Raw genomic sequence first — 54,597 nt, 5'->3', positions numbered from 1 at the left:
GACCAGGGAGGGCACGAAGCGCGGCCGCCCCTCCTCCTGCCCGACGATGTCCGCCAGGCCCGAGGCGGCCTGGATGATCTCGTCGAAGGCGGGGCGGGCGCGGTGCGGCCCGTCCTGGCCGAAGCCGGTGGCGACGGCGAAGACCATGCGCGGGTTGAGCGCCCGGCACTGCTCCGGCCCGAAGCCGAGCCGCGCCATGCCGGCGGGGCGGATATTGGTGACCAGCACGTCCACCGTCGGGATCAGCCGCCGCAGGACGGCGGCGCCTTCCGGCGTCTTCAGGTCGAGCGCGACCGAGCGTTTGTTGCGGTTCACGCCGAGGAAGACGGAGGCCATGCCGCGGTTACGGAACACGCCGGAATTGCGCACCAGGTCGCCGCTGGTCGTCTCGATCTTGATCACCTCGGCGCCCCAGTCGCCGAGCGTCTGGGTGGCGAGCGGCCCGAGCACCACGGCGGTGAGGTCGAGCACGCGGATGCCGGCCAGCGGGCCGCCGCCGGCCGGGCTTCCGCTCACCGGCTTCCCGTCGCCTTGCGCCTGTGTCGACATGCCGTTTCCCCTCCTGCGTGCTGTCCTGCGAAGGCTAGATCGATCGCGGCCGGGCGGAAACGCCCCGCCGGTCGGCCGAGGCCGCCAGCTCTCGCCATGCCGGCCTGGACGACGCCGCGCCCGCGGGCCAGGGTCGCGCGGGTGGAGCGGCGCCGGCGGTGCCGCAGCGACGGAAATCCGCCAGGGCACCGCTTTTGCTTCAAACAGCCGTAACGTTCGGGCAGTTAGAGAGGCGGGATGGGGCGGCTCGGCCCCTTTCAGGCGAAAGGCAGCGCGACCCAGTGACTGATGCCATGCAGACACAAGACCAGGCCGGCGATGCGTCGGCCCTCCGCGACGCCATCGTCCGCAAGCTGACCTATGAAATGGGCAAGAGCCGGAGCGGCGCGCGCGACCGGGACTGGTTCCTGGCGACCGCGCTGGCGGTCCGCAACCGGGTCATCGACCGCTGGCTGGAGGCGACGCGGGCGGCCTACGAGCAGGGCGAGAAGCAGGTCTACTATCTCAGCCTGGAATTCCTCGTCGGCCGCCTGCTGCGGGACAATGTCAGCAATCTCGGCCTGCTCGAGCCGCTGCGCGAGGCGCTGCAGCCACTCGGCGTCGATTTCGACACGATGCGACAGGAGGAGCCGGACGCGGCGCTGGGCAATGGTGGCCTCGGGCGACTGGCCGCCTGCTTCATGGAGAGCCTCGCCAGCCTCGGCATACCGGCCTTCGGCTACGGCATCCGCTACGAGCACGGGCTGTTCCGCCAGATCCTGCGCGAGGGCTGGCAGCACGAATACCCCGAGGACTGGCTGACCTTCGGCAACCCTTGGGAATTCGCCCGGCCCGAGATCGCGCACGATATCGGCTTCGGCGGCTCGGTGGAGGCGGTGCGGGTCTCGGAGGAGGAGGTGCGGCATGTCTGGCACCCGGCCGAGACGGTGCAGGCCGTCGCCTACGACACCCCGGTGGTCGGCTGGCGCGGCCGGCACGTCAACACGCTGCGGCTCTGGTCGGCCCGGGCGCTCGATCCGCTGAAGCTCGAGGCCTTCAATTACGGCGACCATGTCGGCGCGCTCGCCGACCGGGTGCGGCAGGAGGCGATCAGCAAGGTCCTCTACCCGTCTGACGAGTCCCCCGCCGGGCAGGAGCTCCGCCTGCGGCAGGAGTATTTCTTCACCTCGGCCGCGCTGCAGGACCTCGTGCGGCGGCATCTCCGGGTCTATGGCGACCTGCGCTCGCTGCCGGACAAGGTGGCGATCCAGCTCAACGACACCCATCCGGCGATCGCGGTCGCCGAGCTGATGCGCATCTGCGTCGACCTGCACGGCATGCCCTGGGACGAGGCCTGGACGGTGACGCGCGGCTCGATCAGCTACACCAACCACACCCTGCTGCCCGAGGCGCTCGAGAGCTGGCCGGTGCCGCTGATGGAGCGGCTGCTGCCGCGCCACATGCAGATCATCTACCTGATCAACGCCCACCACCTCGATTCGGTCCGCGCCCGCTGGCCGGGCGACGTGCGGCTGTTCTCCTCCGTCTCGCTGATCGAGGAGGGGCATGGCCGGCGGGTGCGCATGGGCCATCTCGCCTTCGTCGGCTCGCACAAGGTCAACGGCGTCTCCGCCCTGCATTCGGAGCTGCTGAAGAAGACCGTCTTCCGCGATTTCCACCAGCTCGCGCCCGACCGCATCGTCAACAAGACCAACGGCATCACCTTCCGCCGCTGGCTGCAACAGTCCAATCCCGGCCTGACCGGCCTGCTGACCGAGGCGGTGGGGCCGGAGGTGCTCGATGATGCCGGGCTGCTGGAGGGGCTGGCGAAGCAGGCCTCGGATGCCGGCTTCCGGGACCGCTTCGCCGCGGTCAAGCGCAGCAACAAGGAGGCGCTGGCGGCGCTGATCCGCCAGCAGCTTGACCTCCGCGTCGATCCCGACGCGATGTTCGACGTGCAGATCAAGCGCATCCACGAATACAAGCGACAGCTGCTCAACATCCTCGAGACGGTCGCGCTCTATGACGCGATCCGCTCGCAGCCGCATCTCGACTGGGCGCCGCGGGTGAAGATCTTCGCCGGCAAGGCGGCGGCGAGCTACCACCGGGCCAAGCTGATCATCAAGCTGGCGCATGACGTGGCGCGGGTGGTGAACGACGACCCGACGGTGCGCGACCGGCTGAAGGTCGCCTTCCTGCCGAACTACAACGTCTCCCTCGCCGAGACCATCGTGCCGGCGGCCGACCTCTCCGAGCAGATCTCGACCGCGGGGATGGAGGCGTCTGGCACCGGCAACATGAAGCTGGCGCTGAACGGCGCGCTCACCATGGGCACGCTGGACGGCGCCAATGTCGAGATCCTCGAGCATGTGGGCGAGCCGAACATCTTCATCTTCGGCCTGACCACCGAGGAGGTGGAGGCGCGGCGGCGCGACGGCACGCATGGCATCGCGGCCGTGCAGGCCTCGCCGCGGCTCGGCGAGGTGCTGGAGGCGATCGAATCCGGCGTCTTCTCGCCCGACGACCGCGGCCGCTACCGCGAGCTCATGGGCTCGATCCGCGGCCACGACTACTTCATGGTGGCCTCGGACTTCGACAGCTACTTCCAGGCGCAGCGCCGCGCCGATGCGCTCTGGGGGGACCGGGCCGGCTGGATGCGCAGCGCGGTCCTCAACACGGCGCGGGTCGGCTGGTTTTCCTCTGACCGCACCATCGCCGAATATGCGAGGGAGATCTGGAACGTCCCGGTGCGCCGCTGACAGGCTGCCGGAGGGAGGAACGATGCCGCAATCCCACCTGCGCAGCGAGGGGCCGCTCGCCCGCACCGCCATGGCCTTCGTCCTCGCCGGAGGCCGCGGCAGCCGGCTGATGGAGCTGACCGACAAGCGGGCGAAGCCCGCCGTCTTCTTCGGGGGGAAGTCGCGCATCATCGACTTCGCCCTCTCGAACGCGCTGAACTCGGGGGTGCGGCGCATGGCCGTCGCCACCCAGTACAAGGCGCACAGCCTCATCCGGCATCTGCAGCGCGCCTGGACCTTCCTCCGGCCGGAGCGCAACGAGAGCTTCGACATCCTGCCCGCGAGCCAGCGCGTCTCGGAGCACAACTGGTATCTCGGCACGGCGGACGCGGTGTACCAGAACATCGACATCATCGAGGACCTGGCGCCGCGCCACATCGTCATCCTGGCCGGCGACCACGTCTACAAGATGGATTACGAGGTGATGCTGCAGCAGCACCTCGACCGGCGCGCCGATGTCACGGTCTCCTGCATGACGGTGCCGCGCGCCGAGGCCTCGGCCTTCGGCGTGGTCAAGGTCGACGCCGCCGACCGGATCGTCGACTTCATCGAGAAGCCGGCCAATCCGCCCGGCCTGCCGGACGCGCCCGAGAGCGCCTTCGTCAGCATGGGCATCTACGTCTTCGAGACGCGGGTGCTGATCGAGCAGCTTCGTCGCGACGCCGCCGACCCCGCCTCGTCGCATGATTTTGGCAAGGACATCATCCCTCGCATGGTCCGGGAGGGCTCGGCCCAGGCGCACCGATTCGAGGAAAGCTGCGTCCGCTCCGCGATGGAGATCTCGCCCTACTGGCGGGATGTCGGCACCGTCGATGCCTATTGGGAGGCGAATATCGACCTCACCGATATCGTGCCCCCACTCGACATCTTCGACAAGGACTGGCCGATCTGGACCTATGGCGAGGTGGTGCCGCCGGCGAAGTTCGTCCATGACCAGGCCGGCCGGCGCGGCGAGGCGATCTCCTCCCTGGTTTCGGGCGGCTGCATCGTCTCCGGCGCCGCCGCCCGCCGCTCGCTGCTCTTCACCGGCGTCCGCCTGCATTCCTATGCGCAGATCGAGGGTGCGGTGCTGCTGCCCGGCGTCGATGTCGGCCGGCATGCGCGGCTGCGCAACGTCGTGGTGGATCGCGGCGTCCATATCCCGGAGGGGCTCGTGGTCGGCGAGGAGCCGGCGCTCGATGCGCGGCGGTTCCGACGCACCGACCGGGGCATCTGCCTCGTCACCCAGGCGATGCTCGACCGGATCGAGGCATGACGCTGCGGGTCCTCGCCGTCGCCTCCGAGGCCTATCCCCTGGTCAAGACCGGCGGCCTGGCCGATGTGGTCGGGGCGCTCCCGGCGGCGCTGGCGACGGAGGGCATCGACGTCACCACGCTGCTGCCCGGCTATCCGGCGGTGATGCAGGCGGTGGGCGATGCGCCGGTCGTCCTCACCCTCTCCGACCGCTTCGGCCCGGCCCGGCTGCGCCGGGCGCAGGTCGGGGCGCTCGACCTGCTGGCGCTCGAGGCGCCGCATCTCTTCGACCGCGCCGGCAACCCCTATGCCGCGCCGGGCGGCGGCGACTGGCCGGACAATGGCGAGCGCTTCGCCGCGCTCGGCCTGGCCGCGGCGGAGGCGGCGACCGCGCTCGGCGTCCAGGCGATGCATGCGCATGACTGGCAGGCCGGACTGGCTGGCGCCTATCTGCGGCATCTCGCGCCACGGCAGGTTCCGACCGTCTTCACCATCCACAACCTGGCCTTCCAGGGGCAATTCCCGGCCGCGCTCTTCCCGCGCCTTGGCCTGCCGGGGGAGGCCTGGAGCACCGAGGGCGTGGAGTATTTCGGCAGCCTCGGCTTCCTCAAGGCCGGGCTCTGGTATGCCGACCGCATCACCACCGTCTCGCCCAGCTATGCCGCCGAGATCCGCACGCCGGCCGGCGGCATGGGGCTCGACGGGCTGCTGCGCGGCCGCGCCGCGGTGGTGAGCGGCATCCTGAACGGGCTCGACGATGCGGCCTGGGACCCGGCCACCGACCCGGCGCTTGCCGAGCGCTTCAGTCTGGCCGCGCCCGGGCCGCGCGCGGCGAACAAGCCCGCGTTGCAGGGGCACTTCGGCCTGCTGCCCGATCCGGCGGCGCCGCTCTTCGCCTTCGTCGGTCGCCTCGCCTGGCAGAAGGGCATGGATCTCATCCTCGAGGCCTTGCCGGCGCTGCTCGAGGCGGGGGGCCAGCTCGCCATCCTCGGCACCGGCGAGCCGGCGCTCGAGGCACGATGCCGCGCCGTCGCCGCGGCGCATCCCGGCCGGGTGGGCGCGGCGATCGGCTTCGACGAGGCGCTGGCGCGGCTCTGCTATGGGGGCGCCGACGCGGTGCTGGTGCCCTCGCGCTTCGAGCCCTGTGGCCTCGCCCAGCTCTGCGCCCTGCGCTACGGCGCGCCGCCGATCGTCGCCCGCACCGGCGGGCTGGCCGATACGGTGATCGATGCCAATGAGGCGGCGCTGGCGGCGGGCTGCGCCAGCGGCCTGCAATTCCCCCCCGGCGACGCGGCGGCCCTGGCCGGCGCCCTGGGGCATGCCGCCGCGCTCATCACTGATGCCGCGGCCTGGTCGCGCATCCGCGCCAATGCCATGCGCTGCGACGTCTCCTGGCGCCGCTCCGCCGCGCGCTACGCCGCGCTGTTCCGCGAGGTCGCGCGCGCGGCGTGACGGGGGCGGCGCGTTCCGTTCCCTCCCGCGCTGCGGCATGCTGCGCCGATCATGCGCAAGGGGATGGCATGCAGGGTGGCGACGAGACGGGGAGCCTGCTCGTCCTGCGGGGCGTCGGGAAGCGCTACGCCACAGGGACGCTGGCCGTACAGGGGATCGATCTCGCGGTGGCGCAGGGCGATTTCCTCGCCCTGCTCGGCCCCTCGGGCTGCGGCAAGTCCACCCTGCTGCGGCTGATCGCCCGCCTCGCCGCGCCGAGCGAGGGGCGCATCGACTGGCCTCATGGCCGGCCCGGGCCGCGCGACATCGGCTTCGTCTTCCAGGAGCCGACGCTGATGCCCTGGGCCACGGCGCTCGCCAATGTCGCGCTGCCGCTGCGCCTCGCCGGCATGCCGCGGCGCGAGGCGGCGGCGCGGGCCGCCGAGTCGCTCGCCCGGGTCGAGCTTCGGGGCTTCGAGCAGGCCTATCCCCGCACCCTCTCGGGCGGCATGCGCATGCGCGTCTCCATCGCCCGCGCCCTGGTGACGCGGCCGCGCCTGCTGCTGATGGACGAGCCCTTCGCGGCGCTCGACGAGATCACCCGGCATCGGCTGAACAACGACCTGCTCGCGCTCTGGGAGGCGGCCCGCTTTACCGTGATCTTCGTGACCCATTCGGTCTTCGAGAGCGTCTACCTGGCGCGCCGCATCGCGGTGATGGCGCCGCGGCCCGGCCGCATCCATGCCGAGCTCGGCGTGACCGCCCCGGCGCCGCGCGGCGAGGCCTTCCGCACCTCGGCCGAATACGCCGCGCAGTGCCGCGCCGTCTCGGCGACGCTGGGCGAGGCGATGGCGGTCTCCCCGGCATGAGCGGCGCGTCCGGTGGCCAGCGCTGGCTGCGCATCCTGGCGCCGCTCGGCCTCGGCCTGCTGTTGCTGGGCGGATGGGAGGCCTGGCTGCGCCTCGCCGGCATCCCGCCCTATGTCGTGCCGGGGCCGGTCGCCATCGCCGGGGCGCTGGTGGAGGATTGGGCCACGCTCTCCGCCTCGCTGCTGGTGACGCTGAAGATCACGCTGCTCGCCCTGCTGATCGCCGCCTCGCTGGGGCTGCTGCTGGCGGTGCTCTTCGCCCAGTCGCGGCTGCTGGAGCTGTCGCTGTTTCCCTATGCCGTCATCCTGCAGGTGACGCCGGTCGTCGCCATCGCGCCGCTGATCATCATCTGGGTCGACGACGTCACGCTTTCCCTGCTGATCTGCGCCTGGATCGTCGCCTTCTTCCCGATCCTCTCGAACACCACGGTCGGGCTGAACAGCACCGACCACAACCTGCTCGACCTCTTCCGCCTCTACGGTGCCAGCCGCTGGCAGGTGCTGTGGCGGCTGCGGCTGCCGACGGCGATGCCCTATTTCCTCGCCGGCCTCCGGATCTCGGGCGGACTCTCCCTCATCGGCGCCATCGTCGCCGAATTCGTGCTCGGCACCGGGGGGCGCGCCTCCGGCCTCGCCTACCGCATCCTGGAGGCCGGCTACCAGCTCCGCATCCCGCGCATGTTCGCCGCGCTGGTGCTGATCTCGGGGGCCGGCATCGCCATCTTCCTGGCCCTGAGCCTGCTGTCGCAGCTGCTGCTGCGGCGCTGGCACGAGAGCGCCATGGAGAGGGGAGAGCGGCGATGAGCCTGGCGATGGACCGGCTGCGCGGGGCGATCCAGGCCGGCGGCGCCGACTACTGGCTGCGCGATGCGCGGGCGCCGGCGGCGCTGGTCGCCGGGGCGCCGCCCGGGCCTCTGGATGCGCAGGGGCTGGTCCGCCTCGACCTGCGGATCGCCGATGGCCGCATCGCCGCCCTGGCCCCGGCGGGCAGCGCCGCCGAGGGGCCGGATTGCGAGGGCGGCCAGGTCTGGCCCGGCCTGGTCGATGGCCATACCCATCTCGACAAGGGCCATATCTGGCCGCGCCATGCCAATCCGACCGGCGATTTCCTCGGCGCGCTGACCGCCTGCGCCGAGGACCGCGCCGGCTGGACCGATGCCGATATCGAGGCGCGCTTCGACTGGAGCCTGCGCGCCGCCCATGCGCATGGCACGGTGGCGATCCGCACGCATCTGGAAAGCTTCGCGCCGCGCGATCCCGGCTCCTGGCGCGTCTTCCGCCGGCTGCGGGAGCGCTGGGCCGGGCGCATCGCCCTGCAGGGCTGCTCGATCGCGCCGCTCGACCGCTTCCAGGGCGAGGATGGCGAGCGGCTGGCCGATATCGTGGCGGAAGCAGGCGGCGTGCTCGGCATGGTCACCCGCCTCTCGGGCGGGGTGCATGACCGGCTGCCCGATGATTTCCAGCCGATGCTCGACCGCTTCTTCACGCTGGCCGAGGCGCGCGGCCTCGATTGCGACCTGCATGTGGACGAGAGCGGCGAGACCGGCTCCCGCGCCCTGATCGAGATCGCCCGCACCGCCCTGCGGCGCGGCTTCCGCGGCCGCATCCAGTGCGGCCATTGCTGCTCGCTGGCGCTGCAGCCGGAAGAGCTGGCGCGCGCGACCATCGCGGCCTGCGCCGAGGCGGGAATCGCCATCATCGTCCTGCCGATGTGCAACATGTACCTGCAGGACCGCGCGCCCGGCCGCACGCCGCGCTGGCGCGGCGTCACCCTGGTGCACGAGTTCCGGGCGGCGGGCGTGCCGGTCTCCGTCGCCTCGGACAACACCCGCGACCCGTTCTACGCCTATGGCGATCTCGACATGGTCGAAGTGTATCGCGAGGCGGTGCGGATCCTGCAGCTCGACCATGCGGGGGAGGACTGGCCGCGCGCCGCCTGCGCCACGCCGGCCGCCGCCATGGGAATGCCGGAGGCGGGCTGGCTGCGCCGGGGTGTCGCGGCGGACCTGCTGCTGTTTCGGGCCCGCGGCATGACCGAGCTGCTCAGCCGGCCGCAGAGCGACCGGATCGTGCTGCGCGGCGGCCGGGTGCTGCAGGCCGAGCTGCCCGACTGGCGGGAGCTCGACGCCGTGCTCGGCACCGGGCCGGGCTGAGCCGCCCTTGCATCGGCGGGCCAGCGGCCGAGAATGCCGGTGGACGGCATCGTCACCCGTCTGGAAAGGGGACCGCATGCTCGCATCGCAACGCCACCTCTTCGACATCCCGCGCGAGGTTGCCTATCTCAACGCCGCCTCCTGGAGCCCGCTGCCGAAGCCGGTGCAGGCGGCGGGGCATGAGGGGGTCGCGCGCAAGGCGCAGCCCTGGCGCTGGGGCCCGGCGGAGCAGGCCGGCGAGTTCGCCCGCGCCCGCGCCGCGGCGGCGGCGCTGATCGGGGCCGCGCCGGCGGATATAGCCCTCGTCTCCTCGGTCGGCTTCGGCGTCGCCACGGCCGGCAAGATCCTGCCGATCCCGGCGGGCAGCCGGGTGATCCTGCTGGCCGACGACCACAGCGCCCCGACCCTCGAATGGATGCAGCGGGCGCCGGCCGGCGGCTTCGTGACCGAGGCGGTGGCACGCCCGTCGGATGGCGACTGGACCGCGGCGCTGCTCGCGGCGATCAAGCGGCCGGGCGCGGCGCCGCTGGCCCTGGCCTCAATCTCCTCGGTCCACTGGTCGGACGGCGGGCTGGTGGATCTCGATGCGGTGCAGGCGGCGCTGCGGCGGCAGGGGGCGGCGCTGCTGGTCGATGCCACGCACCATGCCGGCGTGCTGCCGATCGACGTGGCGCGGCTCGACCCGGATTTCCTGATCTTCCCGACCTATAAATGGGTGCTCGGCCCCTACGGCCGCGCCTTCCTCTACGTGGCGAAGCGCTGGCAGGAGGGGGTGCCGCTCGAGCAGACGAGCTATTCGCGGAAATCCGTCGCGGCGGAACGGGCGCCCTATTTCGCCGACCTCGCCTTCGCCGAGGGGGCGCAGCGTTTCGACATGGGCGAGCGGGACCATTTCATCTCGCTCGGCATGGCCGCCGTCGGGATGGAGATGATGGCCGCCTGGGGCCATGCCGCCATCGCCGCCCGCCTCGCCATGCTGACCGAGATGCTCGGCGCCGGCCTGGCGGGGCTGCCGGTCGATGTGCCGGCGACGTGGGTGCGGGCGCCGCATGTGCTGAGCCTCGGCTTCCCGCGCGGCATGCCGGAGGGGCTGATCGAGGGGCTGGCCGCGGCGGGCGTGTATGTCGCGCCGCGGCTCGGCCGGATGCGCATCAGTCCGCATGTCTACAACGATGAGGCGGATGTGGAGGCCTTCCTCACCGCCATGCGGCGCCTGCTGCGATAAGCAGGCGTGGCCGCCGCGATCCTACCAGGCGGCGAAGGCGGCGCGGATGCGGGTGAGGAAGCGTTCCAGCTCCCAGCGCTCGCGCCGGTCCATATGGGTCAGGTAGTGCCAGTCCAGCCGGCAGTCGCGGGCGCAGAGGCGGCGCAGGCCCCGGCCCACCACCTTCCGGTCGGGCCAGCCGAGATACCAGAGCAGCCAGAGCGGCGAGCCGTAGGTGGTGACGACGGCGATGCGCCGGATATTGGTCAGCAGCGGCTCGATCGCGCCGGGGCCGATGCGGAAGGCGATGCCGGGCAGCCAGACCCGGTCGAACCAGCCCTTCAGCATGGCCGGCATCCCGTACCACCAGGTCGGGTAGACCAGCACCAGCGCCTCGGCCCAGTGCAGGTCCTCCACCTCCCGCTCGATGCCGGCGCGGTTGGCGCCCGGCGCATTCGTCACCGCATGCTCCGCAGCCGACAGAACGGGGCGGAAATCCTCGGCATAGAGGTCGCGCAGCCGCACCTCATGCCCCTTGGCCTCGAGCGTGGCCTGCACCGTCCGGCGCAGAACGGCGTTGTAACTGTCATCGCGTGGATGACAGGCGATCAGCAGGATGTGCATGGGCGGCCCCGGCGCTGGGTGCCGCTTCAAGCATGCACAGGGCCGGCTGTCAGCCGGCCATGACCCAGGGCATCGGCTGCGAGGCCGGCACCGGGCGGTCGCCCTCGATGCGGAGCGACTGCAGGGCGGGGCCGCTGCTCGCGCTGTGCAGGAGGCAGCGATTGTCCCAGATCAGGACGTCGCCGGCCTGCCAGCGATGCCGCCAGGTGATCGCCTCCGCCGTGGCGGCGGCGAGGAGCGTCCGCAGCAGCCGGTCGCTCTGCGCCGTGGGCAGGTTCAGGATGCGCGTGGTGAAGGCCGGGTTGACGTAGAGAGAGGGCTCCCCCGTCACCGGATGCCGCCGCACGATTGGATGCTCGGTGCGGGCGGCCGGGTCGTGCGGATTCGCATGCACGGCCCGCAGGGCGCCGGCATGGTCGCGCAGCGCCGCCGGCAGGCTGGCCAGGGCGCGGCGCTGGTCGGCGAAGGCGATCTCGCTTCCGATCGCGATCTCGGTCCCGGTCGCGTGCAGCAGGCAGGCGAGGCTGGGCTCGGCAGCATAGCTGCGATCCGCATGCCAGAAGGGGCCAGGGGCCCAGCCCGGCGGCGGCAGGTCGGGCACGGCGCCGACCGAAAGGGGCAGGGCGGGGGGCGCCTGGTGCAGCGCCTGGCCGAGCAGGGAGGCCTCCAGCGCAGCGAGGCCGCTCGCCACGCTCTCGGCCAGGCCGCCCTGGCCGCGGAGCAGCAGCACGCCGTGCTCGATCAGGGCGTCGTGCAGCAGGTCGAGGAGATAGGGCGAGGGCACGGCCGCGAGGTCGATGCCGCGAAACTCCACGCCGAATTCCGGATGCAGCGGGTGGAGCGAAAGGCCGCGGGCCGGGCTGGCGGGGCGGGTAAGGGTTGAGGTCATCCCCATGGCACTCCAGGGCCGGGCGGGCGGCGCGCCCATTTCACGAACGGACGGCATGGTAACCCTGATAATCCGACATACAAGGGTGAATTGTAAAACACGAATAATAATAGTTTTATTGACTGCGCTGAGACGCGAGCCGGATAGGGGTGCCTGCTGCCCTGGAATGCCGGTTTTTGACGTGACGCGGGGCGCCCGGGCGGCGCGCCATGGCGTCGCATAACACAATCAAAAACAGTATGAATCGCCGGCGCCTGCCAGCTTGCGAAGAGGGCTGGTCTGACCGACAGTCCGGCCATGGAGGCAGCCATGACGCCAGAGGCCCTGCGCCACTCCGCCCGCAGCGCGGCGGCACCGCCCGCCGGCCTTGCGGCCCCGCTCGAGGCGCTGTGGTGGGAGGCGCATGGCGATTGGGACCGGGCGCATGGCGCGGCCCAGGCGGGCGAGGATGCCGGGAGCGCCTGGGTCCATGCCTATCTGCACCGGGTCGAGGGCGATCTGGCGAATGCCGATTACTGGTATCGCCGGGCCGGCCGGCAGCGACCCGCGGCGAGTCTCGAGGCGGAATGGGCGGCCATCGCCGCCGCCCTGCTGCCGGAGGACGCGGCAGGCGGCGACCCGTCCCGATCGGATGGGACCGCCTGAGCGGGCTTTCAGCGATCTCTTTAGATGAATTGCCCCCGGAGAAATCCCAGGGCGGGGAGGGGCGTCCATTTGCGCGGCAGGTCGTGCCGGCTGATCGGGGCCACGCTGTAATGCGGCACGGGCTGCAGGGATCGGCGGAGGAAATCCTCATAGGCGCGGACCTGCTGGGCGCGCCAATCGCGGTCGGCCAGGGCGGCTGCACGGCTGCGGAACACCTCGGCGACGCGGCTGGTGCGGCCGACGGTCGCGTAGACAGCCCAGAGCGTGTCGTCGTCGCTGCGTCCGACGCTGACGAGGTCCCTCACTCTCCCTGGATCGCAATCGGCGCGGCCGGCGTCAAGCGTCGCCTGCGCGCTGCGCGTCCCCGCCGCCGTCCAGGGTCCGGCGCGCCTCGAGCAGCCGGGCCCTGGCTTCCGGGCTCAGCTCCGGGTAGTGGAGCTTCAGCGCGTCGAGCGCGGTGCCGAGGGCGGCGCCGACCACCAGCCGGGTGAACCACTTGTTGTCCGCCGGCACGACATACCAGGGCGCGTGCGGCGCCGCGGTGGCGCGGATCGCCTTCTCATAGGCCGTCTGGTAGTCGTCCCAGAAGGCCCGCTCCTCGATATCGGCCATGGTGAATTTCCAGTTCTTCTCCGGCTCGTCGATGCGCGAGAGGAAGCGGCGCCGCTGCTCCTCCCGGCCGACATGCAGGAAGAATTTGAGGATGACGGTCCCCTGCCGGGCGAGGTAGCGCTCGGTGCCGGCGATATCCTGCAGCCGCTCCTCCCAGATCCGCTTGCTGCGCACCTCGGCGGGCAGGGCTTGCGCGGCGAGGATCTCGGGATGCACGCGGGCGACCAGCACCTCCTCGTACCAGGAGCGGTTGTGGATGCCGATCTCGCCGCGGGCCGGCAGGGCCCGGATGTGCCGCCACAGGAAGTCATGATCGCGCTCGATAGGCCCCGGCGCCTTGAAGCTCACCACCCGCACGCCCTGCGGATTGACGCCTGAGAAGACATGCTTGATCGCGCCGTCCTTGCCGGCCGCATCCATCGCCTGGAAGATGCAGAGCACGGACCAGCGATCCTGCGCGTAGAGCATGTCCTGCTGCCGCTTCAGCAGATCGATGCCGTCCTGCAGCAGCGCCTTGGCCGCGTCCTTGTCGAGGTCGAGCCAGGCAGTGTCGGACGGATCGTGGTCCTTCAGGCGGAAGCCCTTGCCATCCGCGATCCGGTACCGCGCCGCCAGCTTGCGCATGCGCTTGATGTCCATCCCCGCTCACTCCCTCCGCAGCGCTCATTCCAATGGCCGGTGATGATGTCCCAGCGCCGGGCGCCGCGCCGCCGCATCAGGGCAGGCGCAGCAGCACGCTCAACGGGCAATGGTCGGACAGGCGGCTCCGCCAGCTCCGCTCGCGCTCGGCATAGACCAGCACGCGCAGGCTGTCGGGCTGCATCCAGCCCACCGCGGGGCCGCCGAGCAGGATATGGTCGATGAACCGCCGGGGATGCCGCGCGCCAGCCCAGCAGGGGTCGGAGAAGCCTTCGGTCGCGCGGCGCAAGGGGCCGGCCGGGGCGAGGCGGCGCAGCAGGTCGTCATCCGGGCTGCCGACGGCGCGGTTGAAATCGCCGAGGATGGCGAAGCCGATCCCTTCGTCGCGTCGCGCCATGGCCCAGTCGGCCAGGATCCGCGCCTGGCGGTCGAGGGATTCGCAGTCTCGGTCCGCCGAGGCCAGCGGCGCATCGCGGCAGCCGGCATCGAGATGGACGGAGAGCAGCCGCAGATGCTGGCCGGCCGCCTCCACGGTGATGTCGGTGCCGCGGCGCAGCGAGTGGCGGGAGTTGGGATACAGATCGAGCGCGGCGAGATCGGGGTTCTGCACCACCCGCAGCCCCCGCCGCACGGCGAAGCCGGTCCGCTGGATGTCGCGCTCATGGGCGAAGAAGAAGGCGTAGGCGGCGGGATCGAAGATGCGGGCCGCGGCCTTCGGGCCGTCGACCTCCTGCAGGGCGACGACATCGGCATCCAGCCGCCGGGCATAACCGGCCAGCGCCGCGAGATCGGCCTCCGCGCGGGGCCGCACGTCGCGCGGCAGGTCGGGGTCGCCCGCCGGCCGCAGGGTCAGCCAGGCGATGTTCCAGCTCGCCAGCTTGAGCTCGGCGGCCATGGCCGGGCTGGCGAGGAGGAGAAGCAGGGTGCAGAGCAGGCGTCGCATCGCCCGAGAGTGCCGGCTCCGCGTCCCGGGCGATAGCCACCGCATGCGCCGGACCACCGGCCGCCCGCCGCGGCTGGCCCGGCGCCGCTCTTAGCCCGGGATGCGCACCGGCAGGCTGCGGATGCCGTGGATGAAGTTGGAATAGATGCGCTTCGGCGCGTCCAGCACCTCGATCCGCGGGAAGCGGGCCAGCACCTCCTCCCAGAGGATGCGGAGCTGCAGCTCGGCCAGGCGGTTGCCGACGCAGCGATGCACGCCGAAGCCGAAGGACAGGTGCTGCCGCGCCCGCGGCCGGTCGATGAGGAAGCGGTCGGGCTCCTCGATCGCCTCGGGGTCGCGGTTGCCCGAGACGTACCACAGGCAGACCTTGTCGCCCTCGCGGATCCGCTTGCCGCCGAATTCGAAGTCGCGGCTGGCAGTGCGGCGCATGTGGATCACCGGCGTCACCCAGCGGATGATCTCCGAGACCATGTTCGGGATCAGCCCGGGATCGGCGCGCAGCTTGTCCCATTCCGCCGGGTTCTGGTGCAGCGCGTAGAGGCCGCCCGACATGGAATTGCGCGTGGTGTCGTTGCCGCCGACGATGAGCAGGGCGAGGTTGCCCATGAACTCGCGCAGCGGCATGTCGCGCGTCGCGGCGCCATGCGCCAGCATCGAGAGCAGGTCGAAGCCTGGCGGCCGCTGGCGCCGCTCGGCGAAGAGGCGGCCCATGGTCTCGGCCATGACGCGGAGCTCGGCGAAGCGCTCCTCCTCGGACCGCACGGGCGAGTCCGGGTCGGTCACGTCGGCGATCGCGATATCCGACCAGTAGGTGAGCTTGCGGCGCTCCTCGATCGGGAAGTCGAAGAGGGTGGCGAGCATCAGCGTGGTCAGCTCGATGGAGACGCGCTCCACCCAGTCGAATTCCTCGTTGCGTGGCAGCCCGTCCAGCACCATCCGCGTGCGCTCGCGGATCAGCGGTTCCATGTTGGCGAGGTTGCCCGGCGCGACGATGGGCTGCACCACCTTGCGCTGCTCGTCATGCTTCGGCGGGTCCATGCGGATGAAGCTCGGCCGTTGCATGTCCTTCGGCTGGTCGAGGACCTGGATGCCGCCGAGCTCCGAGGAGAAGACCTGGTGGTTCACCTCGGCCGCCATGATGTCCTTGTAGCGGGTGACGGACCAGTAGGGGCCGAAGCGGCTCTCGGCGCACCAATGCACCGGGTCCTCGCGGCGGAGCCGGTCGAAGAAGGCGAAATGGCTCTGCGTCTGGTAGAGCGCCGGGTCGCTCATGTCGAACCGGTCGAGCGGCAGTTGCAGGGCGCGCCGGTCGGGAATGGCATTCATGGATCGGTGGTCTCCCTGGACGGGGCCGCGTCTGCGCGCGGCGCCCGGGGAGCCTAGCGCAGATGCGCCGGTGGATCGAAGCGAAACCCGCCATGCCCTCGGCCCCGGCGCCAGCCTCAGCGGCCGGCCGGGCCGGCGATGATCGCGCCCGACAGCGTCTCCGGGTTGCGCTCCCACCAGCGCCCGGCATCGACCCAGGTGATGAAGTCGAGCACCCCCCGGTTGAAGGCATCGGGGTCCTCCAGGTTCATCGCATGGCCGCAGCGTGGCATGACCATGAGGGCGCTGGTCGGAATGGTACGTTTAAGGAACAGCCCCGGCTCGAGCGTCGGGTCATCCTCGTCGCCGCAAATGACGAGGCAGGGCAGGCGCATGCGGCGGAACGCCGCCTCGAACTCGAACAGGCTTGGCCGCTCCCGTTGCACGCCGCGCATGGTCAGCGCCGCCCCATCCGTGTCGTGCTCGGCGAGCTGGGAGAGGAACTCGGCATAGCCGCGCGGGTCCTTTTCCTCGAAGACGAGGCGGGTCGGGCCGCGGCCATAGCTGCGGGCCATCTTCCACATCCCCTCCTCGGCGATGCGGTCGGCGGTGGCGTCCACCTCGGCGCGGAACTGCGCGCGCTTGCCAGGGGCGGCGCCGTAGCCGACGCCGGCGGCGGTGAGGCTGCGCGCCAGATGCGGGTGCCGCAGGCCGAGATGCAGGGTGGCGAAGGCCCCCATGGAGAGGCCGACGACATGCGCCGGGGCGAGGTCGAGGCCGCGGATCACGGCCGCGATGTCGTCGGTCGCACGGTCCTGCGAATAGGCAGCCGGGTCGTGCGGCACGTCGCTCGGCGGGTAGCCGCGGGCGTTGAAGGCGATGCAGCGGTAGCGGCGGGCGAAGAAGCGGAGCTGCGGCTCCCAGCTCCGGGCGTCGCCGGCGAATTCATGCACGAAGACCAGGGGCGTCCCGCTGCCGGCCTCCTCGACATGCAGGTCGATCCCATCATCGGTCCGGATCATCGGCATCGCATCGGCTCCCGGCGGCGGCCGGGGGAGGCTAGGCCGATTTGCCGCCCTGGGCGACAGTCGGCGCCGCGGAACCCTCGCTTGCTGATCGTGGCCGTGATGCACGCAGAAGGGGATCACCCTGTCGCGATCGTCATCCTCGCCCGCCGGCCAGATCGCCAGGAAAACCCGCCCCGCGCGCGCTGCATGCCTTCGCTTGGGAACAGGGGGTTCAAAGAGGACCTGTTCAGTCCTATTTGACCCTCACGAGAGGGCGGGTGACGTGTTGAGGCTGTCGAAATTGACCGACTACGCCGTGGTGGTCATGGCCCGGCTGGCCCATGACGGCGCCGGGCCGGATGGTCGGGTGCAGACCGCGCCCGGCCTCGCCGCCGCGACCGGCATCGCCGAGCCGACGGTCGCCAAGGTGCTGAAGATCCTTGGCCAGGCCGGCCTGGTCGAGGGCGTTCGTGGCGCCCGGGGAGGCTACCGGCTGACGCGTATGCTGCCGGCGGTGCCGCTCGCCGAGGTGATCGCCGCCGTGGACGGCCCGATCGCGCTGACCGCCTGCGTCGATGGCGGCGCCGGCGCCTGCGAGGCGGAGGCCTTCTGCGCCGTTCGTGGCCGCTGGGACCCGGTGAACGACGCCATCCGCAGAGCGCTGTCCGGGATCACGATGGCCGATCTCGCGGGCCCGGCCCATTGCCCCGGCCATCCTGCCCCCGGTCGTCCCGACCTGTCCCTCGCCTCCATTCCTGCCGAATAGGACCCCCCATGCCTGCCGTCACCGAGACGATCGACACCGTCCAGTCCGTCACCGAGGGTACCTACAAGTGGGGCTTCGAGACGGATATCGAGATGGAATTCGCCCCGAAGGGGCTGAATGAGGACATCGTCCGTTTCATCTCGCACAAGAAGAACGAGCCGGCCTGGCTGCTCGAGTGGCGGTTGAAGGCCTTCGCGCTTTGGCTGAAGATGGAGGAGCCGCGCTGGTCGGCCGTCTCCTATCCGGCGATCGACTATCAGGACGCCTATTACTATGCGGCGCCGAAGCAGAAGGCGAAGCCGAAGTCGCTCGACGAGGTCGATCCCGAGCTGCTGAAGACCTACGCCAAGCTCGGCATCCCGCTGAAGGAGCAGGCGATCCTCGCCGGGGTCGAGGGGGCGGGTGAGGCGCCGGCCGATGCCGGCCGCATGCCGATCGCCGTCGATGCCGTCTTCGACAGCGTCTCCGTCGCCACCACCTTCAAGGCGCGGCTCGAGAAGGAAGGCATCATCTTCTGCTCGATCTCGGAGGCAGTGCAGAACCATCCCGAGCTGGTGCGGCAGTATCTCGGCACCGTGGTGCCGCAGGGCGATAATTTCTACGCGGCGCTGAACAGCGCGGTCTTCACCGATGGCAGCTTCGTCTACATCCCGAAGGGGGTGCGCTGCCCGATGGAGCTCAGCACCTATTTCCGCATCAATGCCAAGAGCACCGGGCAGTTCGAGCGGACCCTGATCATCGCCGATGAGGGCAGCACCGTCTCCTATCTCGAGGGCTGTACCGCGCCGATGCGCGACGAGAACCAGCTGCATGCGGCGGTGGTGGAGCTGGTCGCGCTCGACGACGCCAGCATCAAGTACAGCACGGTGCAGAACTGGTACCCCGGCGATGCCGAGGGCCGGGGCGGCATCTACAACTTCGTCACCAAGCGGGCGCAGTGCCGCGGCCGCCGCTCCAAGGTGAGCTGGACCCAGGTGGAGACCGGCTCCGCGATCACCTGGAAGTACCCGTCCTGCGTGCTGCTCGGCGATGATTCGGTGGGCGAGTTCTACTCGGTCGCCATCACCAACAACCGCCAGCAGGCCGATACCGGGACCAAGATGATCCATGTCGGCAAGCGCACGACCAGCACCATCGTCTCGAAGGGCATCTCGGCCGGCCGCGGCCAGAACACCTATCGCGGCCTGGTGCGGGTGGCGCCGAGCGCGGGCAACGCGCGCAACTTCACGCAGTGCGATTCGCTGCTCATCGGCGACCAGTGCGGCGCCCATACCGTGCCCTATATCGAGAACCGCTGCATGACGGCGAAGGTCGAGCACGAGGCGACCACGAGCCGCATCGCCGAGGACCAGCTCTTCTACTGCCGCCAGCGCGGCCTGTCGGAGGAGGATGCCGTCGGCCTCATCGTCAACGGCTTCTGCCGCGAGGTGCTGAAGGAGCTGCCGATGGAATTCGCGGTCGAGGCGCAGAAGCTGCTGCAGATCAGCCTCGAAGGCTCGGTGGGCTGATCCAGGGGAAAGTAGAGATGTTGAAGATCGAAGGACTGACCGCCGAGGTCGAGGGCAAGCAGATCCTGAAGGGGGTCGAGCTCGAGGTGCCCGCCGGCGAGATCCACGCCATCATGGGACCGAACGGCTCCGGGAAGTCGACGCTGTCCTACGTGCTCTCGGGCCGCGAGGGCTACGAGATCACCGGCGGCTCGGTGAGTTTCAACGGCGTCGACCTGCTGGCCCTGGAGCCGGAGGAGCGGGCGGCAACCGGCCTCTTCCTCGCCTTCCAGTATCCGGTCGAGCTGCCGGGCGTCGGCAACGCCCTGTTCCTGCGCACCGCGCTGAACGCGGTGCGGAAGGCGCGCGGCGAGTCCGAGCTTGACGCCATGCAGTTCCTCAAGCTGGCGCGTGAGCGCCTGAAGGCGCTGCACATCTCCGAGGACATGCTGAAGCGCGGCGTGAATGTCGGCTTCTCCGGCGGCGAGAAGAAGCGCAACGAGGTGCTGCAGATGGCGCTGCTGCAGCCGAAGCTCGCCATCCTGGACGAGACCGACAGCGGCCTCGACATCGACGCGCTGAAGATCGTGGCCGATGGCGTGAACGCGCTGCGCTCGCCGGATTTCTCGGCGCTGGTGATCACTCACTACCAGCGGCTGCTCGACTACATCGTGCCTGACCGGGTGCATGTGCTGATGCATGGGCGCATCGTGCAGTCCGGCGGGCCCGAGTTGGCGAAGCAGCTCGAGGCGGAGGGCTATGCCTCCGTGCAGGCGGCGGCATGACGGCGCATCCCACCGGTCATCCCTCGGGCGCCGAGGGCTTCCTGCACCGCTTTGAGGGGCTCCGTTCGCGCTTGCCGGGCGCGCGGTTGGATTTCGTCGATGCGTTGCGCGGCGAGGCCGCCGAGGCCTTCCGCCAGCAGGGCTTCCCGACGCGCCGCGTCGAGGCCTGGAAATACACCGACCTGCGCCCGGTCGCGGCGGCCGGCTTCGACGAGCCGCTGACCGCGATCGATACGGCGCCCGCGCTGCCGCCCGCGCATGGCGCGGCGCGGGCCGTCTTCGTCGATGGCCGCTTCCGCGAGGACCTTTCGCAGCTCGACGGGCTCGGCTACGCGGCGGCGAACCTGGCCGTGGCGCTGCCACGCCTGCAGGGGCGGCTCGGCGGCCTCGCCGCGGACGGGGCGCAGCCGATGGTGGCCCTCAACACCATGCTGTTCGAGGACGGGCTGGTGGTGACCGTGCCGGCCGGCGTCGCGGCCGGCGTGCTCGACCTGGTCTCGGTCGCCACCGCCTCCGAGCGGCCGGAGGCCTTCCATCCGCGCCACTTGATCCGCCTCGAGGCCGGGGCCAGCCTGACATTGATCGAGACCGCGACCGGGCCCTCGGCCTCCCGCTACCTGCACAACCCGGTCTATGAGATCGAGGTCGCGGAGGGGGCGAGGCTGACCCATGCGCGGCTGCAGCAGGAGGGCGATGCCGGCTTCCAGCTCTCGACGGCCTATGCCCGTATCGCCGAGGGCGGCACCTACGACAATTTCACGCTGAATGCCGGCGGCAAGCTGGTGCGGAACGAGATCCACGCGGTCCTCTCTGGCCCCCGGGCGGCCTGCCACATGAACGGCGCGCAGCTGCTGCGGGACGGCCAGCATGCCGACACCACCACGGTGCTCGACCATGCGGCGCCGGATTGCGCCAGCCGGCAGACCTACAAGACGGTGCTGGCGGGCCGCTCGCGCGGCGTCTTTCAGGGCAAGATCCATGTGCACCAGATCGCCCAACGCACCGATGGCTACCAGATGAACCAGGTCCTGCTGCTCAGCCCGGAGGCCGAGATCGACAGCAAGCCGCAGCTTGAGATCTATGCCGACGACGTGAAGTGCAGCCATGGCGCGACGGTCGGCGAGATCGATGCCGAGCAGCTCTTCTACCTGCGCTCCCGCGGCATCCCGGAGGAGCGGGCCCGCGCCATGCTGGTCGAGGCCTTCCTGCGGGAGGCGATCGAAGGCGTGCAGGACGAGACGGCGCGCGCGGCACTCGATGCCGCGGTGACGCGCTGGTGGGAAGGGCAGGAGGCAGCGGCGTGAGCTTCGACGTCGCCCGCATCCGGCGGGACTTCCCCATCCTGCAGCGGAAGATCCGCGGCAAGCCGCTCGTCTTCCTCGACAGCGGCGCCTCGGCGCAGAAGCCGCGCCAGGTGATCGAGGCCATGGTGCACTGCATGGAGGAGCGCTACGCCAACGTGCATCGCGGCGCCTACTTCCTGAGCGAGGCGGCGACCGAGGCCTATGAGGCGGCGCGCGGCGCGGTCGCCCGCTTCATCCATGCCGGCGATCCGCGCGAGGTCATCTTCACCGGCAACAGCACGGCGGCGATCAACCTCGTGGCGCATAGCTGGGGCCGCGGCGTCCTGCGGCCGGGCCAGGCGGTGCTGATCAGCGAGATGGAGCACCACGCCAACCTCGTGCCCTGGCAAATGCTGCGGGACGAGGGGCGGGGGATCGAGCTGCGCGTGGCGCGCGTGACCGATGCCGGCGAGCTCGATCTCGAAGACGTCGCGGCCAAGCTCGCGGATGGCAAGGTCGGGTTGGTCGCCATCACCCATATGTCCAACGTCCTCGGTACGGTGACGCCCGCCGAGCGGCTGGTGCAGATGGCGCATGCGGCCGGCGCGAAGATCCTCTTCGATGGTTCCCAGGCCGCGGTGCACCGGCCGGTCGACATGCAGGCGCTCGGCGCGGATTTCTACGCCTTCACCGGGCACAAGCTTTATGGCCCGACCGGCATCGGCGTGCTCTGGGCCCGGCTCGAGCACCAGGAACGGATGCCGCCCTTCATGGGCGGCGGCGACATGATCTCCATGGTGACCATCGACCGGGTTGAATGGGCGCCGCCGCCCGCCAAATTCGAGGCCGGGACTCCCCCGATCGTCGAGGCGGTCGGGCTGCACGCGGCCATCGACTACGTCTCGGTGATCGGCATGCCGGCGATCGAGGCGCATGAGCGGCGGCTGGTGGACCATGCGATGCGGCGTCTCTCTGATATCGAGGGGCTGGACCTGCTGGGCCGGGCGCAGGATCGCGGCGGGGTCTTCGCCTTCTCGCTCGACAAGGCGCATGCGCACGATCTGGCGACGTTGCTCGACCGGGCCGGCATCGCCGTCCGCGCCGGCCGCCATTGCGCCGAGCCGCTGCATGCCCGCTTCGGCGTCGAGGGTGGCACGGTGCGCGCCAGCTTCGGCCTGTACACGACAGAGGGCGAGGTCGATTATCTCGCCGAGGCACTGACCAAGGCGCGGGAGTTCTTCGCATGATGGTCCCTTGGCGGCCATCGGAGGCAAGCTGATGTTCGACGACCTGCGCGACCTGTATCAGGAGGTCATCCTCGATCACGGTCGCCGGCCGCGCAATTTCCGCCGGCTCGAGGATGCCGACCGGACGGCGCGCGGCGACAACCCGATGTGCGGCGACCGTCTGGAGCTGTTCCTGAAGCTGGCGCCGGACGGCTCGATCGCCGATGCCGCCTTCCAGGGCCGCGGCTGCGCCATCTCGACCGCGAGCGCGTCGCTGCTGACCGAGACGGTGAAGGGCAAGTCGGCCGAGCAGGCGCACGCGCTCTCCGACCACTTCCGGGCGCTGGCGATGACCGGCGCCTGCCCGGATTGCGGCGAAGCGCTGTCGGAGGAGATGGAGCGCCTGCAGCCGCTCTCGGGCGTGCATGAATTCCCGAGCCGCGTGAAATGCGCGACCCTGGCCTGGCACACCCTGAACGCCGCCCTCGACGGGGTGAAGGAGGCGAGCAGTGAGTGACGACACCGCAGCGACCCATGGGGCGACCCACGGCGCCTGGACCCCGGAGGGCGAAGCCCCGCCCGCGACCCCGAAGCTCGAGGAAGACGCGGTCATCTCGATGCTGAAGACCGTGTTCGATCCGGAGATCCCGGTCGATATCTTCGAACTCGGCCTGATTTACGCGGTCGAGATCGCCGATGACGGCAAGGTCAAGATCGAGATGACGCTGACGACCCCCTCCTGCCCCTCGGCGCAGGAACTGCCGAGCCAGGTCGAGGAGGCGGTGCGCATGGCGCCGGGCGTCACGGATGTCGAGGTTGAGGTTGTCTGGGACCCGCCCTGGGACCAGAGCCGCATGAGCGAGGACGCGCGCCTCGCCTTGAACATGTATTGAGCGGGGCGATAGCCGATGAGCACGACGACCACGCCGCCCGCCCGGCCGAAGCGGGCATTACCGCCATTGATGCAATTGACCGAGGGCGCTGCCGAGCGCCTGCGGTCGCTCTACGCCGCCGGCGAGGGCGGCAAGCTGCTGCGCGTCAGCGTCAAGACCAAGGGCTGCTCCGGCCTGTCCTACGACCTGTCCTGGGTGGATGGGCCGCAGAAGGGTGACGAGCAGGTGACGGACAAGGGCGTGACCGTGCTGGTCGACAGCAAGGCGAGCCTGTTCCTCATCGGCACGGTAATGGATTACGAAGTAAAATCGATGTCCGCCGGCTTCACCTTCACCAATCCCAACGAGAAGGGGCGGTGCGGCTGCGGCGAGAGCTTCCACGTCTGACGATGCGGCATCCGCTTGATGCCGTATCGCGGCCCGCTACGATGCACCTGATCGAACAAAGCGCCTCGCGGCGTGGAGGGTTGTGGTGCGGCGAGTTTCTACGACAATGGTTCTGTTCGCCCTGGCGCTGCCTTGCGCAGGGCATGCTGAGGATACGGCGGGCCCGCGCATCCATGCCGGCGAGGGGCTGACCGGCATTCTCAGCGAGGTGCGTGGCGGCGCCATCTGGCACGATCCGAATGCCAAGGAGTCGAGCTTCGCGGTGAATGGCGAGTGGCTCTTCGCCACCCCCGTGCCCGCGCGGCTGACCGAAGGGCTCGATCCGCTCTATCGCTGGGTATTCGAGCCGCGGCTGCATTTGGGTTTCACCGCAAATACGGAAGGCAAGACCAGCAAGGGCTATTTCGGCCTGACCTGGACGACGATGCTGGCGCGCGACGTCTTCCGCCAGGGCGACGGCATCCGCTTCGACTTCCTCTTCGGCGGCTCGATCAATGACGGTCTGCACGACCGTCGCCTGCCGGACCGCAAGGATCTCGGCGGCAACCTGCTGTTCCATGTCGGCGGGGAGATCGGCTACCAGTTCAACCGGACCTGGTCGGTCTCCTTCTTCGTCGACCATGATTCCAACGGCGGAACGGCGAAGCGCAACCAGGGCCTGAACTCCGTCGGGCTCCGCCTCGGTTACGCGCTGTAACGCAGCCCTGCGCGGTCCCGTCCCGGGCGGACGGGGCCGCGCGGCGCCGCGTCAGGCCACGCCGGCCTGCAGCAGGGCATGCATGTGCAGGGCGCCGACCGGTCGGTTGCCCTCCAGCGCTACCAGCACCGAGATCTTTCGCTCGTTCATCTCCTGCAACGCGGCGCTCGCCAGCATCTCCGGCACCGTCGTATGCGGGTCGCGCGTCATCAGCGTGCCGGCCTTCCGGCTCAGGATGTCGGGCGCCATGTGGCGCCGCAGGTCGCCATCGGTGATGATCCCGGCGAGGCCGCCCACCTCGTCCACCACGATGGCGCAGCCGAGGCTGTGGCCGGTCATCGCCACGATGACCGCGCCCATGTCCATGTCCTCGCGCACCAGCGGCAGGTCGGGGGCGCGCTTCATCAGGTCGCCCACCGTCAGCAGCTGCGCGCCGAGCTTGCCGCCCGGATGGAACTGGTGGAAATGCGCCGGGGTGAAGCCGCGCCGCTCCAGCAGCGCCATGGCGATCGCATCGCCGAGCACGAGCTGGAGGGTGGTGGAGGTGGTGGGCGCCAGCCCATGCGGGCAGGCCTCCTCCACCTTTGGCAGGATCAGCGGGATGTCCGCCGCCTTGCCGAGCGCGCTCTGCGCCCCGGAGGTCATGGCGATCAGCGGCACGCGGTGGCGGCGGGAGTAGTGGATGATGTCCCGGAGCTCCGCCGTCTCGCCCGACCAGGACAGCGCCAGGATGACATCGCCCGAGGTGACCATGCCGAGATCGCCATGGCTGGCCTCGGCCGGGTGCAGGAAGAAGCAGGGCGTACCGGTGGAGGCGAGGGTGGCGGTGATCTTGTTGCCGACATGGCCGCTCTTGCCCATGCCGGTGACGATCAACCGGCCCGCGGCGGCGTAGATCGTCTCGACCGCGCGGATGAAGGCCTCACCGAGCGGCCCCTCCATGGCCCGCTGCAACTCCCCGAGCCCCTTCGCCTCGACGGCGAGGGTGCGCAGCGCGGCAACGCGGATCGCCGCGTCATCGGCCGGATCGTGCCGCAGGGCGGCATTGGCGAGATGCGCATTCATGCGGCGGAACCTGCCTGCGGCGCCAGCATCCGGCGCGCCTTCTCAAGATCCGCCGGCGTGTCGACGCCGAGCGGCACCTCCGCGACCTCCATCGCATCGATCCGCATGCCGGCCTCGAGCGCACGGAGCTGCTCCAGCTTCTCCCGCTGCTCGAGCGGCGAGGGGGGCAGGGCGACGAAGCGGGCAAGGGCGCTGCGCCGCCAGGCATAGAGGCCGATATGGTGCCAGAGCGGCCCCTCGCCCCAGGGCGCGGTGGCGCGGGTGAAGTAGAGGGCGCGGTGCCGGCCGCTGCCGAGCGCCGTGCCGACGAACTTCACCACCTGCGAGGCGGTGCGGTCGGCGGCGTCGTGGATCTCGGCGATCAGCGTCGCCAGCGCCACCTCCGGCTCGGCCATGGGCTGCAGCGAGGCGCGGATGGCGGCGCGCGAGATGGTCGGCAGGTCGCCCTGGACATTGACCAGCACGTCGTGCCGCGCATCGGGGTCGAGCCGGACCAGCGCCTCGGAGATGCGGTCGGAGCCGGAGGCGTGGTGCTCGCCCGTCATCACCGCCGTGCCGCCATGCGCCCGGACCGCCTCGGCGATCTCGGGTGTATCGGTGGCGACGGCGACCTCGCCGACATCCGCCTCCTGCGCCCGCCTGAGCACATGGACGATCATCGGCAGGCCGTGGATGTCGAGCAGCGGCTTGCCGGGCAGGCGCGTGCTGGCGAGCCGCGCCGGGATCAGGACGAGCGGCCTCATGCCGGCAGCGCGATCCGCCGCGCCTTGGCGAGCGCATCGAAGGCCATGAGATCCTCGACGAGCCCGGCGAAGTCCCGCAGCGGCACCATGTTCGGCCCGTCCGAGGGCGCCCGTTCCGGCGCCTCATGCGTCTCGATGAACACGCCCGCGACGCCGACCGCGACCGCGGCGCGGGCCAGGACAGGCACGAATTCCCGCTGCCCGCCGGAGGCGCCGCCGAGGCCGCCCGGCTGCTGCACCGAATGCGTCGCGTCGAAGATCACCGGCGCGCCCATCGCCGCCATCTGCGGCAGGCCGCGCATGTCGGTGACCAGCGTGTTGTAGCCGAAACTGGTGCCGCGCTCGGTCGCCAGCACCTTGGGATTGCCCGAGCCGGTGACCTTGGCGATGACGTTCTTCATGTCCCAGGGGGCGAGGAACTGCCCCTTCTTGATGTTCACCACGCAGTCGGTGACGGCGGCGGCGACGAGCAGGTCGGTCTGCCGGCAGAGGAAGGCCGGGATTTGCAGGATATCGACCGCCTCGGCCACCGGCGCGCAATGGCCAGGCTCGTGCACATCGGTCAGCACCGGCAGGCCGAAGCGCTCGCGGATCTCGGCGAAGACAGCCAGTGCGCCGGCCATGCCGATGCCGCGGGCGCCGCCGAGGCTGGTGCGGTTGGCCTTGTCGTAGGAGGCCTTGAAGACGAGGCCGATGCCGAGCCGCCGGGCAATGCTTTGCAGCGCCTCGGCCATCTCAAGCGCATGCGCCCGGCTCTCCATCTGGCAGGGGCCGGCGATGAGGGCGAGCGGGGCGTCATTGGCGAAGCGGACGGGACCGACCGCGACGATGGGCGAGGGGGCCAGTTCAGGAGTTTGGTTCGACATGCATTTCCGCGACCGGGCCTGAGCGCGCCGGTCTCTGCCTTCCAGTGAGGTCTAAGTCCGCATAAAATACGCCTTTCACATATTTTATAGCACGCTTTACGACTCATTGCTGCCTCACCCTGGCACGACCGGCATGCCGGCCGCGCAGGGCCGCGGCCGCCCTCAGGCCGCCAGGCGGTCGATCCGATCCCGCAGCCGGTACCAGCCGCCGATGAGGGGCAGCACCCAGGCCGGGTCGCCGCTGTAGAAGGGCCGGGTCGGGAAGGGCAGGCCATCCAGCGCGAAGCGGGCATTGGCCGCGCCGGCCAGCTTCAGCGCCACGTTGTGCCCAAGCCAGGTGGCCATGGCGACGCCGCTGCCCTGGCAACCGGCCGCGTAATGGATACCGCGCTCGGCGCCGATATGCGGCAGGTGGTCGAAGGTGAAGGCGACGTAGCCGGTCCAGGCATGGGTGATGCGGGTGTCCCGCAGTTCCGGGAAGCACTCGGTCATGTAGCCATGCAGGGCCGGCGCCGTGTCCTCGGCGGTGGCGGCGCGGAAGCTGGCGCGGCCGCCCCAGAGCACGCGCCTGCCGTCCGGGGAGGGGCGGAAGTAGTTCAGCACCCGCTTGCTGTCCGAGACCATGCGCCGCCCGGGGAAGAGCCGGTCGATCACCGCCTCGCCGAGCTCCTCGGTGGCGATGATGTAGCTGTTGAGCGGCACCAGCCGGCGGGCGAGCCAGGGCAGGGCGGTGCCGCGCGCATCCCGTGAATAGCCGTTGGTGGTGACGAGCACCGCATCGCTGCGAAGCTCGCCGCGATCGGTGGCGATGCGGTAGCCGCTGCCCTCCTCGCGGATGCCCTGCACGCGCACGCCATCGACCAGCCGCGCCCCGGCACGCTCGGCAGCGGCGGCCAGGCCGCGCGCGTATTTGCCGGGATGCAGGCTGCCGGTCGCGGCGACCAGCATGCCGCCATGGTAATGGTCGCTGCCCAGCGCCTCGCGCTGGCGCTCCCGCGGCAGCATGCGGGCCGGCAGGCCGGTGAGCTGCTCGAGCGACTCCACGCGCCGGGCCATGGCGTCGTAATGCCGCGGCGACCAGGCGGCGGAGAAGCGGCCGCAGCGAACATAGTCGCAATCGATTCCCTCGCGGGCGATGGTCTCCTCGATGAAGGGAAAGCTCGCCGCCGCGGCCGCGGTGATGGCCTGCGCCTGCTGCGGCCCGTAGCGTTGCTCGAGGCCGCTGCCCGCCACCTTCAGCCCGCCCGAGACCATGCCGCCATTGCGCGAGGAGGCGCCCCAGCCGATCCGCTCGGCATCCAGCACCACCGCCTGCTGGCCGAGCCGCTGCAGGGTCAGCGCCGCCGAGAGCCCGGCATAGCCGCCGCCGACCACGACGACCGGCGCCCGGTCGGGCAGGGTGTTGTCCCGCTGCGGCGGCTCGGCGGCCTCCCACCACCAGGGGCTGGTCTTGAACCCGGGGGCGAGGAGGGACTGCGTCATGCGTGGATTTCCCAGGCGGCCATCGATGCGCTTTGATGCGCGCGGGAGAGGTTCACGCCGGCGGCCGCCAACCGCAAGAGGGACCCCATGCAGGAATTCCAACAGGATTGCATCGCGCTCGCGTTGCAGCAGCATCGTCGCGGCCGCATCTCGCGCCGTGGCCTGATGCAGGCACTGGCGGCGCTCGGCGCGATCGGCGCCGGCCCGGCCGGCGCGGCGGAACGCGAGCTGGTGATGGTGAACTGGGGCGGCCTGGCCAATGAGGGGTTCGGCCGCTTCTACGGCGCGCCCTTCATCGCCGAGACGCCGGGCTGGAAGGTGGTGCAGGACAGTTCCGGCCCTGCCACCGGGCGCATCCGCAGCATGGTCGAGAGCGGCCGCGTCACCTGGGATCTTTGCGACAGCTCGGCGAGCGGCGCCAACCTGCTTGGCAGGCTCGGCCTGGCGACGAAGCTCGATTACGGCATCATCAACCGCGAGAATGTCATCGCCCCCGGCTTCGCCTTGGACCACGGGGCGGCGCCCTATTCCTTCAGCTCCGTGCTGGTCTACGACAGCAGCAAATTCCCGACGCCGCCGACCTCCTGGGCGGATTTCTGGGATCTGAAGCGCTTTCCCGGCACGCGCCTGCTGCGGCGCGACGCGAGCTGCACGCTGGAGGCGGCGCTGATGTCGCTCGGCAAGCCGGCCGCGGCGCTTTACCCGATCGACATGCGCGCCGGCATCAAGCGGGTCTCCGAGCTACGGCGCGACCTGATCTTCTGGACCAATGGCGCGGAGAGCGAGCAGCTCATGCGCACCGGCGAGGCGGTGATGGGCCAGATCTGGCACACCCGCGCCTCGGTGCTTGAGAAGGAGAGCAAGGGCCGGCTGAAATTCATCTGGAACCAGGGGATCCTGCAGCCCGGCATCTTCGTCATCCCGAAGGGCAATCCGGGCGGCGAGATGGCGCAGCGGCTGTTGGCCAGCATGCTGGCGAAGCCGGAGCCGCAGGTCGGTCTGCTCGGCCTGCTCGGCAACGGCCCGACCAATCCGAAGGCGGCGGCGCTGGTGCCGGACGATCTGAAGCGCTTCAACCCGACCGATCCGGCCAATGCGCCGCAGCAGGTCATGTTCAATGGCGACTGGTGGGGGGAGCACTATCAGGCCGTCAACCAGGAGTTCCTGGACGCGGTCACGGGGTGAACCCTCGCCACCTCTGGCCCGCTTCCTGCTAGGTCTTCCGCATCGAGACTGAGCGAGAGGTTAGGCATGGCCGGCCGGGTAATGGCCGTGAAATCGGGTGGCGAGGCCGGCTTCGCCGAATGGCGGGCCTGCTTCGCCGCCCTCGATCCGGGACTGGAATTGCTGCCCTGGGACGAGGCGCTGCGGCGACCCGGCATCGTCGACTATGCGCTGGTCTGGGATCCGGGCCCGGGCGAGCTGGCGCGGCTGCCACGGCTCCGCGCCATCTTCGGCGCCGGGGCCGGCGTCGATGCGCTGCTCGCCGATCCCGCCCTGCCGCGGCACGTCCCGCTGGTGCGCATGGCGATCCCCGAGGCGGCGCAGCGGATGGGCGAGTTCTGCTGCTGGGCGGCGCTGTCGCTGCTCAAGGAGGCGCGCCGCCTGGCGATCGCCCAGGCCGCCGGCGTCTGGGACTATTTCGAGCCGCCGCATCGCGCCGATCGGCGGACCGTCGGGCTGATGGGCCTCGGCACCATGGGCGCGCGCTGCGCCGCGATGCTGCAAGGCCTCGGCTTCCCGGTTATCGGTTGGTCGCGCAGCCCGAAATCCCTGCCCGGCGTCGAGAGCCATGCCGGCGCCGCCGCCCTGCCGGGCTTCCTCGCCCGCAGCGACATCCTCGTCTGCCTGCTGCCGGCGACGCCCGAGACGCGCGACATCGTCCGGGCCGAGACGCTCGCCATGCTGCCGCGCGGCGCCGGCTATATCGGCCTCGGCCGCGGCAGCCACCACCGGCTGGAGGACCTGCTCGCCGCACTCGACAGCGGCCAGCTCTCCGGCGCGGTGCTCGACGTCTTCGAGCCGGAGCCGCTGCCGTCTGGGCATCCGCTCTGGTCGCATCCCAGGGCGATCGTCACCCCGCATGTCGCCAGCCTGCCGAGCCGCGCCGAGCGCGCCGGCTACGTCGCCCGCGCCATCGCCGGCTTCGAGCGCGGCGAGCCCTTGCCCAACCTCTTCGATCCTGCGCGAGGCTACTGACATGCCCCTGCCGCCACCGCCCCGCCGCCCCGATCCCGACCATGTGCCGAGCGAGCGCGAGTTGCGCGAGGACCTCGCCGCCGCCTACCGGCTGCTGGCCGTGTACGGCATGACCGACCTGGTCTTCACCCATCTCTCGGCGCGCATGCCGGGAGAGGGCCACCGCTTCCTCGTCAATCCCTATGGCCTGCTCTTCGAGGAGGTCACCGCCAGCAGCCTCGTCGTGGTGGATGCCGAGGGCGAGCCGGCGCAGGCGACGAGCTGGCCGGTCAACCCCGCCGGCTTCGTCATCCATTCCGCCGTGCATCGCGGCCGCGCCGATGCGCATTGCGTCATGCATACCCATACCCTCGCCGGCATGGCCGTCGCGGCGCAGCAGGGTGGGCTGTTGCCGTTGAACCAGATGTCCATGGAGTTCGATGGCCGTCTCGCCTATCACGACTACGAAGGGGTGGCGGCGGACGACAACCTCTCCGAACGCGAGCGGCTGGTGCGCGACCTTGGCGACAAGCCCTGCATGGTGCTGCGGCATCACGGGCTGCTCACCGTCGGCCGCAGCGTCGCCGAGGCCTTCTACTGGATGTACTATCTGGAGCAGTCCTGCCGCATCCAGCTCGCCGCCCGGGCCGGCGGCGTGGCGCTCGACATCCCCTCGCGCGGCACGGTGGAGCGGACGCGGGCGCAGTTCAGCACCGGCCCGACCAAGGGCTGGCTGCCCTGGCAGGCGCTGCGCCGCAAGCTCGACCGCGAGCAGCCGGACTACCGGGATTGAGCGCCGCGACCCGGGAGGCGCCCCTCGCGCCGCGTGCCGGCAAGGGCACCGGCCATGCGCTCGAGCTCCGCGCGCTGAGCAAGCGCTACGGCGCCTTCACCGCCGTCGACGCCGTCTCGCTCCGCGTCGAGCGGGGCCAATTCCTGACGCTGCTCGGCCCCTCGGGCAGCGGCAAGACGACGATCCTGATGGCGATCGCCGGCTTCGTCGCGCCGAGCGAGGGCGCGGTGCTGCTCGACGGGCGCGACATCACCGCGCTGCCGCCGGAGCGGCGCGCGTTCGGCATGGTCTTCCAAGGCTACGCCCTGTTCCCGCATATGACGGTCGCCGAGAACGTCGCCTTCCCCCTGCGCGTGCGCCGGCTGTCGCGGGCCGAGCGGGAGGCCAAGGTGCGGGCGGCGCTCGACCTGGTGCAGCTCGACCGCTTCGCCGATCGCCGGCCGGCGCAGCTTTCCGGCGGCCAGCAGCAGCGGGTGGCGCTGGCCCGCGCCCTGGTCTTCGACCCCGACCTGCTGCTGCTCGACGAGCCGCTCTCCGCCCTCGACAAGAAGCTCCGCGCCGAGCTGCAGGAGGAGCTGAAGGCGCTGCACCGCCGGGTCGGGCGCACCTTCGTCAACGTGACGCATGACCAGGAGGAGGCGCTCTCGCTCTCCGACCAGGTCGCCATCCTGAACCACGGCCGGCTGGTGCAGATGGGCGCGCCCGCGGCGCTGTACGAGCGCCCGCGCACGCGCTTCGTCGCGGATTTCCTCGGCACCTCGAATTTCCTGCGCGGCACGGTGCAGGAGGCCGGCGACCCGGGCCTGGCGCTGCAGGCCGGCGGCACCCGCCTGCTGCAGGCCGGCGCCGACCTGCCGCCGGGCAGCCCGGTCCTGCTCTCGCTGCGGCCGGAGAAGATCGCGCTGCTCGGCGAAGCGGAGCGGGCGGCGAACGAGGTCGCCGGCACCATCGCCGCCTGGGCCTATCTCGGCGCCGGCTACAGCCTCACCGTGCGGACCGCCGATCTGGGCGCGTTGCGCGTCGCCCTGCCGGCCTGGCGGGCGCCGATCGCGCCGAGCGAGGGGCTGCCGGTCCGGCTCGGCTGGGCCGCGGATGCCGCCGTGCCGGTGCTGGAGGATGCCGATGCCGCGTGACGCCGCCGCGCTGCCGGCGGCCCCCGTCGCGGGCCATGGACTCGCCCTGCCGCGCGAGGCCGGCTGGTGGCTGCTGCTGGTGCCGGCCTTCCTGCTGATGACGGTGCTCTACCTGGCGCCGATCCTGCAGGTTCTGGCCATCTCGGTGACCGAGCCGGCGCCGGGCCTCGGCAATTACGAGCGGCTGCTCACCCATCCCGGCCTGCAGCGGGTGATCGTCACGACCCTCCGCATCTGCCTCGTCACCACCATCCTGTCGCTGCTGCTGGGCTATGCGCTCTCCTACGTCATCGCCCTGGCCTCGCCGCGGGCGCAGCGCTGGTGGCTGCTCGGCGTGCTGCTGCCGCTCTGGATCAGCGTGCTGGTTCGCGCCTTCGCCTGGGTGACGCTGCTGCGCCGGCAGGGGCTGGTGAATGAGGGACTGCTCGGCCTCGGCCTGATCGACCGGCCGCTGCCGCTGGTCTGGAACGAGTTCGGCATCGTCGTCGGCATGGTGCACTACATGGTGCCCTACGCGGTGCTGCCGATGCTGGCGGCGATGCGCGAGATCGACCCGCGCCTGCTGGCGGCGGCGCGCGGGCTCGGCGCCTCCCGCGGCACGGCCTTCCGCCGCGTCTTCCTGCCGCTCTCCGCACCGGGCCTGGTGGCGGCGGGCGTGCTGGTCTTCATCGTCACGCTCGGCTTCTACATCACCCCGGCGATCCTCGGCGGCGGCAAGACGCTGATGGCCGCGGAATGGATCAAGCTGCAGATCCTCGACCTAGTGCGCTGGGGCATGGGGGCGATGCTGGCGACGATGCTCGTGGTCACCATCCTCACCCTGCTCGGCATCTTCTCGCGCATCCTCGACCTGCGCCGGGTCTTCGGGGGCGGCCGATGAGGCCCGTCGGGTCGGAGCGCCCGGCATGAATGGCGGCCATCCCGCCGGGCCGCTGGCCCGGTTCCTGGCCTGGGGCACGGTGTTCTACCTGCTGCTGCCGATCACCATCGTCATTCCGGTCTCGCTGACCGACCAGCGCTACCTCTCCCTGCCGCAGGAGGGGCTGAGCCTGCAGCACTATGCGCGGCTGCTGGGCTCCGAGGCCTGGCTCTCGGCGATCGGCCAGAGCCTCTGGATCGCGCTCGGCGCCACCGCCGTCTCGGTCGTCGCCGGGACGCTCTGCGCCATCGGCTGCTGGCGCATCGGCCGGCGCAGCAGCGAGCTGGTCCGGGTCCTGATGCTGCTGCCGCTGATCATCCCGAGCATCGTCTACGCCATCGGCCTGTATCGCTGGTTCGGCTGGCTCGACCTGCTGGACCGCCTGCTCGGCGTGACGCTGGCGCATGGCGTCACCGGCATTCCCTATGTCGTCATCACCGTCTCGACCGCGCTCGCCGCCTTCGACCCGCGGCTCGAGCAGGCGGCGCGCGGCATGGGGGCGAGCCTCGGGCAGACGCTACGCTGGGTGATCCTGCCGCGCATCATGCCGGGCATCCTCTCCGGCGCCATCTTCGCCTTCATCCATTCCTGGGACGAGCTGGTGATGGTGCTCTTCATCGCCAGCCGCCAGGTGGTCACCCTGCCGCGCAAGATCTGGGACGGGATCAACGAGAATCTCGACCCGACCATGGCGGCGGTCGCGGTGCTGCTGATCCTGTTCACCGTGCTGTTGCTGGCGCTCGACGGGGCGGTGCGGTCGCGCGCAGGGCGCTGAGCCGGCACGCCGTTCCGGCATGTGTTCCAGGCCACAGGCAGCCTGCCTCCGGCTGCCCAGGATGACGCGGCAGGCGCCCGGCTTGACCCGGGATGCCCGCTTCCCGGAGGAGGAAGCGATGGAACCGCGCACCGTGCGTGTCTTCTGGGCGTGTCTTCTGGCGTAAGCAGAGATCGGGCTGGCTGAACTTCAACTGGAACGGACCGATCCAGCCGAACTCGGTCGTGCATGTCTCGGCCTGCGAATGCTTCTTCGTCCCGGGCAGCATCGCCGGGGTGGACGGCATCACGCTGCATCGCGGGGCCGCGACGATCCATGTGAAGAATGTGCGCGTGCACGGCCCGAACCCGGGCGACACCATCACCGGCGGCGTGGAGTTCTTCCTGCAGATCGACTGGAACGCGCCGCTCGATGTCGCCACCGACATCACCGTCATGGGACCGCCGGAGAGCAAGTTCATCCTCGGCTGAGCCGGACCCGACCCTCTATTTCTTCTCGACGCCCCAGAAGACCGGCACGGTCGTCGGCCGCAGCCCCTCGACCGTGCTGCGATGGGCGCTGAGCGTGCGGAACTGCCCGGCATTCACATAGGGCAGGGACTGATAGGCGCGGGCATGCACGGCATCGAGGATCGCCCGCCGCTTCGCCGCCTCCGGCTCCTCCCACCAGCTCCGTCGCAGCCGCTCCAGCTCGGCATCGCAGGGCCAGCCGGCCAGCCCGCCCTCGCAGGGGCTGGCGAGATAAAGGTTGCTCAGCGGGTCCTGGGCATCAAGGACATTGGCGACGGTGACGAAGAGGTTCCAGCCGCCCTGCTCCTGCGGCTCGCGCCGGTTGCGCCGCTGGGTGAGCGTCGCCCAGTCCATCGCCGGGACATCCATGGCGAGGCCGCCGCGCTGCAGCGCCGCCGCCATGGTCAGCGTCGCGGCATTGTTGATCGGGCTGTCGGTGGCGTTGAGGAACACCACCTTGCGTCCGTCATAGCCGGCCTCCCGCAGCAGGGCCGCCGCGCGCGCCGGATCGGCCTCGCGCAGCCCGGCGGCCCCGGCATGGCTCTCGAGCGGCGTGCCGCAGAGGAAGTAGGAGGGGCAATAGGGCACCTGCTCGCTCGGCCGGATGCCGGCCGCCTGCAACACCTCCTGCTGGTTCACCAGATGCAGCAGCGCCTGCCGCGCCTTCGGATCGTTGAAGGGCGGCACCAGGTGGTTCGGCCGCAGCCAGATCATGTAGCCGACCGGATTCAGCGCGAAGAGCCGGATGCCGCGGGCGCGCTCGAGCAGCGGGATGACGTCGGGGGAGGGCTGCTCGATGACGTCGATCTCGCCGCTCTGCAGCGCCGCCGCCGCCGTCGCCGCATCCGGCATGGAGAGCCATTCCAGTCGCTCGACCTTCACCACCTTGCCGCCGGCGAGTCCGTCCGGCGGCTCCGGCCGCGGCCGGTAGGCGGGGTTGCGGCGATAGACGGCGCGGTCGCCGGCGCGCCATTCCTTCGCCTCGAAGATGAAGGGGCCGGAGCCGGTGGCGTCGGTGATCGCGGTGCTGGCCGGCGTCTGCGCCAGCCGCTCCGGCATCACGAAGAGCGCGCTGGCGGTCGGCCGCGCCAGCGCCTCCTTCACCAGGGCGAAGGGCTGGGCGAGGGTGAGGGTGAAGCTCCGCTCGTCCGCCACCTCGAGCGAGGCGGTCGCCGCCGCCAGCGCCTTGCCCACCACGTCGCGCTGCGCCCAGCGGCGGATCGAGGCGACGGCATCGGCCGCCCGCACCGGCGCGCCGTCATGGAAGACGAGCCCCTCGCGCAGGGTGAAGCGCCAGCGCATCCCATCCGCGGAGCGCTCGAAGCGCTCGACCATCTGCGGCTGCGCCTCGCCTTTGCTGTCGAGGGCGAAGAGCTGGTCATAGACCATGAAGCCGTGGTTGCGTACGAAGGCGGCTGTGGACTGCACCGGATCGAGGCTGCCGAGGTCGTTGATCAGCACCACCCGGAGCGTCGCGCCCGGCCGGTCCTGGGCGGCGCCCGGCGCGGCTGCCAGCCCGGCAAGCAGCGCGGCGAGGCCCGCGCCGGCGATCCGGCGGCCGAAGCCGGGGCGGGGATGACGGGCCAAGGCGCTCTCCTGCGATGGGTCGGGGAGCGGCATGGTCGCGCGATGCGGCGGCGGGGCGCAACGCGGATTGACGCGCCGGGCCGGGCAGGCCGACCATCCGCCATCCGAGGAGCCTGCCATGAACATCGCCACCCCGCCGGCATCGCTGCGCCCCTGGTCCGAGGAGGAATGGCGCATCCGCTGCGACCTCGCCGCCCTGTACCGGCTCTGCGCGCATCACCGCTGGACCGACTGGATCTTCACCCATATCAGCGCCCGGGTGCCGGGGCCGGAGCACCATTTCCTGCTCAACCGCTACGGCGTCATGCATCACGAAATGCGGGCGAGCGACCTGGTGAAGATCGACATCGAGGGCAATCCGGTCGACGAGCATCCGGGTTGGGATGGCAGCGGGGAGCTGGTGAACAAGGCCGGCTTCGTGATCCATTCCGCCGTGCATGCGGCGCGCGAGGACGCGCATTTCGTCATCCACACCCATACGCGCGACGGCATCGCCGTCTCAGCGCAGAAGCATGGGCTGCTGCCGATCAGCCAGCACGCCATGAAGTATTACGGCCATCTCGCCTATCACGACTATGAGGGCATCGCGCTCGACGAGGATGAGCGGGTGCGGCTGGTCGCCGATCTCGGCACGCACAACGCCATGATCCTGCGCAATCACGGCCTGCTGGTCTGCGGTCCGAGCGCGGCGCAGGCCTATGACGAGCTCTACTACCTCGAGCGCGCCTGCTCGGCGCAGGTCGCCGCACTGGCCGGTGGGGCCGAACTGGTCATCCCGCCGCCCTCGGTCTGCGAGCACGCGGCCTGGCAGTTCCGCCGGCCGGGCGGCGAGCACGTCCGCGCCATCGCCTGGCAGGCAGCGCTGCGTCTGATCGAGGGTGGGCCCGACTGGCGGAGCTGAGCGTGCCGCCGCGGCGATCCGGCAAGCCGCTATCGCCCTGGGCGATGGCAGCCTCGCCTCCCTCGAGCCGCGTTGACCTCTCCTCATGCTCCTCATCGGAGCCGATGGGCATGGCTTCACCGGGGCAATGGGGGTTCCCGGCCCCCGCAATGCCGCCCTGATGCGAAAGGACGCATCGCGGTGCCGAGACGACCGCTTCCCCCAGGGTTCGCTGCGGTGACGGGCGGGCAGGCGCCGCCCTCAGGCCTCCGGCCGGGCCCGCCGCCTGCCGCGCAGGCGCTCGCGCTCCGCGCGATCCTCCTCGATCATCCGCAGCAGATCCTCCGGGATTGGCTCGGAGGCGATGTCGTCAAAGGCGGTGCGCAAGCTCTCACGCAACCATAAGTCGAAGGCGTCATCCTCCGGTGCGGTCGGCTCCGGGATGGGTGGGCGACGCCGGCGTGCCGGCATGTCGGTCATGGCACGAGCCTCCCCTCCTCGGTCTCGATGATGCAACGCCCGGAGGCCGTATCGGCTGCGTCCTAGCGCACATTGCGTCGTGGTGAGGCCTGGCTGTCACAAAAAGATGGCGGCGCCGGCGCGCCTTGCGGGTGATCGCCCTCGCCCTATGCTGGCGCGCCAGACCATGGTCTGGCGCGTTGTTGGATCGTGTGAGTCTCGCCTTCGGTGAGTCCACCTCAGGCGATCACGCTCTGGAACCGGGGAGGGGCCGTCATGCTTGCCACCATCGTCTCGCCGCGCCTGATGCGGATCGGCGGCGGCAGCGTGAGCCAGATCGCCGAGGTGCTCGGCCTGTTCGGCCTGTCGCGGCCGCTCGTCGTCACCGATCCCTGGATGGTGTCCTCCGGCACGGTCGATCGCTGCCTGGAGCCGTTGCGCGCCGCCGGTCTCGCGCCCGCCATCTTCGCCGAGACCGTGCCCGACCCGACGGATACCGTGATCGCCGCCGGCGTCGCGGCGCTGCGGGCGGGGGATTTCGACTGCCTCATCGGCTTCGGCGGCGGCAGCCCCATGGACACGGCGAAGGCCATGGCGATCCTCGCCGCGGCGCCGCCCGAGGCGCGCATGCGCGACTTCAAGGTGCCGGCCCAGGCGGACAGGGGCGCGGTGCCGGTGATCTGCATCCCCACCACCGCCGGGACCGGCAGCGAGGCGACGCGCTTCACCGTCATCACCGATACCGAGACGGACGAGAAGATGCTGATCGCCGGCCTCGGCGCCCTGCCGCTCGCCGCCATTGTCGATTACGAGCTGACCTACAGCGTGCCGCCGCGCACCACGGCCGATACCGGCATCGACAGCCTCACCCACGCGCTCGAGGCCTATGTGTCGAAGCGGGCCAATCCGCATGCCGACAGCCTCGCCCTCTCGGCGATGCGACTCATCGGCCGGCATCTGCGCATCGCCTATCACCAGCCGCGCAATGCGGCGGCGCGCGAGGCGATGATGCTCGGCGCGATGCAGGCCGGGCTCGCCTTCTCGAATTCCTCGGTCGCGCTGGTGCATGGCATGTCGCGCCCGATCGGCGCGCATTTCCACGTGCCGCACGGGCTGTCCAACGCCATGCTGCTGCCGGCGGTCACTGAATTCGGGCTGAATGACGCGCTGCCGCGCTATGCTGAGGCGGCGCGCGCCATCGGCGTCGCCACCGTCGAGGATGCCGACCAGGTCGCCGGCTCGAAGCTGCTCGAGGAGCTGCGCGCGCTCAACCAGGAGCTCGGCGTGCCGACGCCGAAGGGATACGGCATCGCCGCCGGGCAATGGGACGGGCTGCTGCCGCTGATGGCGCGGCAGGCCCTCGCCTCTGGCAGCCCGGCCAACAATCCGCGCGTGCCGGACGAGGGCGAGATCATCGGCCTCTACCGCAAGGTCTATGGCTGATCCGGGCGGCGTTCCCAGCGAAACAAAGCCTTAGGCCAGACGGCTGCGGCGCCAGCGGGCCCACCAGCCGGTGAGGGCCGGCGCCGGCAGCGGGCGCCCGACCGCATAGCCCTGGCCGAAATCCACGCCGAGCTGGCCAAGAGCGGCCCAGATGCGGCCGTCGGAAATGCCCTCGGCGATGACCGTCTGGCCCTGCGACTTCGCCAGCCGCACCAGCCGCCGCACCTCCTGCCGGCCATGCGCCTCGGTCGGCAGGCGCCGCACCAGCGAGCGGTCGAGCTTCAGCCCGGAGAAGGGCAGGCGCAGCAGCGCCTCCCGCCCATCGCCCGGGGCGACGTCGTCCAGCAGCACCCGATAGCCGGCCTGCCGCAGTCGCAGCAGCACGCGGTGCAGCTGCGCCAGGTCGTGCACCGGGGTGGTCTCGGTCAGCTCCAGCGCCACTTGCCGCGGCCCGAGCCCATGGTGGCCGAGCGCATGCCGCAGCCAGCTCTGCAGGTCGCCCTGCAGCAGCTGCGCGAGCGGCAGGTTGATCGACACGCCCAGCCGCAACCGCGGCCAGAGCCGGCCGATCTCGAGCGCCGCCGTGCGGGCGACGCTGAACGACAGGCTGCGCCCCAGCCCATGCCGCTCGGCCAGCGGCACGAAGGCATCCGGCGGCACCGCCGCCTCGGGCCGATGCCAGCGCGCGAGCGCCTCGACCATGACAGGCCGGCGGTCCGACAGGCGTACGATGGGCTGGTAGTGCACGCTGATCTCGCCGCGCGCCAGGCTCTCCCGCAGCGTGGCCGCGGAATGGCCCTGCTGCGGCGGCCCATCGGTGCAGGGGGTGGCGAGGGCGCGGGCCAGGGCATCGGCCTCCCCGGGCACGGGGGCGGCCCAGCGCGCCGCGCCGCGGGCCGGGTCCGGGGCGGGGGCCAGAAGGATCAGGGCGGTCCGGGTCGCGGGATCGGCCAGCGTCGCCAGCAATCCCGGCCATGCCGCCCCGGCGGCGATCGGGTCGCAGACGAGATGGCCGGGCGCCGGGCCGGGGCAGGCGAGGCGGGCCAGGGCCTCATCGCCGTTTCGGACAAATCGGGTGAGCCGCCCGAGCTGGGCGGCGGCCGCCGTGGCCGCCGCGATCTGGATCGGATCCCGCGCCAGAACGAGGACCTGCTCTCCACGCGCACTGCCGAGGGATACGCCTGAAGAGTGCACGGCCACGCTTCCGATAACACTAACGCGGGAATATACCGCGAATCGGCCCCCGATCCATGCCAGTTTTTAGCGATGGCGAGACAATTTTGAGAGGGCTCCCGCCGGTCAGATGCCGACCGGCGCCCCCGCCTTGGCCGGCTTCGGCGCCGCCTCCCCACCCGGCCGCAGGCGGTTCCGCCCCGTGTAGAGCACGATCGGCGCTGCGATGAAGACCGAGGAGGAGGCGCTGACCACGATGCCGAACAGCATCACCCAGGCGAAGCCCGCCAGCGTGTCGCCGCCGAACAGCGCCAGCGGCACCGCCGAGAGCAGCAGCGTCATGGAGGTGCCGAGCGAGCGGTTCAGCGTCTCGTTGATCGAGAGATCGACCAGCTGGCGAAGCGGCATCTGCTTGTATTTCCGCAGGTTCTCCCGCATCCGGTCGAACACCACCACCTTGTCGTTGGCCGAGAAGCCGATGACCGTCAGGATCGCCGCCACGGTGGTCAGGTTGAACTCCACCCCGAACAGCACCATGAAGCCGACCGTCTTGGTGGTATCCAGGATCAGGGTGACGATGGCCGCGATGGCGAACTGCCACTCGAAGCGGAACCAGATGTAGAACAGCATCGCCACCAGGCTGAGGCCGAGGGCGATCATGCCGCCGCGGAACAGCTCGTCCGAGACCCGGTTGCCCACCGCCTCGGTGCGCAGGATCCGGGTGCCCGGCGCCACCTTCTCGACCGCGTCGCGCACCGCATTGACCGCGGCCTGGGTGCCGCCCTCATTGCCCTGGACCGGCAGGCGGACCAGGACCGTGCTCTCGTCGCCGAATTGCTGCAGGCCGACATCGCCGAGGTCGAGGGCGCCGACCGCCGAGCGCAGCGCCGCCAGGTCGGCGGTCCCCGGCGTGCGGACCTCCATGGTGATGCCGCCCTTGAAGTCGACCCCCTTCGTCAGCCCCGGATAGAAGGCGCCGATCACCGAGAGGGTGGAGAGCACGGCCGAGACCATGAGGCCGGCCCGGGCGCCCCGCATGAAGGGGATCGTCGTCACATCCGGCACCAGCCGGAACATCGGCCGCGCCAACCGGCCGAGCAGGCCCCGCCCGTCCTCCAGCACCGGCAGCTCCTTCGGCCGCCGGGCGCGGTACCACCAGGAGACCATGAGCCGGACCAGGGTGGTCGCGGTCCACATCTGCACGATGGTGCCGATCGCCACGGTCACGGCGAAGCCCTTCACCGTGCCGCTGCCGAAGATGTAGAGGCAGGCCATGGCGATCAGGTTCGTCAGGTTCGAATCCATGATCGTGCCGGAGGCCTTGGTGAAGCCGGCCTCCAGCGCCGAGATGGGCGTGCGGCCGTTCTTCACCTCCTCGCGGATGCGCTCGTTGATCAGGATGTTGGCGTCGAGCGCGGTGCCGAGGGTGAGCACGATGCCGGCGATGCCCGGCAGGGTCAGCGTCGCCTGCAGCACCGAGAGCGCCGCCAGCATCAGCATGATGTTGACCAGCAGGGCGATGTTGGCGAGCCAGCCGAACAGGCCGTAGGCGAGGCCCATATAGAGGAAGACGAAGAGCGCGCCGGCGGCCAGCGCCATGACGCCGGCCCGGATGGCATCCGCCCCCAGCTCCGGCCCGACCGTCCGCTCCTCCACCACGGTGAGCGGCGCCGGCAGCGCGCCCGCCCGCAGCAGCACGGCGAGGTCGGCGGCCGACTTGGCGTTGAAATTGCCGCTGATCTGGCCGCGGCCGCCGGTGATCGGCTCGCGGATCACCGGGGCGGTGATGACCTTGTCGTCGAGCACGATGGCGAAGGGGCGGCCGACATTGGCCCGGGTCACATCGGCGAAGCGGCGGGTGCCGAGGGAATCGAAGGTGAAGTTCACCACCCACTCGCCGCTGCGGCCATCCTGGCCGGCCCGGGCATCGGTGAGGTTGGCGCCGTCCACCTCGACCCGGCGGCGCACGGCGTAGCGCTCGGTCTGCCCGGCCCGGTTCTCGCCGGCGAGGAACATCACCCCCGGCGGCGGCGTCGCGGCGGTCGGGCTGACGCTTTCGTCGAGCAGGTGGAAGGTCATGCGGGCGGTCTTGCCCAGCAGCTCCTTGATCCGGTTCGGGTCCTCGACGCCGGGAAGCTGCACCAGGATGCGGTTCTGCCCCTGGCGGGCGATCAGCGCCTCGGCCACGCCGGTCTCGTCGATGCGGCGGCGGACGATCTCCAGCGACTGCTCCACCGCGCCGGTTGCCTTGGCGCGCAGCCCGGCCTCGGTCAGGGTGGCGGTGACGGTGCCGTCCGGCGCGCTGGCGACCTCGATATCCGGCGTGCTGGTGCCGATCCCGGTCGGGATCTGGTTGGCCAGCTCGCGCAGCTGCGCCACCGCCATCGGCGCCTGCGCCGGGTCGCGGACGCGCAGCGACAGGCGCCGCTGCGCCGGATCGGTCGCCAGGTTGAGATAGCCGATAGTCTGCTGCCGCAGCCGCGTCCGGGCGCCGTCGGCCAGGCCCTCCAGCCGCTCATGCACCACCGCATCGAGATCGACGTCGAGCAGCAGGTAGGAGCCGCCGCGCAGGTCGAGGCCGAGCGAGAATTGCCGCGCCCAGGAGGGCAGCTCGGATTTCGGGAAGAAATTCGGGAGGCAGAGCAGCGCCCCGAGCAGGCAGACCGCGAGAATGGAGAGGGTCTTCCAGCGCGCGAAATACATCATGGCGCGGTCGGGCTCATGGTCTGGCCTGTCCTTCGGGGGGCGTCGGCCCCCTGGAAATTCGGCCGGGAATGTGACGACCGGGGCCCGGCGATGCAAGCCTCGGCGCCAGGAGGGCCGCGCCGCCTCGCCCGCGAGCCATTCCGCGATGCAACCAACGCCGGCGCCGGAGCTTAACCGAGCGGCAGCGGAGGGATTGCCATGGGTATCATCGGAACCATCATCATCGGCTTCCTGGCCGGTCTCGTCGCCAAATTCCTGCATCCGGGGCGCGATCCCAGCGGCTTCATCATCACGACGCTGCTCGGCATCGTCGGGGCCGTGGTGGCGACCTATCTGGGTCAGGCGGTTGGCTGGTACCGTGCCGGCGAGGGGGCCGGCTTCATCGGCGCGGTGGTCGGCGCGGTCATCGTGCTGGCGATCTGGGGCTTCGCCTCCCGCCGCTCGGCCTGACGGCAACGGCCCTCATGTGCGACCGCATGAGGGCCCCCGTGCCCGTCCCCGTCCGGGGCCGGCCGCCAGGACCGGATTGGCGACATCCCGCTGCCCCGCGAACAACGGGACGGGGCGCATTCCGCCGTTCCAATCAGAATGGATGCGCTTTGGACCATGATCCGCTCGCACAGGGTCGCGGATCACGGTCCAGGCCGTCGCTTGATCGCGTGAGTCACGCTTTTCGCTGAGGCCACCTCAAGCGATCACGCTCTAGCCTATTGTTTTCAGAGCATCTTCACCCGTTCGCGTGTTTCCACTCGAACAGGATCTGCTCTAGAGCATCGCCGCAAGGGCGGATGCTTCGCCCCTGCGGCCGGCTGCCATCGCCGTCCGCCCCGCAGCGTGGGCGCGCCGGCGCGGGCTTCCGGGCAGGGCCGCGGCGCGGCCGCCCCGGGGGCCTCGCTTCCGGCCTCCCAGGGAATCGGACTGGCGGCATGGCTCTCAGGATCGGCGTCATCGGCACCGGGCATTTCGGGCGCTTCCACGCGCTGAAGCTGGCGGCGCGCGGGACGCTCTCCGGCGTCCACGATGCCGATCCGGCCCGGGCCAAGGCGGTCGCGGCGGAATGCGGCACCCAGGCGCGGGACGTCGCCGGGCTGCTCGCCGGCAGCGACGCGCTCATCATCACCGTCCCCACCGCCTTCCACCACGCCTATGCGCTGCAGGCCATCGCGGCCGGCCGGCACCTGCTGGTCGAGAAGCCGATCGCGGCCACTGTCGCCCAGGCCGAGGCGATCATCCGCGGCGCCCGCGACCGCGGCCTGGTGCTGCAGGTCGGGCATATCGAGCGCTATTCCGCTGCCATCCGCACCCTGCGCGAGAGCGGCGCCGGGCAGGGCGCCCTGTCCCTGGAGGCGACCCGCGTCGCCCCCTTCCGGCCGCGCAGCCTGGATGTCTCGGTGGTGCTGGACCTCATGATCCACGACATCGACCTGATCCTCAGCCTCGCAAGGTCGCCGCTCGCCGGCGTCGCGGCGGTGGGCCGGCCGGTGATGTCCGACCATTTGGATTTCGTCGTCGCGCAGCTCCGCTTCGCCAGCGGCGCCGCGGCGACGGTGACGGCGAGCCGGATCAGCCTCGGGCTGGAGCGGCGGCTGCGCCTGCTCGGCCCGGGCGGCGAGACGCGGGTGGATTTCCTCGCCCGCAGCCTTGAGCGCCTGCGCCCGGGCGGGGCCGAGCCGGTCGCCGCCATGCCCGGCTGGGGCATCGACCGCGCCACCTGGACCGAGCATGACAGCCTGGAGGCCGAGCAGGCCGCCTTCATGGCGAGCATCGAGGCCGGGGCGCCGGTGGAGGCGAGCGGCGAGGTCGGGCTGCGGGCGCTTGATGCCGCCCTGCGGATCGAGCAGGCGGCGGCCGCCGGCCAGGCCCCCGGCGCCGCGCGCCGGGCGGCGCCGCGGCTACCCGATTGATGATGTCCCCACGACGTCGCTGCGCGCCGTCGTGGGGCCCCCGGGGATTCGCACCTGAGCCTTGATGCGTCACAGCCTGCCGCCGCGAAGCCGCGGCAAGGCAACGGGGAGCGACCGTTCTGATGGGTGTCGGAATGGCCGGACCCGCAGCCGGTTGAGCGCCCGAGCGGGCGCCGCCGCCGGTGCGGCGCAGCCAAGCCACCGGCGGTGCCGCCGGCGAGTGAGGGCATCGATGTGTCGACATCGATGCGCGTCGGTTTGCGGCGGCTGGGGCGCGGCGCCGTCTCAAGCTGAGGCCGGGTGCTCGGCCGCCGCGATCTGCTCCAGCACCGCCGCGGCGGCGGCCTCGCTCGGCAGGCCCTCCGGCGGCCGCAGCCGGGCGAGGACCTCGGCGAAGCCGGCCCGCTGCGCCGCCGCCTGCGCCGGCTCCCGCAGCAGGGCGGTGAGCCCATCGGCCAGCGCCTCCGGCGTGCAGGCCTCCTGCAGCAGCTCCGGCACCACCTCGCGCTCCGCCAGCAGGTTCACCAGCGAGGCATGCGGCACCTGGATGAGGCGGCGGACGATCGCCGCGGTGACCGGGTTGATCCGGTAGGCGACCAGATGCGGCACGCCGGCCACCGCCATCTCGAGGCTTGAGGTGCCGGACTTGATCAGCCCGGCGCCGCCCGAGCCGGCGACCGCCGCATAGGCATCGTGCTTCTCCGCCGCGCCGCGGACCAGGATGGGCCGCACCGGCCAGTCGGCGACGCCCTCGCGCACCGCCGCCTCGACCGGGCCGGCGAGCGGCAGCACCGGGCGCAGCCCCGGCACCGCGGCGGCGGTCCGCCGCAACGCCTCGCCGAAGACGCCGAGCAACCGCCGCACCTCGCCGCGCCGGCTGCCGGGCATCACCAGCACCGGCCGGTCGGCCGGGCCCAGTCCCTGGGCGGCGCGGAAGCGGGTGGCATCGCCGGTATCGGCGCCGCTCTCCAGCACCGGATGGCCGACGAAGCGCACCGGGATGCCCGCCGCCTCGAAGAAGGGTGCCTCGAAGGGCAGCAGCGCCAGGATGCGGTCGACGCGCCCGGCGATCTTGCGCACCCGGCCCGGCCGCCAGGCCCAGACCTGCGGTGCCACGTAATGCACCACCGGGATGCCGCGCGGCCGCACCCGCGCCGCGACCCGCAGCGTGAAGCTCGGCGCGTCGATGGTGACCAGCACGGCCGGGCGGCGGGCGAGGATGTCGGCCTCGGTCTCGTCGAGGCGCCGGACGATGCCGCGCAGCTTCGGCACCACCTCCAGCAGGCCCATGAGCGAGAGCTCGCGCATCGGGAAGAGGCTGCGCAGCCCCTGCTCCTGCATCCGCTCGCCGCCGATCCCGGCGAAGGCGATCCCCGGCCGGTGCCGGCGCAGCGCCGCCATCAGCCGCGCTCCGAGCAGGTCGCCGCTCGCCTCGCCGGCGAGGAGATAGACGAGGGTCACGCGAAGCCGGCGGGACGGGCGGGCGGGACGGGGCCGGGCGGCCAGTCGCGGTGGTTGAGGACGGCGCCCTCGCGCCTCACGGCCTCGATACGGGCGGGATCGAGCGCGGCGATGGCCCAGCCCGGCTGGTCCAGCCCGGCCGCGGCGAGGAGGCCATCCGCCGGGAAGCCGCGATCGACCGGGCCGAAGACCGCCGCCTCGCCGCGATTCTCATCGAGCGCCGCCGACCAGGGGGCGGTGCCGACGGTCGGCGCGACGGCGACGAAGCACTGGTTCTCCAGTGCCCGCGCCTGGGCGGCGAAGCGCACCCGGTTGAAGCCGTGCAGCGTATCGGTGCAGGTCGGCACCAGGAGGAGCCAGGCGCCGGCCTCGACCTGGGCGCGGACATGCAGCGGGAACTCGGCATCGTAGCAGACCGAGATGCCGATCCGGCCCCAGGGCGTGTCGAAGACCCGCGGCGCGGCGCCGGGCGAGACGCCCCAGCGCTCCGCCTCGAAGCGGGTCATCGCATGCTTGTCCTGGAAGGCGAGGCGGCCCTCGGGGGTGATCAGGGGGGCGCGGTTCACCACCCGGCCCTCGATTGCCATCGGCAGCGTGCCGGGCTGCAGCCAGAGCCGGTGGCGCCGCGCCGCGCCGCGCATCGCCTCCAGGATCTCCGGCGCCGCGGCGGTGAGCGCCCGCAGCTCGGCGGCCTCGTTGGCCACCTCCCGGCCGGTGAGGGCCGCGCCGAGCTCGGCGCAGGCATATTCCGGCAGCACGGCGAGGTCGATCCGGCCGGCCGCCTGGCCGAGCCAGTGGTCGAGCCGGGCGGCGAAATCGGCGATGCCGGCGGGCCGGCCGACCGGCCAGGCGAGGGCGCCGAGGCGCAGCGCGGTCACCGCGGGTCCTTCAGCCAGAAGGCGAGGCGGTGCGGCGTCTCCCGCTCGTCGCCATGCTCCTTCCAGGCGAAGACGCAGGTGAGGTCGGGGTGGTGGACATAGCCGCGCCGGCGCCAGAAGCCGTCAAGCGGCACGTAGCCGGCCGGGCGGCGGGGGTCGTTCGGGTCGCGCTGCACGGCGCAGAAGGCGGCGGCGGGCAGGCCGAGGCGCCTGGCATGCGCCTCGCGCGCGGCGAAGAAGCCGACCCCCGCGCCGCGACCGCGATAGGCCGGCAGCAGCACGCTCTCGCCGAAATAGCAGAAGCGGGCGGGATCCAGCCCACGGGCGCGGAAGGCGGCGGGCACCGGCCCGTGCGAGGCGAGCATCGGCTGGCAGGTCGCCATGCCGACCGGCGCCTCGCCGTCGAAGGCGACCACCACCGCGGCATCGGGGTCGGCGGCATAGGCGGCGATGTAGCGCGCCTCATGCGCCGCGTCGCCGTCGTAGAGATAGGGCCATTCGGCGAAGACGGCGATGCGCAAATGCGACAGGGCCGGCAGCCTGGCCTGCAGCGCCGCGCCCGAGAGGGTCTCCAGCCGGAGCGGGGGAGGGGTCATGCGCCGAGGGGTCATGCGCCGAGGGGGCCGGGCGGGGCATCCCCGGTCGCCGCCTGCTGCCGGGCGCTCTCGGCGAAGGCCCGCAGCCCCTTCTCGACCGTCGCGCGGTCGAGGTCGCGCAGGATGAAGACGAGGCGCGAGCGGCGGTCGTCGCCCTCCGGCCAGCGTTCCAGCTTCACCGGCGGGTGGAAGAGGTGCTGCACGCCATGGATGGCGACCGGCCGCTCCTCGCCCTCGAGGTTCAGCAGGCCCTTGATGCGCAGCACGCTCTCGCCTCGGGTCATGGTCAACACCTCGAGCCAGGTGGCGAGGCCGTCCCAGGGCAGCGGATGGTCGAAGGTGAGGCAGAAGCTGTGGATGCGGGCATCGTGGCGGTTGGCGTCGTGGTCGTGGCCGTGATGATGGTGGCCGTGGTGGTGGTCCTGCCAGGCCTCGGCATCCAGCCAGCGGCGCACGTCCGGATGTTTGCGCGTCGCGTCGTAGAGGCCGCAATCGAGCAGCGCCTCGGGCTCGATCTCGCCCTGCAGCGCGTTCAGCAGCGGCGCGCCGGGATTGAGCTCGCGCAGCCGCGCCCAGAGCGCCGAGACCGTCGCCGGCGTCGCCAGGTCGGTCTTGGTCAGCACCAGCCGGTCGGCGACGGCGGCCTGCTTCACCGCCTCGGCCTGGGCATCGAGCGTCGCCATGCCGGTCGCGGCATCGACCAGCGTCACCACCCCGTCCAGCCGGTAGCGGTGCAGCACCACCGGGTCGCTCATCAGCGTCTGCAGGATCGGCGCCGGATCGGCGAGGCCGGTCGTCTCGACCACGACGCGACGGATGGCGTGGCCCTGCTCGATCCGCAGCGCCAGGTCGCGCAGCGCCCGCACCAGGTCGCCGCGCACGGTGCAGCAGAGGCAGCCGGCATTCAGCAGCACCGTGTCGCCGTCCAGCCGCTCGACCAGCAGGTGGTCGAGGCCGACCTCGCCGAACTCGTTGATCAGCACCGCCGTGTCGCTGAGCGCCGGATGGCGCAGCAGGCGGTTCAGCAGCGTGGTCTTGCCGGAGCCGAGGAAGCCGGTGAGGACGGTGACCGGCACCGGCTCCGGCCGGGAGGGTGTCGGCGTGTTCATCGGCCGTACAGCGCCTCGGGCGCGATCTCGGGCGTCGCGATCTCGGCCAGCGCGCCCTCGCGCAGCGCCCGGTAGAAGCAGGAGCGGCGGCCGGTATGGCAGGCCACGCCGGTCTGCTCGACCAGGGCGAGCAGCGTGTCGCCGTCGCAATCGAGCCGCAGATCGACCAGGCGCTGCTGCTGGCCCGAGGTCTCGCCCTTGCGCCAGAGCCCGCCGCGGCTGCGGGAATAGTAGCAGACGCGGCCGGTCGCCAGCGTCTCCTCCGCCGCCTCGCGGGTCATCCAGGCCAGCATCAGCACCTCCCCGGTATCGTGCTGCTGGGCGATGCAGGGGACGAGGCCGCGGGAATCGAAGCGGATGGCATCGAGCAGCCGGGCCCGGGCGGCAGGATCGGTGATGGCTGGATCGGCGATGGCGGGGTTCGCGGCGGCGGTTGTCATGCGCCTATATAAGGGGTGGATGGCTTCAGGGAGAATGGCATGACCCGCGTCGCGCCGACGGAGGCGAGCCTCGACCACGCCGCCGCGCTCTGCGCCCGGCGCGGGGCGCAGCTCACCCCGCTGCGGCGGCAGGTGCTGCAGCTGGTGCTGGAGGCGGAGGCGCCGGTCGGCGCCTATGCCCTGCTCGACCGGCTCAAGGAGAGCCGGGAGCGCGCCGCGCCGCCCACCGTCTACCGGGCGCTGGATTTCCTGGTGGAGCAGGGGCTCATCCACAAGGTGGAGCGGCTGAACGCCTTCATCGGCTGCATCGACGCGCTCGACCATCCCGAGGATTGCGGCTGCGACGCGGCGCATGACCACCCGCACCAGTTCCTCATCTGCGGCCGCTGCGGCGCCACGGCCGAGATCAGCGATGCCGGCGTGGCGCTCGCCTTGGCACGGGCGGCGCGCCAGGCGGGATTCGCGCCGCGGCGCGCGACGGTCGAGGTCGAGGGGCTCTGCGCCCGTTGCGCCGCCGACCCGGCCGCGGGGGCTAGCTGAGCGGCGGCGCGGCCGGAGCCAGCCACACCGCATGCCCGCGGCGGTTGCCCGCAGCGGTTGCAGGACTCCGTCCGGCCGGTGTCTTCTAGATGGGCGCGGCCCGATGGCCCGCAGGGAGACATGGAATGCCATCACGCACATCCCTCGTCCTTGCCCTTGGCGGAGCCCTGGCCGCAATGCCGGCCGCGGCCGAGGTCACGCAGCAGAATTTCCGCGGCGGCCGCACCGGCGACCTCGCCGCGCTCTGCGGCGCGACCGCGCAGGACCCGCTGCACAGCGTGGCGCTCGCCTGGTGCCAGGGCTTCCTGGTTGGGGCCGGGCAGTACCACCAATCCGTCGCCGCGGCGGGCGCCGGCGGGAAGCGGCTCTTCTGCCTGCCAACGCCCGAGCCGACACTCGATCAGGCCCGCCAGGCCTTCGTCGCCTGGGCCGGCAGCCACCCGCAATATGCCGGGGAGCGGGCCGTGGACGGCCTCACCCGCTTCGCCGCCGACACCTATCCCTGCCCGCGCGCCGAAATGCCGCGGACGCGCCGCTGAGGGCCCCGCCATGCGCAAGACATTCCTCCTGCCGGTCGTCCTCGGGCTCGGCCTCGTCGGCTGCGGCGACCTGAACCCGACGCAGCAGCGCACCCTGACCGGCGGCGCGGCCGGCGCCGCCGGCGGCGCGCTGGTCGGCGCCATCGCCGGCGATGCCGGGCTCGGCGCGCTCATCGGCGGCGGCCTCGGCGCCGGCGGCGGCTATCTCTTCGACCAGAGCCAGCAGGCGCAGCAGCGCGCCTATCAGCAGGGCTACTACCAGGGCCGCAGCTCGCGGCGCTAGAAATCCCCACGATGTCGCTGCGCGCCATCGCGGGGGCCCCAGGCGTCGCACCTGACCCTTGTTGCGTCACAGCCTACCGCGGCGAAGCCGCGGCAGGGCAACATGACGACCCCGCGAAGCCGTCGCCCGCCGGCTTCGCGGGATGCCGTCAGCCGCCGAGGCGGGAGAGGCCCTGCTCGAGATCGGCGATCAGGTCGGCCGGCTCCTCCAGCCCGACATGGATGCGGCACATCGGCCCGCCGAAATCGCCGGTGCCGGCGGTGCGGGTGAGGTTGCCGGTGGTGGCGATGCAAAGGCTCTCGAAGCCGCCCCAGCTCGCGCCGATGCCGAAGAGCTGCAGCGAATCGATGAAGCGGCAGAGATCCTCGAAGGAATAGCGCGGCTCCAGCACCAGGCCGAACAGGCTGCAGGCGCCGGAGAAGTCGCGCTGCCAGAGCGCGTGCTGCGGATGCTCGGGCAGGGCGGGGTGCAGCACCCGCAGCACCTCCGGCCGCCCGCTCAGCCAGCGCGCCACCTCCAGCCCGCTCGCCGCCTGCCGCTGCAGCCGCGTCGCCATGGTCCGCACGCCGCGCAGCGCCAGCCAGCAGTCATCCGGCGAGGCATATTGCCCGAGCTGCGAGGCGGCGGCGCGCAGCACCCGCCAGTCCTCCTCGCTGTTGACGGTGACGCTGCCGAGCAGGATGTCGGAATGGCCGCCGACATATTTCGTCAGCGCCTGGATGGAGACGTCGACGCCCTTCTCGAAGGGCTGGAAATGGTGGATGCCCCAGGTGTTGTCCATCATCACCTTGGCGCCGCGCGCATGCGCGGCACGGGCGATCGCCGGGATGTCCTGGATCTCGAAGGTGTGGCTGCCCGGACTCTCGGTATAGACCACCCTTGTGTTCGGCCGGATGATCGCGGCCATGCCGGCCTCGTCCAGGCAGGGATCGTAATAGGTAGTCTCGACGCCCCAGCCGCGCAGCAGCCCGTCGCAGAAATTGCGCGCCGGGCCATAGACGCTGTCCGGCATCAGGCAGTGGTCGCCGGCTTTCAGCCAGGCCTGCAGCGGCACCGTCACCGCGGCGAGGCCGGTGCCGAGGATGAGGGCGCGGCTGCCGCCCTCGATCTCGGCGATCACGTCCTCCAGCGCGTAATGGGTCGGCCCGCCCTGCGTGCCGTAGGTCATGTACTGCTCGAAGCGGTGCTTCGCGCCCTCGCGCCGTGCCGCACAATCCGGGAAGAGGACGGTCGAGCCGCGATGCACGGCCGGGTTCACGAAGCCATGCACATGCGTGCCGGCCCGCCCGGCATGGCTCATGCGCGTGGCGAAGCCCTGGCGCCGCTGCGGGGTCATGTCGTCGGGCATCAGCCGGTCACCTTCGGGGTCTCGGGCCGCGCGGCCCATTCGCTCCAGGAGCCGTCATAGACGGCGGGCTCGGGGAAGCCGGCCCGAACCAGGCCGAGGGCGAGGGCGCAGGCGGTGACGCCCGAACCGCAGGAGGTGACGACCGGCCGCTCCGCCGTCACCCCGGCGGCCGCGAACATCCGGTGCAGCTCGGCCGGATCCTTCATGGTGAGGTCGGGATTCAGCAGCTCGGAGGAGGGGAGGTTGGCCGCGCCCGGCATGTGGCCCGAAGGCAGGTCCTTGCGCGGCTCCGGCGCGCTGCCCTCGAAGCGGCCGCGCGCCCGGGCGTCGAGGATCAGCGCCTCGCCGCCGCCCTGGCGGATGATGCGCTTGATGTCGCCGATGCCGCGCAGCCGCTCCGCCCGGAAATCCGGGACGAAGCGCGCCGCCGGCCGGGAGGCGCCCTCGCCGGTCTCGACCGGCCGGCCCTCGCGCTGCCATTTCGGCAGGCCGCCATCCAGCACCGCCGCCGCGTCATGCCCGAAGAGCCGCATCATCCACCAGCCGCGCGCCGAGGCGCGCAGCCCGTGCTGGTCGTAGAAGACCAGGCGCGCGGCGTTGGAGATGCCGAGCTCGCCGGCGAGCCGGGCGAAGCGCCCCGGCGTCGGCACCATATGCGGCAGGTCGGTCTCCGGATCGCCGATCTGGTCGATGTCGAAGAGCTGCGCGCCGGGGATGTGCGCGGCGCGGAAGCCCTCCTGCTTGTTGCCCGGCTCGCCGGGCAGGTAGGTCGAGCAGTCGAAGACCAGCAGGTCGGGCTTGCCGAGCTCCGCCGCCAGCCATTCGGTCGAGACCAGGTTGTCCATGCCGCTCACTCTCCTAAGGCTTGTCGTCGCCGCGCCTCATGCCAGGGGATCGGCCAGGACGAGGTAGATGCGGCGGTTCTGCTTGCCCTTGTTCTCGAGCTTCGTCACCTCGCCCCGGCCGATCTCGCCCGTGTGGCGCAGATGCGTCCCGCCGCAGGGCTGCAGGTCGACCGGCGCCGCCTCGGCGCCGATGCGCACCAGCCGGATGCGCCCCGCCGCGCGCGGCGGCTGCACCGACAGCGTGCGGACGAGGCCCGGATTGGCGTCGAGCTCGGCCTCGGTGATCCAGTGCTCGCCGACCGGATGATCCTCGGCGACCAGGCGGTTGAGCTGCTCGGTCAGCCATTCCCTGGCCGGCGGCTCGGCCAGGGCGAAATCGAGGCGCGAGCGCTCGGCGCCGATCTGCCCGCCGGTCACGCCCGCGCCGGGCAGCAGGCTGCAGAGCAGGTGCAGCGCCGTGTGCATGCGCATGTGGCGGTGGCGCAGCCCCCAGTCGAGCCGCGCCAGCAGCGGCGTGCCGGGGGGCGGCAGCGGCGCGCCCGGCTCGGGCAGGTGCAGCACCGTCTCCTCCGGCCCCTTCACGGCGCGCAGGATGGGGGTGTGGCCGCCCTCCCAGCGCAGGGTGCCGGCATCGCCGGGCTGGCCGCCCGCCTGGGCGTAGAAGGGGGTGCGGTCCAGCAGGATCCCCTCCGCGCCGGCGGCGAGCACGGTCGCATCGGCCTCGGCGCAGTAGGCGTCGTCGCGGTAGAGCAACTCGGTCGGCATCAGGCCCAGTCCTGTCGCAGCCGCGCGCGATGATGCCGCAGCCACCACAGGCAGAGCATCGTCGTCGCGTTCATGATGCGGTTGGCGTCGAGCATGGCGAAGGCCTCTGCCGCCGGCACGACCAGCAGGCGGGTCTCCTCCTGCTCCTCGGCGAGGCCATGCGTTCCGCCGCCCGGCGGCAGCGCGACCCGGGCGGCGTAGAGATGCATCGTCTCGTCGCAGCCGCCTTGCATCAGCATGGTGCGGCAGATCGGCTCGAAGCGGTCGGGGCGGAGGCCGGTCTCCTCCAGCGTCTCGCGCCGGGCCACCGCCTCCGGCGCCTCGCCCGGCTCGCGCAGCCCGGCCGGGCATTCGATCATCACCGGCTCCAGCCCGGCGGCGAGGGCGGGCAGGCGGAACTGCTCGATCAGCGCGATGGCATCGGCGCGCGGGTCGTAGGGCAGGATGGCGACGCCGCCATGCCGCCGCCACAGCTCCCAGGTCAGCTCGCCGGAGCGGCTGCCATCGAAGCGGGTATAGGTGAAGCGCACGCGCTGCAGCGGGAAGCGGCCGTCCCAGACCACCTCGTCGTCGAGCACCGTCACGCCGGGATGCGCCGGGATCGGCGGCGCCTTTGCGGGTCTGGCCTTCATGCGGCGGCGACCCTAGCACTACCTGGGCACTTCAAGTCAGGCCTTGCCACCTCCATCTGGTCGCTGACGGACGTTGTGAGAGGTGGAGATGGCAGGATTGGGCGGCGTCGGCGGCGATCTCGATCGCTGGCTGGAGCCGTTTC

General features: G+C 71.4%; 56 protein-coding genes (1 of these 56 only partly in view). 31 read left to right on the top strand and 25 right to left on the bottom strand.

Features of this window, described 5'->3' with window-relative positions:
* Positions 1–549, bottom strand: partial view of a CaiB/BaiF CoA-transferase family protein gene (locus tag HJG45_RS03630; protein ID WP_171610738.1) — the beginning only. The gene continues 690 nt to the left of window position 1, outside the view; only the first 549 of its 1,239 coding nucleotides appear in the window; it begins with the start codon at positions 547–549; its stop codon lies beyond the left edge, outside the window.
* A gap of 293 nt (positions 550–842) precedes the next feature.
* On the opposite strand from HJG45_RS03630, the gene HJG45_RS03625 reads away from it, so the two are divergent.
* From HJG45_RS03625 to HJG45_RS03595, 7 genes are all read left to right on the top strand, one after another.
* Complete coding sequence (locus HJG45_RS03625; RefSeq protein ID WP_171610737.1) at positions 843–3,287, top strand: glycogen/starch/alpha-glucan phosphorylase; 2,445 nt, start codon at positions 843–845, stop codon at positions 3,285–3,287.
* 22 nt (positions 3,288–3,309) lie between these two features.
* The gene (glgC, locus tag HJG45_RS03620; RefSeq protein WP_171610736.1) at positions 3,310–4,581 is read left to right on the top strand and encodes a glucose-1-phosphate adenylyltransferase; all 1,272 of its coding nucleotides are present in this window, start codon (positions 3,310–3,312) and stop codon (positions 4,579–4,581) included.
* A 2-nt stretch (positions 4,582–4,583) separates the two neighbouring features.
* Positions 4,584–6,011, top strand: a complete 1,428-nt coding sequence (gene glgA, locus HJG45_RS03615; RefSeq protein ID WP_171611227.1) for a glycogen synthase GlgA — start codon at positions 4,584–4,586, stop codon at positions 6,009–6,011.
* Between the two features lie 68 nt (positions 6,012–6,079).
* A complete protein-coding gene (locus HJG45_RS03610) occupies positions 6,080–6,859 on the top strand; it encodes an ABC transporter ATP-binding protein (RefSeq protein ID WP_171610735.1) in 780 nt (259 codons plus the stop codon).
* The gene (locus HJG45_RS03605; protein WP_171610734.1) at positions 6,856–7,662 is read left to right on the top strand and encodes an ABC transporter permease; all 807 of its coding nucleotides are present in this window, start codon (positions 6,856–6,858) and stop codon (positions 7,660–7,662) included. The genes HJG45_RS03610 and HJG45_RS03605 overlap by 4 nt, the downstream gene beginning before the upstream one ends.
* Positions 7,659–9,011, top strand: coding sequence for a cytosine deaminase (locus HJG45_RS03600; RefSeq protein ID WP_254452273.1), 1,353 nt, complete (start codon positions 7,659–7,661; stop codon positions 9,009–9,011). Before HJG45_RS03605 ends, HJG45_RS03600 begins: the two co-directional genes overlap by 4 nt.
* A 76-nt stretch (positions 9,012–9,087) precedes the next feature.
* Positions 9,088–10,236, top strand: coding sequence for an aminotransferase class V-fold PLP-dependent enzyme (locus HJG45_RS03595; RefSeq protein WP_171610733.1), 1,149 nt, complete (start codon positions 9,088–9,090; stop codon positions 10,234–10,236).
* A 21-nt stretch (positions 10,237–10,257) separates the two neighbouring features.
* On the opposite strand, the gene HJG45_RS03590 is transcribed toward HJG45_RS03595, so the two are convergent.
* Together HJG45_RS03590 and HJG45_RS03585 are read right to left on the bottom strand one after the other, a co-directional pair.
* Entirely contained in the window at positions 10,258–10,839 is a 582-nt protein-coding gene (locus tag HJG45_RS03590) for an NAD(P)H-dependent oxidoreductase (protein WP_171610732.1), read from the bottom strand.
* Positions 10,840–10,888: 49 nt separating this feature from the next.
* Positions 10,889–11,728, bottom strand: coding sequence for a TauD/TfdA family dioxygenase (locus HJG45_RS03585; RefSeq protein ID WP_171610731.1), 840 nt, complete (start codon positions 11,726–11,728; stop codon positions 10,889–10,891).
* 309 nt (positions 11,729–12,037) lie between these two features.
* Here HJG45_RS03585 and HJG45_RS03580 point away from each other — a divergent pair, with 309 nt between their 5' ends.
* On the top strand, positions 12,038–12,373 hold the full coding sequence (locus tag HJG45_RS03580) for a hypothetical protein (protein ID WP_171610730.1): 336 nt from the start codon (positions 12,038–12,040) through the stop codon (positions 12,371–12,373).
* Between the two features lie 20 nt (positions 12,374–12,393).
* On the opposite strand, the gene HJG45_RS03575 is transcribed toward HJG45_RS03580, so the two are convergent.
* From HJG45_RS03575 to HJG45_RS03555, 5 genes are all read right to left on the bottom strand, one after another.
* A complete protein-coding gene (locus HJG45_RS03575; protein ID WP_171610729.1) occupies positions 12,394–12,678 on the bottom strand; it encodes a hypothetical protein in 285 nt (94 codons plus the stop codon).
* 31 nt (positions 12,679–12,709) lie between these two features.
* On the bottom strand, positions 12,710–13,624 hold the full coding sequence (locus tag HJG45_RS03570) for a polyphosphate kinase 2 family protein (protein WP_171610728.1): 915 nt from the start codon (positions 13,622–13,624) through the stop codon (positions 12,710–12,712).
* Positions 13,625–13,700: 76 nt separating this feature from the next.
* Positions 13,701–14,567: an endonuclease/exonuclease/phosphatase family protein gene (locus HJG45_RS03565; RefSeq protein WP_171610727.1), complete on the bottom strand. Its 867-nt coding sequence runs from the start codon at positions 14,565–14,567 to the stop codon at positions 13,701–13,703.
* 90 nt (positions 14,568–14,657) lie between these two features.
* Positions 14,658–15,893: a cytochrome P450 gene (locus HJG45_RS03560; protein WP_171610726.1), complete on the bottom strand. Its 1,236-nt coding sequence runs from the start codon at positions 15,891–15,893 to the stop codon at positions 14,658–14,660.
* 116 nt (positions 15,894–16,009) lie between these two features.
* Positions 16,010–16,894, bottom strand: coding sequence for an alpha/beta fold hydrolase (locus tag HJG45_RS03555; RefSeq protein WP_217362812.1), 885 nt, complete (start codon positions 16,892–16,894; stop codon positions 16,010–16,012).
* A gap of 268 nt (positions 16,895–17,162) precedes the next feature.
* On the opposite strand from HJG45_RS03555, the gene HJG45_RS03550 reads away from it, so the two are divergent.
* The 9 genes from HJG45_RS03550 to HJG45_RS03510 all read left to right on the top strand — a co-directional run bounded on the left by HJG45_RS03550 (position 17,163) and on the right by HJG45_RS03510 (position 24,403).
* Positions 17,163–17,645 (top strand): SUF system Fe-S cluster assembly regulator, encoded by a 483-nt coding sequence (locus tag HJG45_RS03550; protein ID WP_171610724.1) that lies wholly within the window; start codon positions 17,163–17,165, stop codon positions 17,643–17,645.
* 8 nt (positions 17,646–17,653) lie between these two features.
* Positions 17,654–19,153 carry a Fe-S cluster assembly protein SufB gene (gene sufB / locus HJG45_RS03545; RefSeq protein WP_171610723.1) on the top strand — a complete coding sequence of 500 codons (1,500 nt, stop codon included), beginning with the start codon at positions 17,654–17,656 and terminating at the stop codon, positions 19,151–19,153.
* A 17-nt stretch (positions 19,154–19,170) separates the two neighbouring features.
* Positions 19,171–19,917: a Fe-S cluster assembly ATPase SufC gene (gene sufC, locus HJG45_RS03540; protein WP_171610722.1), complete on the top strand. Its 747-nt coding sequence runs from the start codon at positions 19,171–19,173 to the stop codon at positions 19,915–19,917.
* Positions 19,914–21,221 (top strand): Fe-S cluster assembly protein SufD, encoded by a 1,308-nt coding sequence (gene sufD, locus HJG45_RS03535; RefSeq protein WP_171610721.1) that lies wholly within the window; start codon positions 19,914–19,916, stop codon positions 21,219–21,221. Before sufC ends, sufD begins: the two co-directional genes overlap by 4 nt.
* On the top strand, positions 21,218–22,447 hold the full coding sequence (locus HJG45_RS03530; RefSeq protein WP_368040505.1) for an aminotransferase class V-fold PLP-dependent enzyme: 1,230 nt from the start codon (positions 21,218–21,220) through the stop codon (positions 22,445–22,447). Before sufD ends, HJG45_RS03530 begins: the two co-directional genes overlap by 4 nt.
* 31 nt (positions 22,448–22,478) lie before the next feature.
* The gene (sufU, locus tag HJG45_RS03525; RefSeq protein WP_171611224.1) at positions 22,479–22,943 is read left to right on the top strand and encodes a Fe-S cluster assembly sulfur transfer protein SufU; all 465 of its coding nucleotides are present in this window, start codon (positions 22,479–22,481) and stop codon (positions 22,941–22,943) included.
* Positions 22,936–23,319 carry an SUF system Fe-S cluster assembly protein gene (locus tag HJG45_RS03520; RefSeq protein ID WP_171610720.1) on the top strand — a complete coding sequence of 128 codons (384 nt, stop codon included), beginning with the start codon at positions 22,936–22,938 and terminating at the stop codon, positions 23,317–23,319. The genes sufU and HJG45_RS03520 overlap by 8 nt, the downstream gene beginning before the upstream one ends.
* A gap of 15 nt (positions 23,320–23,334) precedes the next feature.
* The gene (locus HJG45_RS03515; protein WP_171610719.1) at positions 23,335–23,706 is read left to right on the top strand and encodes an iron-sulfur cluster assembly accessory protein; all 372 of its coding nucleotides are present in this window, start codon (positions 23,335–23,337) and stop codon (positions 23,704–23,706) included.
* Between the two features lie 106 nt (positions 23,707–23,812).
* The gene (locus tag HJG45_RS03510) at positions 23,813–24,403 is read left to right on the top strand and encodes an acyloxyacyl hydrolase (RefSeq protein ID WP_171610718.1); all 591 of its coding nucleotides are present in this window, start codon (positions 23,813–23,815) and stop codon (positions 24,401–24,403) included.
* Positions 24,404–24,454: 51 nt separating this feature from the next.
* Here the strand turns inward: HJG45_RS03510 and HJG45_RS03505 are convergent, their stop codons facing one another.
* The 4 genes from HJG45_RS03505 to HJG45_RS03490 all read right to left on the bottom strand — a co-directional run bounded on the left by HJG45_RS03505 (position 24,455) and on the right by HJG45_RS03490 (position 28,559).
* A complete protein-coding gene (locus tag HJG45_RS03505) occupies positions 24,455–25,468 on the bottom strand; it encodes an SIS domain-containing protein (RefSeq protein ID WP_171610717.1) in 1,014 nt (337 codons plus the stop codon).
* Positions 25,465–26,211: a 3-deoxy-manno-octulosonate cytidylyltransferase gene (locus HJG45_RS03500; RefSeq protein ID WP_171610716.1), complete on the bottom strand. Its 747-nt coding sequence runs from the start codon at positions 26,209–26,211 to the stop codon at positions 25,465–25,467. Before HJG45_RS03500 ends, HJG45_RS03505 begins: the two co-directional genes overlap by 4 nt.
* Positions 26,208–27,077, bottom strand: a complete 870-nt coding sequence (gene kdsA / locus HJG45_RS03495) for a 3-deoxy-8-phosphooctulonate synthase (RefSeq protein WP_171610715.1) — start codon at positions 27,075–27,077, stop codon at positions 26,208–26,210. The genes HJG45_RS03500 and kdsA overlap by 4 nt, the downstream gene beginning before the upstream one ends.
* Positions 27,078–27,239: 162 nt before the next feature.
* Positions 27,240–28,559 (bottom strand): FAD-binding oxidoreductase, encoded by a 1,320-nt coding sequence (locus tag HJG45_RS03490; RefSeq protein ID WP_171610714.1) that lies wholly within the window; start codon positions 28,557–28,559, stop codon positions 27,240–27,242.
* A gap of 87 nt (positions 28,560–28,646) precedes the next feature.
* On the opposite strand from HJG45_RS03490, the gene HJG45_RS03485 reads away from it, so the two are divergent.
* From HJG45_RS03485 to HJG45_RS03455, 7 genes are all read left to right on the top strand, one after another.
* Complete coding sequence (locus tag HJG45_RS03485; RefSeq protein WP_171610713.1) at positions 28,647–29,744, top strand: extracellular solute-binding protein; 1,098 nt, start codon at positions 28,647–28,649, stop codon at positions 29,742–29,744.
* A gap of 66 nt (positions 29,745–29,810) precedes the next feature.
* Positions 29,811–30,758: a glyoxylate/hydroxypyruvate reductase A gene (locus tag HJG45_RS03480; RefSeq protein ID WP_171610712.1), complete on the top strand. Its 948-nt coding sequence runs from the start codon at positions 29,811–29,813 to the stop codon at positions 30,756–30,758.
* 1 nt (position 30,759) lies between these two features.
* Complete coding sequence (locus HJG45_RS03475) at positions 30,760–31,530, top strand: class II aldolase/adducin family protein (protein WP_171610711.1); 771 nt, start codon at positions 30,760–30,762, stop codon at positions 31,528–31,530.
* Positions 31,527–32,663 carry an ABC transporter ATP-binding protein gene (locus HJG45_RS03470; protein WP_171610710.1) on the top strand — a complete coding sequence of 379 codons (1,137 nt, stop codon included), beginning with the start codon at positions 31,527–31,529 and terminating at the stop codon, positions 32,661–32,663. The genes HJG45_RS03475 and HJG45_RS03470 overlap by 4 nt, the downstream gene beginning before the upstream one ends.
* Positions 32,653–33,543 (top strand): ABC transporter permease, encoded by an 891-nt coding sequence (locus tag HJG45_RS03465; RefSeq protein WP_171610709.1) that lies wholly within the window; start codon positions 32,653–32,655, stop codon positions 33,541–33,543. The genes HJG45_RS03470 and HJG45_RS03465 overlap by 11 nt, the downstream gene beginning before the upstream one ends.
* Before the next feature lie 25 nt (positions 33,544–33,568).
* Complete coding sequence (locus tag HJG45_RS03460; RefSeq protein WP_171610708.1) at positions 33,569–34,357, top strand: ABC transporter permease; 789 nt, start codon at positions 33,569–33,571, stop codon at positions 34,355–34,357.
* A 137-nt stretch (positions 34,358–34,494) separates the two neighbouring features.
* The gene (locus HJG45_RS03455) at positions 34,495–34,827 is read left to right on the top strand and encodes a hypothetical protein (RefSeq protein ID WP_171610707.1); all 333 of its coding nucleotides are present in this window, start codon (positions 34,495–34,497) and stop codon (positions 34,825–34,827) included.
* A 15-nt stretch (positions 34,828–34,842) separates the two neighbouring features.
* Here the strand turns inward: HJG45_RS03455 and HJG45_RS03450 are convergent, their stop codons facing one another.
* Positions 34,843–36,453: an ABC transporter substrate-binding protein gene (locus tag HJG45_RS03450; protein WP_254452272.1), complete on the bottom strand. Its 1,611-nt coding sequence runs from the start codon at positions 36,451–36,453 to the stop codon at positions 34,843–34,845.
* A 118-nt stretch (positions 36,454–36,571) separates the two neighbouring features.
* Between HJG45_RS03450 and HJG45_RS03445 the strand changes: the two genes are divergently transcribed.
* Complete coding sequence (locus tag HJG45_RS03445) at positions 36,572–37,354, top strand: class II aldolase/adducin family protein (RefSeq protein ID WP_171610705.1); 783 nt, start codon at positions 36,572–36,574, stop codon at positions 37,352–37,354.
* Between the two features lie 240 nt (positions 37,355–37,594).
* Here HJG45_RS03445 and HJG45_RS03440 read toward each other — a convergent pair whose 3' ends face one another.
* A complete protein-coding gene (locus tag HJG45_RS03440; RefSeq protein WP_254452271.1) occupies positions 37,595–37,813 on the bottom strand; it encodes a hypothetical protein in 219 nt (72 codons plus the stop codon).
* Positions 37,814–38,068: 255 nt separating this feature from the next.
* On the opposite strand from HJG45_RS03440, the gene HJG45_RS03435 reads away from it, so the two are divergent.
* Positions 38,069–39,235 (top strand): iron-containing alcohol dehydrogenase, encoded by a 1,167-nt coding sequence (locus HJG45_RS03435; RefSeq protein WP_171610704.1) that lies wholly within the window; start codon positions 38,069–38,071, stop codon positions 39,233–39,235.
* Between the two features lie 30 nt (positions 39,236–39,265).
* Here the strand turns inward: HJG45_RS03435 and HJG45_RS03430 are convergent, their stop codons facing one another.
* Both HJG45_RS03430 and secD read right to left on the bottom strand, forming a co-directional pair.
* On the bottom strand, positions 39,266–40,429 hold the full coding sequence (locus HJG45_RS03430; protein WP_171610703.1) for an EAL domain-containing protein: 1,164 nt from the start codon (positions 40,427–40,429) through the stop codon (positions 39,266–39,268).
* Positions 40,430–40,534: 105 nt separating this feature from the next.
* Positions 40,535–43,114: a protein translocase subunit SecD gene (secD, locus tag HJG45_RS03425; protein WP_171610702.1), complete on the bottom strand. Its 2,580-nt coding sequence runs from the start codon at positions 43,112–43,114 to the stop codon at positions 40,535–40,537.
* Positions 43,115–43,312: 198 nt separating this feature from the next.
* Here secD and HJG45_RS03420 point away from each other — a divergent pair, with 198 nt between their 5' ends.
* Together HJG45_RS03420 and HJG45_RS03415 are read left to right on the top strand one after the other, a co-directional pair.
* Positions 43,313–43,564: a GlsB/YeaQ/YmgE family stress response membrane protein gene (locus tag HJG45_RS03420; RefSeq protein WP_171610701.1), complete on the top strand. Its 252-nt coding sequence runs from the start codon at positions 43,313–43,315 to the stop codon at positions 43,562–43,564.
* A 476-nt stretch (positions 43,565–44,040) separates the two neighbouring features.
* A complete protein-coding gene (locus HJG45_RS03415) occupies positions 44,041–45,018 on the top strand; it encodes a Gfo/Idh/MocA family protein (RefSeq protein WP_171610700.1) in 978 nt (325 codons plus the stop codon).
* Between the two features lie 285 nt (positions 45,019–45,303).
* Here the strand turns inward: HJG45_RS03415 and lpxB are convergent, their stop codons facing one another.
* The 5 genes from lpxB to hisI are packed head-to-tail and all read right to left on the bottom strand — an operon-like array spanning position 45,304 to position 49,502.
* Positions 45,304–46,479, bottom strand: a complete 1,176-nt coding sequence (gene lpxB / locus HJG45_RS03410; RefSeq protein ID WP_171610699.1) for a lipid-A-disaccharide synthase — start codon at positions 46,477–46,479, stop codon at positions 45,304–45,306.
* Positions 46,476–47,357 (bottom strand): carbon-nitrogen hydrolase family protein, encoded by an 882-nt coding sequence (locus HJG45_RS03405; protein ID WP_171610698.1) that lies wholly within the window; start codon positions 47,355–47,357, stop codon positions 46,476–46,478. The genes lpxB and HJG45_RS03405 overlap by 4 nt, the downstream gene beginning before the upstream one ends.
* A complete protein-coding gene (locus HJG45_RS03400; RefSeq protein WP_171610697.1) occupies positions 47,354–47,953 on the bottom strand; it encodes a GNAT family N-acetyltransferase in 600 nt (199 codons plus the stop codon). Before HJG45_RS03400 ends, HJG45_RS03405 begins: the two co-directional genes overlap by 4 nt.
* Before the next feature lie 11 nt (positions 47,954–47,964).
* Complete coding sequence (locus HJG45_RS03395; protein WP_171610696.1) at positions 47,965–49,062, bottom strand: GTP-binding protein; 1,098 nt, start codon at positions 49,060–49,062, stop codon at positions 47,965–47,967.
* Complete coding sequence (gene hisI / locus HJG45_RS03390) at positions 49,059–49,502, bottom strand: phosphoribosyl-AMP cyclohydrolase (RefSeq protein WP_171610695.1); 444 nt, start codon at positions 49,500–49,502, stop codon at positions 49,059–49,061. Before hisI ends, HJG45_RS03395 begins: the two co-directional genes overlap by 4 nt.
* 39 nt (positions 49,503–49,541) lie before the next feature.
* Here hisI and HJG45_RS03385 point away from each other — a divergent pair, with 39 nt between their 5' ends.
* From HJG45_RS03385 to HJG45_RS03375, 3 genes are all read left to right on the top strand, one after another.
* Complete coding sequence (locus tag HJG45_RS03385) at positions 49,542–50,042, top strand: Fur family transcriptional regulator (protein WP_171610694.1); 501 nt, start codon at positions 49,542–49,544, stop codon at positions 50,040–50,042.
* A 125-nt stretch (positions 50,043–50,167) separates the two neighbouring features.
* Positions 50,168–50,581: a Rap1a/Tai family immunity protein gene (locus HJG45_RS03380; protein ID WP_171610693.1), complete on the top strand. Its 414-nt coding sequence runs from the start codon at positions 50,168–50,170 to the stop codon at positions 50,579–50,581.
* A 10-nt stretch (positions 50,582–50,591) separates the two neighbouring features.
* Positions 50,592–50,864, top strand: a complete 273-nt coding sequence (locus tag HJG45_RS03375) for a glycine zipper domain-containing protein (RefSeq protein ID WP_171610692.1) — start codon at positions 50,592–50,594, stop codon at positions 50,862–50,864.
* Positions 50,865–51,012: 148 nt separating this feature from the next.
* Here the strand turns inward: HJG45_RS03375 and metC are convergent, their stop codons facing one another.
* From metC to HJG45_RS03355, 4 genes are read right to left on the bottom strand one after another with little or no spacing between them, the layout of a single operon-like run.
* Positions 51,013–52,212, bottom strand: a complete 1,200-nt coding sequence (gene metC, locus HJG45_RS03370) for a cystathionine beta-lyase (RefSeq protein WP_254452270.1) — start codon at positions 52,210–52,212, stop codon at positions 51,013–51,015.
* Positions 52,212–53,057 carry a sulfurtransferase gene (locus HJG45_RS03365; RefSeq protein ID WP_171610691.1) on the bottom strand — a complete coding sequence of 282 codons (846 nt, stop codon included), beginning with the start codon at positions 53,055–53,057 and terminating at the stop codon, positions 52,212–52,214. Before HJG45_RS03365 ends, metC begins: the two co-directional genes overlap by 1 nt.
* Positions 53,058–53,093: 36 nt before the next feature.
* Positions 53,094–53,822, bottom strand: a complete 729-nt coding sequence (locus HJG45_RS03360; RefSeq protein ID WP_171610690.1) for an alanyl-tRNA editing protein — start codon at positions 53,820–53,822, stop codon at positions 53,094–53,096.
* Complete coding sequence (locus HJG45_RS03355) at positions 53,822–54,454, bottom strand: NUDIX domain-containing protein (RefSeq protein WP_171610689.1); 633 nt, start codon at positions 54,452–54,454, stop codon at positions 53,822–53,824. The genes HJG45_RS03360 and HJG45_RS03355 overlap by 1 nt, the downstream gene beginning before the upstream one ends.
* Between the last annotated feature and the right edge of the window lie 143 nt (positions 54,455–54,597).

It is taken from the genome of Roseicella sp. DB1501 (assembly GCF_013112485.1).
Taxonomy (GTDB): Bacteria; Pseudomonadota; Alphaproteobacteria; order Acetobacterales; family Acetobacteraceae; genus Paracraurococcus.
Note: the sequence above shows the minus strand (reverse complement) of the source record. Positions and strands in the feature narration are given on the sequence as shown.

What these genes read in the sequence shown, in the direction of transcription:
- HJG45_RS03375 (WP_171610692.1), top strand. Translation starts at nt 50,592, where the DNA reads ATGCGCAAGACATTCCTCCTGCCGGTCGTCCTCGGGCTCGGCCTCGTC.
- HJG45_RS03475 (WP_171610711.1), top strand. Translation starts at nt 30,760, where the DNA reads ATGCCCCTGCCGCCACCGCCCCGCCGCCCCGATCCCGACCATGTGCCG.
- HJG45_RS03570 (WP_171610728.1), bottom strand. Translation starts at nt 13,624, where the DNA reads ATGGACATCAAGCGCATGCGCAAGCTGGCGGCGCGGTACCGGATCGCG.
- HJG45_RS03610 (WP_171610735.1), top strand. Translation starts at nt 6,080, where the DNA reads ATGCAGGGTGGCGACGAGACGGGGAGCCTGCTCGTCCTGCGGGGCGTC.
- HJG45_RS03445 (WP_171610705.1), top strand. Translation starts at nt 36,572, where the DNA reads ATGAACATCGCCACCCCGCCGGCATCGCTGCGCCCCTGGTCCGAGGAG.
- HJG45_RS03380 (WP_171610693.1), top strand. Translation starts at nt 50,168, where the DNA reads ATGCCATCACGCACATCCCTCGTCCTTGCCCTTGGCGGAGCCCTGGCC.
- HJG45_RS03595 (WP_171610733.1), top strand. Translation starts at nt 9,088, where the DNA reads ATGCTCGCATCGCAACGCCACCTCTTCGACATCCCGCGCGAGGTTGCC.
- HJG45_RS03490 (WP_171610714.1), bottom strand. Translation starts at nt 28,559, where the DNA reads ATGACGCAGTCCCTCCTCGCCCCCGGGTTCAAGACCAGCCCCTGGTGG.
- HJG45_RS03355 (WP_171610689.1), bottom strand. Translation starts at nt 54,454, where the DNA reads ATGAAGGCCAGACCCGCAAAGGCGCCGCCGATCCCGGCGCATCCCGGC.
- HJG45_RS03360 (WP_171610690.1), bottom strand. Translation starts at nt 53,822, where the DNA reads ATGCCGACCGAGTTGCTCTACCGCGACGACGCCTACTGCGCCGAGGCC.
- glgC (WP_171610736.1), top strand. Translation starts at nt 3,310, where the DNA reads ATGCCGCAATCCCACCTGCGCAGCGAGGGGCCGCTCGCCCGCACCGCC.
- HJG45_RS03435 (WP_171610704.1), top strand. Translation starts at nt 38,069, where the DNA reads ATGCTTGCCACCATCGTCTCGCCGCGCCTGATGCGGATCGGCGGCGGC.
- HJG45_RS03480 (WP_171610712.1), top strand. Translation starts at nt 29,811, where the DNA reads ATGGCCGGCCGGGTAATGGCCGTGAAATCGGGTGGCGAGGCCGGCTTC.
- HJG45_RS03600 (WP_254452273.1), top strand. Translation starts at nt 7,659, where the DNA reads ATGAGCCTGGCGATGGACCGGCTGCGCGGGGCGATCCAGGCCGGCGGC.
- HJG45_RS03420 (WP_171610701.1), top strand. Translation starts at nt 43,313, where the DNA reads ATGGGTATCATCGGAACCATCATCATCGGCTTCCTGGCCGGTCTCGTC.
- HJG45_RS03505 (WP_171610717.1), bottom strand. Translation starts at nt 25,468, where the DNA reads ATGAATGCGCATCTCGCCAATGCCGCCCTGCGGCACGATCCGGCCGAT.
- HJG45_RS03585 (WP_171610731.1), bottom strand. Translation starts at nt 11,728, where the DNA reads ATGACCTCAACCCTTACCCGCCCCGCCAGCCCGGCCCGCGGCCTTTCG.
- HJG45_RS03590 (WP_171610732.1), bottom strand. Translation starts at nt 10,839, where the DNA reads ATGCACATCCTGCTGATCGCCTGTCATCCACGCGATGACAGTTACAAC.
- kdsA (WP_171610715.1), bottom strand. Translation starts at nt 27,077, where the DNA reads ATGTCGAACCAAACTCCTGAACTGGCCCCCTCGCCCATCGTCGCGGTC.
- HJG45_RS03415 (WP_171610700.1), top strand. Translation starts at nt 44,041, where the DNA reads ATGGCTCTCAGGATCGGCGTCATCGGCACCGGGCATTTCGGGCGCTTC.
- HJG45_RS03440 (WP_254452271.1), bottom strand. Translation starts at nt 37,813, where the DNA reads ATGACCGACATGCCGGCACGCCGGCGTCGCCCACCCATCCCGGAGCCG.
- secD (WP_171610702.1), bottom strand. Translation starts at nt 43,114, where the DNA reads ATGATGTATTTCGCGCGCTGGAAGACCCTCTCCATTCTCGCGGTCTGC.
- HJG45_RS03500 (WP_171610716.1), bottom strand. Translation starts at nt 26,211, where the DNA reads ATGAGGCCGCTCGTCCTGATCCCGGCGCGGCTCGCCAGCACGCGCCTG.
- HJG45_RS03510 (WP_171610718.1), top strand. Translation starts at nt 23,813, where the DNA reads ATGGTTCTGTTCGCCCTGGCGCTGCCTTGCGCAGGGCATGCTGAGGAT.
- HJG45_RS03385 (WP_171610694.1), top strand. Translation starts at nt 49,542, where the DNA reads ATGACCCGCGTCGCGCCGACGGAGGCGAGCCTCGACCACGCCGCCGCG.
- HJG45_RS03555 (WP_217362812.1), bottom strand. Translation starts at nt 16,894, where the DNA reads ATGATCCGGACCGATGATGGGATCGACCTGCATGTCGAGGAGGCCGGC.
- hisI (WP_171610695.1), bottom strand. Translation starts at nt 49,502, where the DNA reads ATGACAACCGCCGCCGCGAACCCCGCCATCGCCGATCCAGCCATCACC.
- HJG45_RS03560 (WP_171610726.1), bottom strand. Translation starts at nt 15,893, where the DNA reads ATGAATGCCATTCCCGACCGGCGCGCCCTGCAACTGCCGCTCGACCGG.
- metC (WP_254452270.1), bottom strand. Translation starts at nt 52,212, where the DNA reads ATGCCCGACGACATGACCCCGCAGCGGCGCCAGGGCTTCGCCACGCGC.
- HJG45_RS03465 (WP_171610709.1), top strand. Translation starts at nt 32,653, where the DNA reads ATGCCGCGTGACGCCGCCGCGCTGCCGGCGGCCCCCGTCGCGGGCCAT.
- sufB (WP_171610723.1), top strand. Translation starts at nt 17,654, where the DNA reads ATGCCTGCCGTCACCGAGACGATCGACACCGTCCAGTCCGTCACCGAG.
- HJG45_RS03460 (WP_171610708.1), top strand. Translation starts at nt 33,569, where the DNA reads ATGAATGGCGGCCATCCCGCCGGGCCGCTGGCCCGGTTCCTGGCCTGG.
- HJG45_RS03515 (WP_171610719.1), top strand. Translation starts at nt 23,335, where the DNA reads ATGAGCACGACGACCACGCCGCCCGCCCGGCCGAAGCGGGCATTACCG.
- sufU (WP_171611224.1), top strand. Translation starts at nt 22,479, where the DNA reads ATGTTCGACGACCTGCGCGACCTGTATCAGGAGGTCATCCTCGATCAC.
- HJG45_RS03395 (WP_171610696.1), bottom strand. Translation starts at nt 49,062, where the DNA reads ATGAACACGCCGACACCCTCCCGGCCGGAGCCGGTGCCGGTCACCGTC.
- HJG45_RS03625 (WP_171610737.1), top strand. Translation starts at nt 843, where the DNA reads ATGCAGACACAAGACCAGGCCGGCGATGCGTCGGCCCTCCGCGACGCC.
- HJG45_RS03565 (WP_171610727.1), bottom strand. Translation starts at nt 14,567, where the DNA reads ATGCGACGCCTGCTCTGCACCCTGCTTCTCCTCCTCGCCAGCCCGGCC.
- sufC (WP_171610722.1), top strand. Translation starts at nt 19,171, where the DNA reads ATGTTGAAGATCGAAGGACTGACCGCCGAGGTCGAGGGCAAGCAGATC.
- HJG45_RS03400 (WP_171610697.1), bottom strand. Translation starts at nt 47,953, where the DNA reads ATGACCCCTCCCCCGCTCCGGCTGGAGACCCTCTCGGGCGCGGCGCTG.
- HJG45_RS03365 (WP_171610691.1), bottom strand. Translation starts at nt 53,057, where the DNA reads ATGGACAACCTGGTCTCGACCGAATGGCTGGCGGCGGAGCTCGGCAAG.
- sufD (WP_171610721.1), top strand. Translation starts at nt 19,914, where the DNA reads ATGACGGCGCATCCCACCGGTCATCCCTCGGGCGCCGAGGGCTTCCTG.
- HJG45_RS03485 (WP_171610713.1), top strand. Translation starts at nt 28,647, where the DNA reads ATGCAGGAATTCCAACAGGATTGCATCGCGCTCGCGTTGCAGCAGCAT.
- HJG45_RS03605 (WP_171610734.1), top strand. Translation starts at nt 6,856, where the DNA reads ATGAGCGGCGCGTCCGGTGGCCAGCGCTGGCTGCGCATCCTGGCGCCG.
- HJG45_RS03580 (WP_171610730.1), top strand. Translation starts at nt 12,038, where the DNA reads ATGACGCCAGAGGCCCTGCGCCACTCCGCCCGCAGCGCGGCGGCACCG.